42 protein-coding genes and 1 tRNA gene (1 of these 43 running past the window's edge) are annotated in these 51,593 nt (G+C 72.3%); 12 read left to right on the top strand and 31 right to left on the bottom strand.

The window, feature by feature from the left end; genetic code table 11:
• Nucleotides 1-131: 131 nt before the first annotated feature.
• The 3 genes from ACWCP2_RS14010 to ACWCP2_RS14000 form a co-directional block, all read right to left on the bottom strand.
• Nucleotides 132-443: an SCO5918 family protein gene (locus ACWCP2_RS14010; RefSeq protein ID WP_450908808.1), complete on the bottom strand. Its 312-nt coding sequence runs from the start codon at nucleotides 441-443 to the stop codon at nucleotides 132-134.
• Nucleotides 444-494: 51 nt separating this feature from the next.
• Nucleotides 495-2,066, bottom strand: coding sequence for a DEAD/DEAH box helicase (locus tag ACWCP2_RS14005; RefSeq protein WP_450908807.1), 1,572 nt, complete (start codon nucleotides 2,064-2,066; stop codon nucleotides 495-497).
• A gap of 347 nt (nucleotides 2,067-2,413) precedes the next feature.
• Complete coding sequence (locus tag ACWCP2_RS14000) at nucleotides 2,414-2,617, bottom strand: cold-shock protein (protein ID WP_053678014.1); 204 nt, start codon at nucleotides 2,615-2,617, stop codon at nucleotides 2,414-2,416.
• Between the two features lie 337 nt (nucleotides 2,618-2,954).
• Here ACWCP2_RS14000 and ACWCP2_RS13995 point away from each other — a divergent pair.
• Nucleotides 2,955-3,031: transfer RNA gene (locus ACWCP2_RS13995), tRNA-Met, on the top strand.
• Nucleotides 3,032-3,086: 55 nt separating this feature from the next.
• Here ACWCP2_RS13995 and ACWCP2_RS13990 read toward each other — a convergent pair.
• The 10 genes from ACWCP2_RS13990 to ACWCP2_RS13945 form a co-directional block, all read right to left on the bottom strand.
• Entirely contained in the window at nucleotides 3,087-3,851 is a 765-nt protein-coding gene (locus ACWCP2_RS13990) for an SDR family NAD(P)-dependent oxidoreductase (protein ID WP_450908806.1), read from the bottom strand.
• Nucleotides 3,852-3,928: 77 nt separating this feature from the next.
• The gene (locus ACWCP2_RS13985) at nucleotides 3,929-5,326 is read right to left on the bottom strand and encodes an MFS transporter (protein WP_450908805.1); all 1,398 of its coding nucleotides are present in this window, start codon (nucleotides 5,324-5,326) and stop codon (nucleotides 3,929-3,931) included.
• A gap of 118 nt (nucleotides 5,327-5,444) precedes the next feature.
• Nucleotides 5,445-6,029: a TetR/AcrR family transcriptional regulator gene (locus ACWCP2_RS13980; RefSeq protein WP_450908804.1), complete on the bottom strand. Its 585-nt coding sequence runs from the start codon at nucleotides 6,027-6,029 to the stop codon at nucleotides 5,445-5,447.
• A 64-nt stretch (nucleotides 6,030-6,093) separates the two neighbouring features.
• Nucleotides 6,094-6,393, bottom strand: coding sequence for a hypothetical protein (locus ACWCP2_RS13975; protein ID WP_450908803.1), 300 nt, complete (start codon nucleotides 6,391-6,393; stop codon nucleotides 6,094-6,096).
• 243 nt (nucleotides 6,394-6,636) lie between these two features.
• The gene (locus tag ACWCP2_RS13970) at nucleotides 6,637-8,316 is read right to left on the bottom strand and encodes a glycoside hydrolase family 13 protein (protein WP_450908802.1); all 1,680 of its coding nucleotides are present in this window, start codon (nucleotides 8,314-8,316) and stop codon (nucleotides 6,637-6,639) included.
• 114 nt (nucleotides 8,317-8,430) lie between these two features.
• A complete protein-coding gene (locus ACWCP2_RS13965) occupies nucleotides 8,431-11,367 on the bottom strand; it encodes a carbohydrate-binding protein (protein WP_450908801.1) in 2,937 nt (978 codons plus the stop codon).
• A gap of 218 nt (nucleotides 11,368-11,585) precedes the next feature.
• The gene (locus ACWCP2_RS13960; protein WP_450908800.1) at nucleotides 11,586-12,476 is read right to left on the bottom strand and encodes a carbohydrate ABC transporter permease; all 891 of its coding nucleotides are present in this window, start codon (nucleotides 12,474-12,476) and stop codon (nucleotides 11,586-11,588) included.
• A 12-nt stretch (nucleotides 12,477-12,488) separates the two neighbouring features.
• Nucleotides 12,489-13,472, bottom strand: a complete 984-nt coding sequence (locus tag ACWCP2_RS13955; RefSeq protein ID WP_450908799.1) for a carbohydrate ABC transporter permease — start codon at nucleotides 13,470-13,472, stop codon at nucleotides 12,489-12,491.
• Nucleotide 13,473: 1 nt separating this feature from the next.
• Entirely contained in the window at nucleotides 13,474-14,832 is a 1,359-nt protein-coding gene (locus tag ACWCP2_RS13950; protein ID WP_450908798.1) for an ABC transporter substrate-binding protein, read from the bottom strand.
• A 219-nt stretch (nucleotides 14,833-15,051) separates the two neighbouring features.
• On the bottom strand, nucleotides 15,052-16,035 hold the full coding sequence (locus ACWCP2_RS13945; protein ID WP_450908822.1) for a LacI family DNA-binding transcriptional regulator: 984 nt from the start codon (nucleotides 16,033-16,035) through the stop codon (nucleotides 15,052-15,054).
• 222 nt (nucleotides 16,036-16,257) lie between these two features.
• On the opposite strand from ACWCP2_RS13945, the gene ACWCP2_RS13940 reads away from it, so the two are divergent.
• A complete protein-coding gene (locus ACWCP2_RS13940) occupies nucleotides 16,258-17,826 on the top strand; it encodes an oleate hydratase (RefSeq protein ID WP_450908821.1) in 1,569 nt (522 codons plus the stop codon).
• Nucleotides 17,827-17,876: 50 nt separating this feature from the next.
• A complete protein-coding gene (locus ACWCP2_RS13935) occupies nucleotides 17,877-18,362 on the top strand; it encodes a peroxiredoxin (RefSeq protein WP_450908797.1) in 486 nt (161 codons plus the stop codon).
• A 51-nt stretch (nucleotides 18,363-18,413) separates the two neighbouring features.
• On the opposite strand, the gene ACWCP2_RS13930 is transcribed toward ACWCP2_RS13935, so the two are convergent.
• The 6 genes from ACWCP2_RS13930 to ACWCP2_RS13905 form a co-directional block, all read right to left on the bottom strand.
• On the bottom strand, nucleotides 18,414-19,223 hold the full coding sequence (locus tag ACWCP2_RS13930) for an SDR family NAD(P)-dependent oxidoreductase (RefSeq protein WP_450908796.1): 810 nt from the start codon (nucleotides 19,221-19,223) through the stop codon (nucleotides 18,414-18,416).
• Between the two features lie 114 nt (nucleotides 19,224-19,337).
• The gene (locus ACWCP2_RS13925; RefSeq protein WP_450908795.1) at nucleotides 19,338-19,538 is read right to left on the bottom strand and encodes a hypothetical protein; all 201 of its coding nucleotides are present in this window, start codon (nucleotides 19,536-19,538) and stop codon (nucleotides 19,338-19,340) included.
• 157 nt (nucleotides 19,539-19,695) lie between these two features.
• Nucleotides 19,696-20,085 carry a hypothetical protein gene (locus ACWCP2_RS13920; RefSeq protein WP_450908794.1) on the bottom strand — a complete coding sequence of 130 codons (390 nt, stop codon included), beginning with the start codon at nucleotides 20,083-20,085 and terminating at the stop codon, nucleotides 19,696-19,698.
• A gap of 363 nt (nucleotides 20,086-20,448) precedes the next feature.
• Complete coding sequence (locus tag ACWCP2_RS13915; protein ID WP_450908793.1) at nucleotides 20,449-21,366, bottom strand: MurR/RpiR family transcriptional regulator; 918 nt, start codon at nucleotides 21,364-21,366, stop codon at nucleotides 20,449-20,451.
• A 178-nt stretch (nucleotides 21,367-21,544) separates the two neighbouring features.
• Nucleotides 21,545-22,858: a M14 family metallopeptidase gene (locus tag ACWCP2_RS13910; RefSeq protein WP_450908792.1), complete on the bottom strand. Its 1,314-nt coding sequence runs from the start codon at nucleotides 22,856-22,858 to the stop codon at nucleotides 21,545-21,547.
• A 100-nt stretch (nucleotides 22,859-22,958) separates the two neighbouring features.
• Nucleotides 22,959-24,878, bottom strand: a complete 1,920-nt coding sequence (locus ACWCP2_RS13905; protein ID WP_450908791.1) for a HelD family protein — start codon at nucleotides 24,876-24,878, stop codon at nucleotides 22,959-22,961.
• 6 nt (nucleotides 24,879-24,884) lie between these two features.
• Between ACWCP2_RS13905 and ACWCP2_RS13900 the strand changes: the two genes are divergently transcribed.
• Nucleotides 24,885-25,232, top strand: coding sequence for a hypothetical protein (locus ACWCP2_RS13900; RefSeq protein WP_450908790.1), 348 nt, complete (start codon nucleotides 24,885-24,887; stop codon nucleotides 25,230-25,232).
• Between the two features lie 176 nt (nucleotides 25,233-25,408).
• Here the strand turns inward: ACWCP2_RS13900 and ACWCP2_RS13895 are convergent, their stop codons facing one another.
• From ACWCP2_RS13895 to ACWCP2_RS13880, 4 genes are all read right to left on the bottom strand, one after another.
• The gene (locus ACWCP2_RS13895; RefSeq protein WP_450908789.1) at nucleotides 25,409-26,194 is read right to left on the bottom strand and encodes a carbonic anhydrase; all 786 of its coding nucleotides are present in this window, start codon (nucleotides 26,192-26,194) and stop codon (nucleotides 25,409-25,411) included.
• A 160-nt stretch (nucleotides 26,195-26,354) separates the two neighbouring features.
• Nucleotides 26,355-27,407, bottom strand: a complete 1,053-nt coding sequence (locus tag ACWCP2_RS13890) for a DNA polymerase Y family protein (protein WP_450908788.1) — start codon at nucleotides 27,405-27,407, stop codon at nucleotides 26,355-26,357.
• Nucleotides 27,404-30,976, bottom strand: coding sequence for a DNA polymerase III subunit alpha (locus tag ACWCP2_RS13885; protein ID WP_450908787.1), 3,573 nt, complete (start codon nucleotides 30,974-30,976; stop codon nucleotides 27,404-27,406). Before ACWCP2_RS13885 ends, ACWCP2_RS13890 begins: the two co-directional genes overlap by 4 nt.
• Nucleotides 30,977-31,224: 248 nt before the next feature.
• Complete coding sequence (locus ACWCP2_RS13880) at nucleotides 31,225-31,575, bottom strand: winged helix-turn-helix transcriptional regulator (protein WP_450908786.1); 351 nt, start codon at nucleotides 31,573-31,575, stop codon at nucleotides 31,225-31,227.
• A 129-nt stretch (nucleotides 31,576-31,704) separates the two neighbouring features.
• Here ACWCP2_RS13880 and ACWCP2_RS13875 point away from each other — a divergent pair, with 129 nt between their 5' ends.
• A complete protein-coding gene (locus ACWCP2_RS13875; RefSeq protein WP_450908785.1) occupies nucleotides 31,705-32,364 on the top strand; it encodes an NADPH-dependent F420 reductase in 660 nt (219 codons plus the stop codon).
• 51 nt (nucleotides 32,365-32,415) lie between these two features.
• Here ACWCP2_RS13875 and rox read toward each other — a convergent pair whose 3' ends face one another.
• Nucleotides 32,416-33,840, bottom strand: a complete 1,425-nt coding sequence (gene rox, locus ACWCP2_RS13870; RefSeq protein ID WP_450908820.1) for a rifampin monooxygenase — start codon at nucleotides 33,838-33,840, stop codon at nucleotides 32,416-32,418.
• Nucleotides 33,841-34,102: 262 nt separating this feature from the next.
• Here rox and ACWCP2_RS13865 point away from each other — a divergent pair, with 262 nt between their 5' ends.
• The 6 genes from ACWCP2_RS13865 (at nucleotide 34,103) to ACWCP2_RS13840 (ending at nucleotide 41,989) form a co-directional block, all read left to right on the top strand.
• Nucleotides 34,103-34,669 (top strand): DinB family protein, encoded by a 567-nt coding sequence (locus ACWCP2_RS13865; protein WP_450908784.1) that lies wholly within the window; start codon nucleotides 34,103-34,105, stop codon nucleotides 34,667-34,669.
• A gap of 106 nt (nucleotides 34,670-34,775) precedes the next feature.
• Nucleotides 34,776-35,531 (top strand): hypothetical protein, encoded by a 756-nt coding sequence (locus tag ACWCP2_RS13860; protein ID WP_450908783.1) that lies wholly within the window; start codon nucleotides 34,776-34,778, stop codon nucleotides 35,529-35,531.
• Between the two features lie 272 nt (nucleotides 35,532-35,803).
• Nucleotides 35,804-37,153 (top strand): discoidin domain-containing protein, encoded by a 1,350-nt coding sequence (locus ACWCP2_RS13855; protein WP_450908782.1) that lies wholly within the window; start codon nucleotides 35,804-35,806, stop codon nucleotides 37,151-37,153.
• Entirely contained in the window at nucleotides 37,153-38,478 is a 1,326-nt protein-coding gene (locus ACWCP2_RS13850; protein WP_450908781.1) for an MFS transporter, read from the top strand. The genes ACWCP2_RS13855 and ACWCP2_RS13850 overlap by 1 nt, the downstream gene beginning before the upstream one ends.
• Nucleotides 38,475-39,521 carry a TolB family protein gene (locus ACWCP2_RS13845; protein WP_450908780.1) on the top strand — a complete coding sequence of 349 codons (1,047 nt, stop codon included), beginning with the start codon at nucleotides 38,475-38,477 and terminating at the stop codon, nucleotides 39,519-39,521. The genes ACWCP2_RS13850 and ACWCP2_RS13845 overlap by 4 nt, the downstream gene beginning before the upstream one ends.
• A 125-nt stretch (nucleotides 39,522-39,646) precedes the next feature.
• Entirely contained in the window at nucleotides 39,647-41,989 is a 2,343-nt protein-coding gene (locus ACWCP2_RS13840) for a family 20 glycosylhydrolase (protein WP_450908779.1), read from the top strand.
• Between the two features lie 19 nt (nucleotides 41,990-42,008).
• Here the strand turns inward: ACWCP2_RS13840 and ACWCP2_RS13835 are convergent, their stop codons facing one another.
• The 7 genes from ACWCP2_RS13835 to ACWCP2_RS13805 all read right to left on the bottom strand — a co-directional run bounded on the left by ACWCP2_RS13835 (nucleotide 42,009) and on the right by ACWCP2_RS13805 (nucleotide 51,050).
• On the bottom strand, nucleotides 42,009-42,986 hold the full coding sequence (locus ACWCP2_RS13835; RefSeq protein WP_450908819.1) for a hydroxyacid dehydrogenase: 978 nt from the start codon (nucleotides 42,984-42,986) through the stop codon (nucleotides 42,009-42,011).
• An 86-nt stretch (nucleotides 42,987-43,072) separates the two neighbouring features.
• Entirely contained in the window at nucleotides 43,073-44,050 is a 978-nt protein-coding gene (locus tag ACWCP2_RS13830; RefSeq protein ID WP_450908778.1) for a carbohydrate ABC transporter permease, read from the bottom strand.
• Complete coding sequence (locus ACWCP2_RS13825) at nucleotides 44,047-44,907, bottom strand: carbohydrate ABC transporter permease (RefSeq protein ID WP_450908818.1); 861 nt, start codon at nucleotides 44,905-44,907, stop codon at nucleotides 44,047-44,049. Before ACWCP2_RS13825 ends, ACWCP2_RS13830 begins: the two co-directional genes overlap by 4 nt.
• A gap of 246 nt (nucleotides 44,908-45,153) precedes the next feature.
• Nucleotides 45,154-46,464: an ABC transporter substrate-binding protein gene (locus tag ACWCP2_RS13820; RefSeq protein ID WP_450908777.1), complete on the bottom strand. Its 1,311-nt coding sequence runs from the start codon at nucleotides 46,462-46,464 to the stop codon at nucleotides 45,154-45,156.
• Between the two features lie 115 nt (nucleotides 46,465-46,579).
• Entirely contained in the window at nucleotides 46,580-47,689 is a 1,110-nt protein-coding gene (locus ACWCP2_RS13815) for a substrate-binding domain-containing protein (protein ID WP_450908776.1), read from the bottom strand.
• A 192-nt stretch (nucleotides 47,690-47,881) separates the two neighbouring features.
• Nucleotides 47,882-48,631, bottom strand: coding sequence for an RNase H family protein (locus tag ACWCP2_RS13810; RefSeq protein ID WP_450908775.1), 750 nt, complete (start codon nucleotides 48,629-48,631; stop codon nucleotides 47,882-47,884).
• A gap of 7 nt (nucleotides 48,632-48,638) precedes the next feature.
• On the bottom strand, nucleotides 48,639-51,050 hold the full coding sequence (locus ACWCP2_RS13805) for an MMPL family transporter (protein WP_450908774.1): 2,412 nt from the start codon (nucleotides 51,048-51,050) through the stop codon (nucleotides 48,639-48,641).
• Between the two features lie 118 nt (nucleotides 51,051-51,168).
• Here ACWCP2_RS13805 and ACWCP2_RS13800 point away from each other — a divergent pair, with 118 nt between their 5' ends.
• A protein-coding gene (locus ACWCP2_RS13800; protein WP_450908773.1) for a TetR/AcrR family transcriptional regulator crosses the window boundary here: on the top strand, nucleotides 51,169-51,593 show its 5' portion. 295 nt of this gene lie beyond the right edge of the window; the window shows 425 of its 720 coding nt (coding positions 1-425); its start codon is at nucleotides 51,169-51,171; the stop codon falls past the right edge of the window.

Below are 51,593 nucleotides of genomic sequence, written 5' to 3'. Positions count from 1 at the left end.
GAATGGACCCTCACCCTCCCCGGGCCCTGGACGGCGGAACTCCTGCGGCGCCGGCAGGCCGGCATCCCCGACACCGCCCGCTCGCTCGGCCGGGCCCCCTGGGTCCGTACGCATTGCTCCTGCTGCTCCCGCTACGCGTCCGAGGTGGAGCCGAGCATGGCCGAGGCCTTCTGGAGCGGGGTCAGCCCCTCGGTGGGCGCAGGGGCCGTTTCGAGCGGGCGGCAGGTGAAGCCCAGGGCGGTCAGCGCCCTGATCACCTCGCCGGCGGTGAAGTCACGGCGGTCCTGGCGGGTGACGACGGCGCCGACCTGCTTCACGGGGTAGGAACGACGTCCTATGACCACCGAGTCACCGGTGATCGGTTCGGGCTTGACGCCCTTCATCGATTCCAGGACCCCGGCCTTGGTCAGCTCGAAGGGAAAGCGGGCGATGACGAAGCGCATGCTGCCTCACAGGATGAAGAGAACCGGGCCGAGCACGTTCCGAACGGGAGCCTAAGCGGCCGTGGTGGCCGGGGACTGCCGCTGCGGTCCCCGGGCGGTCGCGGCGGTCCTGCTGCGGCGGTCCTGCGCGGGCCTGCTGCGGCGGCCGCGGGAGGCGCCGCCCGCTGCGCCCCGCGGACGGTCGCTGACGGGAGCGGTGATGACGACCGGGACGCCCGACGGTGCCTGGGCGCCGGTGATCCGGCTCAGTTCGGCCTCGCCGGAGCGCACCTGCGCGGTCTGCGGGGTGATGCCCGCGGCCTGCATGAGACGGACCATGTCGCGGCGCTGGTTGGGCAGGACCAGGGTGACGACGCTGCCGGACTCGCCGGCACGGGCGGTGCGGCCGCCGCGGTGCAGGTAGTCCTTGGGGTCGGTCGGCGGGTCCACGTTGACGACGAGGTCCAGGTTGTCGACGTGGATGCCACGGGCCGCGACGTTCGTCGCCACGAGCACGCTGACGTGCCCGGACTTGAACTGCGTGAGGGTCCGGGTCCGCTGGGGCTGCGACTTGCCGCCGTGCAGGGCCGCGGCGCGCACCCCGTTGCTCAGCAGGTGCTCGGTCAGCCGGTCCACACCGTGCTTGGTGTCCAGGAACATGATCACGCGGCCCTCGCGGGCGGCGATCTCGGTCGTGGCGGCCTGCTTGTCGAAGTTCTGCACGTGCAGGACGTGGTGCTCCATCGTGGTCACCGCACCCTGCGAGGGGTCGACGGAGTGCACGACCGGGTCGGTCAGGTAGCGGCGGACCAGCAGGTCGACGTTGCGGTCCAGCGTGGCGGAGAACAGCATCCGCTGGCCCTCGGGGCGGACCTGGTCGAGGAGCGCGGTGACCTGGGGCATGAACCCCATGTCCGCCATCTGGTCGGCCTCGTCCAGGACGGTGATCCCGACCTGGTTCAGCCGGCAGTCACCCCGCTGGATGAGGTCCTTCAGCCGGCCCGGGGTGGCGACGACCACTTCGGCCCCGGCGCGCAGCGCACCGGCCTGGCGGTGGATCGGCATGCCGCCGACCACGGTCGCGATCCTCAGCTTCACGGCGCGGGCGTAGGGCGTGAGGGCCGCGGTGACCTGCTGGGCGAGCTCACGCGTCGGTACGAGGACCAGCGCGAGCGGCTGACCCGGCTCGGCGCTCTGGCCGGCCGTACGGGCCAGCAGCGCGAGGCCGAAGGCCAGGGTCTTGCCGGAACCGGTCCGGCCGCGGCCCAGGACGTCACGGCCCACGAGGCCGTTCGGCAGGGTGGCCGCCTGGATCGGGAACGGCGTGGTCATGCCCTCACGGGTCAGCGTGGCGAGCAGCTGCGCCGGCATCGCCATGTCGGCGAACGCCTCGACGGCGGGCAGCGCGGGGACCACGGTGACCGGCAGGGCGAACTCGCCCTGCGGTGCGGCGGGACGGCGTCCGTAGCCGCCGCCACCCGAGCGCTTGGGGCCACCGGAGCGGCTGGGGGCGGAGGAGCCGTACCGGCTGCCGGAGGAACGGCTGCCGGAGCCCGAGGAGCCGCCGTAGGAGCCGTAGGAGCTGTTGGATCCACCCGTACGGGAGGACGAAGAGCGGTCATTCATGCGGGTCGTGCGGTTCATGCAGAACCTTCCTCGATACGGCGCACATCGAGGAGTTCTCGGCGGCGAAAGTCTGGCCGCACGAGGATTCACAAGAATGAGCCGGAGCATAAAAAATATGACGAAGTCGAATCGAACTTCGATCGACGTCACATTAAGGATTATCACCCTAGGTACCGGCGAAATGTGCGCCGCCTGCGGGTGGGGAGCCGTGGAGTTCATCCAACGGCCGAACGGTGGGGCGCTGGGACGGGGTTTCCCCGTCGCGCCGCGCACGCGGGCCGAAGCGGCCCGCAGATCACAAAACACAACGAGCTGGGGCCCGCACCCCAAGGTGCGGGCCCCAGCTACGCGGTTACGCGTGAACGTCAGGCGGTGACGATGTTCTCGGCGGTCGGGCCCTTCTGGCCCTGCGCGATGTCAAAGCTGACCTTCTGGCCTTCCTGAAGCTCACGGAAGCCCTGCGAGGCGATGTTCGAGTAGTGGGCGAACACGTCAGGACCGCCGCCCTCCTGCTCGATGAAGCCGAAGCCCTTTTCCGCGTTGAACCACTTCACGGTGCCATTAGCCATGTTTTTAACTCCTTCGGGGCACAGCCCGGAGGTCCGCACTGTGCGAACCTCAAGTCGCCGATGATTGCCCAGCCCGGAAAACGCCGGAAATACAAGAACACTCGCCCTGCTCCTACAAGAGGAGTGGGCAGAGGTGCTCGAAATTTTTGGGAACCACAACTGCAACTAAAACCACAGTAGCACGCCGGGGTCGGACCGGCGTGGAAATAAATCCGCCCGCGTGCGCCGGTGCAGAAATTCTCACGTGGCCGGTGTGCATTTTCCGGCCCGCACGACCCGGATTTTCAGCCGTGGTCGGAGGGCGGCCCGGGATCCCGTACAGTGGTGTTCACAACGACGCGGGGTGGAGCAGCTCGGTAGCTCGCTGGGCTCATAACCCAGAGGTCGCAGGTTCAAATCCTGTCCCCGCTACCAAAGGTCCGGCCCCCTAGACGCCCAGGCGTCTAGGGGGCCGGAGTCGTTTCCGGGGTCAGGCGGCGACGCCGCCGTCGATCACCAGGTCGGCGCCGACCACCGAGCCGGCGTCCGGCGAGGCCAGGTAGAGCACGGCCGCCGCGACCTCGGCGGTGGAGGACACCCGGCCCAGCGGCGACTCGCCCTTCATCCTCGCCGCACGCTCGGCGTCCCCCTCCCCCGGCAGCAGCGACATCGTCGTGGCGGTCGCGCCGGGGCTGACCGCGTTGATGCGGACGCCTTCGGCGATGTGGTCCAGGGCCGCGGCCCGGGTCAGGGCGGAGACGGCAGCCTTGGTGGTGAGGTAGCCGGCGGCTCCCGGGATGCGGGTGTGCGGGCCGAGGTTCGAGGAGATGTTCACGATCGCCCCGCCCGCGGGCTGGTCGCGCATGGCGGCGACCTCGGCCTGGAGGCTGAGCAGGACACCGGTGACGTTGATGTCGAGCATGCTGCGCCAGTCCTCCTCGGTGAGGTCCACGACGGGGCCGCCGCCCCGGAAGACGCCCGCGTTGTTCACGGCGACGTCGAGGCTGCCGAAGTGCTCGACGGTGCGCCGGACCAGGGCCCGTACGTCGCCGGCGCGGGTCACGTCCGCGGTCACCGCGAGCGCCTCGCCCCCCTTCTTCTCGATCAGCTCGACCGTCTCGTCGAGCGGGGCGGCGGTGCGGCCGGCCACGACCACTGCGGCCCCTTCGGCGGCGAAGGCGAGGGCGACGGCCCGGCCGATGCCGGACCCGGCTCCGGTGACGAGGACGCTCTTGCCGGTGAAACGTGCGGACATGATGGTGGATCCCCTGCTCTGTCTAGTGCGGTTGCTTGAGGCCGGTGCGGCCGGTCGCGTGATGCGGGTGCTGCTGGTTACTTGATGCGGGTGTTGAGGAAGGCCGCCGCGCCGAAGGCGAGCGCGGTGGCGGCCAGCGAGACCGTGTCGGAGCCCAGGGAGAGCACCGCCGCGAAGACGACCGTCGGGCCCAGCTCCATCGCGGTGTTCATGACCCCGCCGGCGAGTCCCGCCTGGTGCGGCTCCACCCCGTCGGTGGCGAGGACCGCGGCCCCCGCGAAGGCGGCCGCCGTGCCGATGGGCAGGAGCAGCAGGCCGGGGAGCAGGCCGAAGGCGTACGGGATCTGCGCGTCCAGGCCGGTCAAGGTCAGGAGTCCGAGTCCGGCCGCGGCGACCACGAGCCCGGCGGTGGTGACGCGGGGCGCCCCGTACCGGCCGACGAGGGGGCCGGCCACCCGGCCGGCCACGAGCAGGGCCACCGCGAAGGGGAGGAACGCGGCGGAGGTCCGCAGCGGCGACCAGCCGAGTTCCTGCTGGAGGTGGAGCGAGAGGAGGACGAAGGCCACGGTCGTTCCGGCGGCGGTGAGGCCGATGGCGGCCAGCGCCAGGGCCCGGCGGCGGTCGCGGAGGAACGTGAGCGGGAGGAGGGGGTCGCGGACCCGGCGCTCGACGAGCGGGAAGGCCACCAGGAGCACGGCCGCGGTGAGCAGGGTGACCAGGACGCTCGTCGATCCCCAGGAACGGGCGTCGGTGAGGACGAAGCCGTAGCTGACGAGGCTGATTCCGGCGGTGGCCAGCAGGGCGCCCGGCAGGTCCAGGGAGCGGCCCTCCCCCGCCGGGGTGGCGGGCAGCAGGCGGGGTGCGAGGAGCAGGGCGGCGACGGCCACCGCGACCGGAACGGCGAAGGAGAACCGCCAGCCGGCCAGGGCCGAGATCACTCCGGAGAGCAGGTTGCCCGCGGTGGCGCCGAGCACCGACAGGCCGCCCCAGGTCGCCATCGCCTTGCCGAACGCGGCGGGTTGGGGGAAGACCGCCCGCAGTACGGCCATGGCGGCCGGTGCGGTGAGCGCGGCGCCCACCCCCTGGGCGAAGCGGGCGGAGAGCAGGGTCCCGGACCCCTGGGCGAACGGTGCGGCGAGGGAGGCCACGGCGAAGACGAGCAGTCCCGCGGTGAACACCCGGCGCCCGCCGAACCGGTCGGTGAGGCGGCCTCCGAAGAGCAGGAGACCGGCGAAGCTCAGCCCGTAGGCGGCGCTGAGGAGCAGCAGCTCGTCGCGGGCCAGGGCGAGTTCGCGGCCGATCGCCGGCAGCGGCACGACCAGCGAGGTGAGCGCGAAGATCAGGGTCATCTGCACGGTGCCGAGCAGCGCGAAAGCCGGGCCCGGCGCCGGTCGGGCTTCCCTGGATCCGGACGCGGTGAGCGTCTGCGTGGTGTGTTCGGTCTGCGTGGTATGCGCGGTCTGCGTGACGGTCATTACTCCCCCTCGAAACTCAGATAATGAACTGGATCGTACATTCCAAAATGAAGCCTGAAAAGAACCTCCCCGAAGGGAGGCGCCACACGGTCGTGCGTCCGGCCAGGCGTGCGGCCGGTCAGTCGAGCAGGCTCAGGGCCTGCTCCGCCGCGGCCCGGACCCGGCCCGGGTCCTGCGAGGCCTTGCCCACGACGCGCATGCCCTGCATGAGCACCAGCAGCATGCTGGCCAGCGTGCGCGGATCGCGGTCCGCCGGCAGTTCGCCCTGGGCCTGGGCCCGGGTCAGTGCCGAATGCAGCAGGGTCTCGATGTGGTCCCAGCTCGCTTCGACCTTGCGGGCCGCTGCCGGGTCGTGCGCGCCGAGCTCCGCAGCCGTGTTGGTCACGAAGCAGCCGTTCCACCGCAGGTCGCCGGTGCTCGACTCGGCGGCGAAGCGGCGTACCACCGTCCGCACCGCCGGCAGCGCGGGTCCCGGCTGGGACAGCTCGCGCAGCAGGCCGGGGTCGTGGTGCTCGCTGTAGCGGTCCAGCGCCTTCAGGTAGAGCTCGCGCTTGTTCCCGAAGGTGGCGTACATGCTGGCCCGCCCGATGCCGAGCTGCTCGACGAGGTCCGCCATCGACGTCGCCTCGTAACCGCGCCGCCAGAACAGCTCGAGAGCCGACTGCAGCGCGGCGTCCGGATCGAATTCCTTGGTCCTGGCCACATCCCGTACTGTACGGGATACTGGAACGGTCAGTCAAGTAATCCATGTGATCCGTGCGGCTCGTTCAGATGAACCGGCTCTCCCCTCCCCCGTGGGCGCTCAGCTCGACCACCTCGACGCAGCGCCGGAGCTTGGCCTGGGCACGCGGCGAGTCCGCCGCGGGTACGACGATCTCGCACAGCGCCAGCCCGCTCGCGTCGGCGGCCCTGAAGGACAGCCTCCTGACGGACAGGTTGTTGAGGAGCGCGGAGATGCGGGTGAGCGCGTGCCCACCGTCCCGGACGGTGACGATGAGCGTGTGGCAGGCGGTGTCGCCGGTACGCACGGCGTCGTCGACGGCGGGGAGAACATCGCTGCGGGTCATGAGGTGTGGGCTCCTGTCCTGGGGCGGAGGTGCGTGGTCCCGGAAAACAAGAAGACCCCTCGCGGATGCGAGAGGTCTGCGTGCGGGCGGTGGGCTGCTGGAATCGTCTCGGTTCAGCTCCGGGCCGGCACGCCGGCGCTAATCTTCTGCTGGCGCATGCGGAAGAGTCTGGCACGCCGCCGCCGACATGTGACACCGCATCTCACGATACGGATGGCCCGCGCCACGCGGCCCAGGGGAGTGTCACCCGCGCATGCGCAGCCAGACCGTGGTGTCCCGGGGCAGTACGGGCGCGCCGTCGGTGCCGGTGGTGAGCGGGCCGCTGCCGAGCAGGACCCGGGCGCCCCGGGGAAGCGGGACCGGGCCCGCGAAGGCGGTCAGGCAGCGGAAGCCGCCGGGGCGCTCGAAGCACAGGGTGTCGGGTCCCGCGTCGACCCACTCCAGCGTCTCGGGCAGCGGCGCCAGTTCGGCGCCGCGCAGGGCGAGGGCCTCGCGGTAGAGGGTGAGGACGGAGTACGGGTCCTCCTGTTGCGCCGCCGCGCTGAGGGCGGCCCACCGCTCGGGCTGGGGCAGCCAGGGGGCGGCCGGTTCGGCCGCGGAGCCTTCGGCTGCCGGAGCCGAGAAGCCGAGGGAGGGTCCGCCGGGCTCCCACGGCAGGGGGACGCGGCAGCCGTCGCGGCCGCGGTCCGTACCGCCGGAGCGGACGAAGGTGGGGTCCTGGAGGACCTCGTCGGGCAGGTCCTGCACCTCGGGGAGGCCGAGTTCGTCGCCCTGGTAGATGTAGACCCCGCCGGGCAGGGCCAGGGAGACCAGGGCCGCGGCGCGGCCACGCCTGCGGCCGAGTACGGCGTCGCTGGGGTCGAGGAGCCGCTTGTCCCCCATGTCGAAGGAGGTGTCGGCGCGTCCGTAGCGGGTGACGTGGCGGATGGTGTCGTGGTTGGAGAGCACCCAGGTGGGCGGGGCGCCGACCGGTTCGTGCGAGGCGAGCGTGGAGTCGACGACCTTGCGCAGGGAGCCGGAGTCCCAGGGGGCGCACAGGTAGTCGAAGTTGAAGGCGGAGTGCAGTTCGTCGTGGCGCAGGTAGCGGGCGAACTGTTCGGCCTCCGGGAGCCAGACCTCTCCGATGAAGACCCGGTCGCCCGGGTAGGTGTCGAGGATCTTGCGCCAGGCGCGGTAGACGCCGTGGACGGCGTCCACGTCCTGGTAGGGCAGGTCGGTCGGGTCGGGGTTCTCGCCGACGTCGGGGAGGCCGGGCTTCTTGGCGAGGCCGTGCGCCACGTCGATGCGGAAGCCGTCGACCCCGCGGTCGAGCCAGAACCGCAGCACGTCCTCGAACTCGGCGGCGACGTCGGGGTGTTCCCAGTTCAGGTCGGGCTGTTCGGGGGCGAACATGTGCAGGTACCAGGGGCCTTGGGTGCCGTCCGCCTCGGTGATCCGGGTCCAGGCGGGGCCGCCGAAGTAGGAGTGCCAGTCGTTGGGGGGCAGTTCGCCGTGTTCCCCGCGGCCGGGAAGGAACCAGAAGCGCTCGCGCTCGGGGGATCCGGGGCCGGCGGCCAGGGCCTGGACGAACCAGGGGTGCCGGTCGGAGCAGTGGTTGGGGACGAGATCGACGATGACCCGCAGCTCGTGGCCGTGGGCCTCTTCGATGAGCCGCTCGGCCTCGGCGAGCGTGCCGAAGAGGGGGTCGATGTCGCGGTAGTCGGCCACGTCGTAGCCGGCGTCGGCCATGGGAGAGACGTACCAGGGGTTGAACCAGAGGGCGTCCACGCCGAGTTGCCGCAGGTAGGGCAGCCGGGCGCGGACTCCGGCGATGTCGCCCGTGCCGTCGCCGTTGCCGTCGGCGAAGCTGCGTATGTAGATCTGGTAGATCGCCGCGTGCCGCCACCAGGGGGAGGCTGCGGGGTGCGGGGTGCGCTGGGTCACGGGGGCTCCTGGTGGGGTGGGAGGGGTACGGGGCCCGGTCGGGCGGCGGGGTGGCTGGGTGACCGGGCCCCGGGTTCCGGGGAGGTGGTGCGGTGGTGCGGTTCCGCGGCCGGGCTACCAGCCCGAGTTGCCGGCTCCGCGGTTGACGGTGAACCCGCCGGCGAGGCTCAGCCCGCCCGAGGCGGCGTCGGTGACCGTGACCCCGCTGAAGGCGCCCGCGCCGGCCGCGTTGATCTCGATGCCGTAGCCGCCGGCCTTGGCGATCCGGGTGTTCTTCACGGTCAGGTTCCCGACGTTCTTCTGCCAGGAGACGAGCAGGCCGCTGTAGGTGCTGTCCAGGATGTCGTTGTCCTGGAGGAGTACCGGGGTGGTGATCTCCGAGGTGTCCGCGTACACCCACAGGGCGCCGAGCTTGCTCGCCCAGTTGGGCTCGTAGCCGCCGGCCCGGTCGATCGTGTTGCGCTGGACGGTCGCCGGTCCGCTGAAGGGGATGCCGAAGCGGGTGCTGACCGCGATGCCGGCGGCGCCGGTGACGGTGTCGGAGACCAGGTTGTCCTCGATCCGGTTGCCGCTTCCGCCGTAGATCGCGGCGCCGTTGGCGAGCAGCGGGAGCTGGACGGTGTTGAAGCGGAGCACGCAGTCGGTGACGGCCGTGGCCTCGGACCACATCGCGAGGGCGTCGTCGCCGGTGTTGCGGATGCTGCTCTGGGAGACCTCGCTGCCCGAGGTGCCCTTGTGCAGGTTGACCCCGTCCGCGTACGTGTCCCGGATGCGCAGGCCGGTGGCGAGCAGGCCGCGGGTCGGTGCGTCGATCCAGAGGCCGACCTTGCTGTGCTGGATCCAGAGGTTCTGCAGGGTGGAGCCGGCGCCGAAGTCCCCTTCTACGGCGGCGTCGCTGTTGGCGTCGTCGCGGTGGTCGGCCTCCCCGGTGATCGCCAGGTCCTGCACGGTGCTGGTGCCGCCGCGTCCGAAGAGTCCGCCCTTGCCGTTCTTGCCGCGCAGGGTGGTGTGCCATGCGCCGGCGCCGCGCAGGACGGCTCCGGTGAGGTTGACGGATCCCGAGAGGTCGTACGTACCGGCCGGGAGCCACAGACCCTTGCCCTGGGCGGTGGCGGTGGACAGCGCGCTGTTCAGGGCGCCGGTGTCGTCGCTGCCGTCGTTCGCGGTGACGCCGAGGGTGGTGGCGGAGACGAATCCGGTGGCGGGCATGGTGGCGGCCACCGGAGCGGACTCGGTCTCGACCAGGTCGATGGCGTAGGAGGCGGCGGTGTCCCCGGCGTCCTTCTGGAACTTCAGCACGGTGCCGGCCGGGAAATCGCCGGTGAGGGTGCGGGTCTCGTCGAAGAAGCGGTGGGCGTCGCCCTGGGAGGGGTCGTTGCCGTAGGGGTAGGCGCCGTAGACCCAGCTGTACTTCGAGGTGAGGGCGAGGTCCTTGGTGTGGGCGCCGTTGGCGTAGAGGCTGAGGGTGGCGTTGGTGCCGGTGCCGGCCGCGTTGTCCGGGATGGAGTAGCGGACGGTCAGCGCGTTGGCGGCCTTGGCCAGGGTGAACTGGACGTACTCCCCCGTCTGGTCGAGTACGACGGCCCGTCGGCCCGAGGCCTCGGAGGCCAGGGTCTTGTAGGTGCGGTCGGGGCCCGTGACGGAGGCGTTGGTGGTGCCCGCCTCGGCCTCGTAGGCGGTGTACGGGAGGCTCGCGCCGCGGGTGGCGTTCGGCGTGGAGCCGGTGACCTCGATGCCGTCGAGCTGGAGGTCGCCGCTGTCGCCCGTCTCGGTGCGCAGGGTCAGGGTGTTGAGGTGGGCCCGCAGGGGCGCGTCGGTGGTGAAGGCGGCCCAGGCGCCGGAGGTGGCGGGGAGGGTGAGCCGGCGTACGGGGGCTCCGTTGGCCGTGAGGGTGATGGTCGCGGGGGTGGCGCCCGGGGTGCGGTAGCGCACGGACACCTGCCGGGTGGCCGCGGTGGGCGCGGAGACGGAGAAGACGGCGCGGGCGCCGGTGGCGGTGAAGCCCGTGAGGTACCCGGATCCGCTGAAGCCGGCGGCGGCGGACGCGGTCACGGGGCCGCCCGAGGCGAAGGCGGCCTCGGCCTGGTGGCTGAGTGAGGCGGGCGGCGGGTCGGTGGGCGTGGTCGTCGGGGCGGTCGGGGTGATGCCGTCGAGGTTCACGTTGCCGGAGTCGGCCGTGGTGAAGGTCAGCGCGACGGTGTTGGCGCCGGCGGCCAGGGGCAGCGGCTCCTCCCGGACGGCCCAGGTGTCCCAGTTCGCGGTGGCCGGCAGGGTCACCTGACGGACCTTGACCCCGTTCGCGTACAGGCTCAGGGTCTGGGGCGAGCCCGTGCCGTTCGCGTACCGGATCGCGACCGACCCCGTACCGGCCGCGGCGGACTGCACCGCGAAGGAGACCGAGGCGGCCCCCTTGTTGCCGTCCGTGAAGCCACCGGCGTAGCCGGTCCCGGTGTAACCGGAATGCTCCGACTCGGCGCGGGCACCACCCGACAGGGCGGCCGACTCCGCCTCCAGGCCGGCCGAGGGAGTGGTGGGGCCGGCTTCGGCCGGGGCGATCTGGTCGAGGTTCACGTTGCCGGAGTCGGCGGTGGTGAAGGTCAGCGCGACGGTGTTGGCGCCCTTGGCCAGCGGGACCGCTTCCTGGCGGACGGCCCAGGTGTCCCAGTTCGCGGTGGCCGGCAGGGTCACCTGACGGACCTTGACCCCGTTGGCGTAGAGGCTCAGGGTCTGGGGCGAGCCCGTGCCGTTCGCGTACCGGATCGCGACCGACCCCGTACCGGCCGCGGCGGACTGCACCGCGAAGGAGACCGACGCGGCCCCCTTGTTGCCGTCCGTGAAGCCACCGGCGTAGCCGGTCCCGGTGTAACCGGAATGCTCCGACTCGGCGCGGGCACCACCCGACAGGGCGGCCGACTCCGCCTCCAGGGTGACGGCGGCCGCGTACGAGCCGGGGGCGAGGGCGAAGGTGAGGCCGGTGGTTGCCAGGGCGGTGAGGAGGAGTGGGGAGATGAGGCGGGCGGCTCTGGTGCGGGTTCCTCGGGAAGAAGACACGGCGGCGTGTCCTTTCTGAAGGCGCGCCCCGCGCGGGGGCGGGAGGGCGCGGTGGGGGCCGCCGCGGCGGTCCGTCGCTGCGGCGGTGTCGAGGAGGCGTGTGCCGGGGTGGGGCGGGAGGTCCGGGGTGGGGATGGTCCCCGGGGTGGGTGGCGGCGTCGGGGGGCGGCCGGGAGGGGTGACCGGGAAGGGTGACCGGGAGGGGCGACCGGGAGGGGTCAGCCCTTGAGGCTTCCCGCCGTGAGGCCGGAGATGATGTGCCGCTGGAAGAGGAGGAAGAGGACCAGCAGCGGGACGCTCGCCATGACCATGCCGGCGAGGAGCTGGTTGGCCGGCATGAACTCCGCGAGGCGGTTGAGTGCGACGGTGACCGGCTGCTTGGTCTCGTCCGGCAGGACGAGCATCGGCCAGAGGAAGTCCTTCCAGACGCCGACGACGGCGAAGATGGACACCACGGCGAGCACCGGGCGGGACAGCGGGAGGATCACCGAGACGAGGATCCGCAGCGTGCCCGCGCCGTCGATCCGGGCGGCGTCGAGCAGTTCCGCGGGGATCTGGTCGAAGAACCGCTTGAGGATGAAGACGTTGAAGGCGTTCGCCGCGGCCGGCAGCCAGATGGCGAACGGGGTGTTGATCAGGTTCACGTGGACCAGGGGAACGTCCACGACGGTCAGGTACACGGGTACGAGCAGTGCGGAGACCGGCAGCATCAAGGTGGCCAGCATCATCGCGAGCACCGCGTTGCCCAGCACCGGGCGGAGCTTGGACAGCGCGTACGCGGCGCTGACGTCGATGACCAGCTGGAAGAGCAGGGCTCCGAAGGCGAGGAGGACGGTGTTGAGGAAGTAGCCGGCGAGTCCCGTGTTCGTCCAGGCCTCGGTGTAGCTCTCGGGGTGCCAGCTGGACGGGAGCAGGGTCGGATGGGGCTCCGCCAGCTCGGCGGAGGTCTTGAGGGCGCCCGTGGTCATCCAGTAGAGCGGGAAGACGAAGGCCAGGGTGAAGCCGGTCAGGGTCGCGCCGAGGACGAAGCGGTGCAGGAACCGGCCGACGGGCCGGGTCAGTTCGGCGGGCGCGATGAGCGTGCGGGAGCGGGGTTCGGTGGCGGCCACGGGGCCCTCCTTTCAGTCCTTGGTCCGGGTCAGCCGCAGGTAGAGGCCGGCGAAGAGGCCCAGGACGACGAAGAGCAGGGTGCTCATGGCACTGGCCAGGCCGAAGTCGTTGTAGACGAAGGCGTAGCGGTAGAGCAGCAGCAGGATGGTGACGGTGGCGTCGTCGGGGCCGCCGCCGGTGAGGACGAAGGGTTCGACGAACACCTGCATCGTGCCGATGACCTGGAGCAGCAGGGTGATCAGGAGGATGAACCTGACCTGCGGGATCGTGACGTGCCAGAGGCGTTGGCGGATGGAGGCCCCGTCGAGTTCGGCCGCCTCGTAGAGCTCGCCGGGGATGCCGCCGAGGGCCGCCAGGTAGATGAGCGTCGTGGTGCCCATGTTGGCCCAGGTGGAGACGAGGACCAGGGAGATCATCGCGAGGTGTTCCGACTCCAGCCACTGCTGGGCGGGCAGGTGCAGGACGCCGAGCACGTTGTTGAAGAGGCCGGGGCCGGGATCGTAGAACCAGCGCCACAGCAGCATGGTGACGATGGGCGGGAGCATCACCGGGAGGTAGACGGTGAGCCGCAGGTACGACTGGCCGCGGCGCAGTTCGTTCAGGACGACGGCCGTGACGAACGGGGCGGCGAAGCCAAAGACGAGGGCCAGGAGCGTGAAGTAGCCGGTGTTGCGCCAGGCGGTGGCGAAGAGCGGATCGGCGAAGAGGCGGCGGAAGTTGTCCAGGCCGACCCACTCGGCCGGCTGGGCGAAGGTCACCTGCTGGAAACCCAGCAGGACGCCGCGGACGATCGGGTACCAGGCGAAGAGGGCGAAGCAGATCAGCGCGGCGGAGAGGAAGAGATAGGCGACGAGGTTCTCCCGCAGCCGGCGGGCCCGGCCCCTTGCCCGGTTCCCCTCCGTGGCTCCGGTCCGCCGGAGGTCCCCGAGCCGGCGTGCGCGCCGCGGGTTGCCGGCGCGGGGGGCCGGAGCCGCGGGGGTGGGGAGTACGGACATGTCACTTCACCGTGGCGAGGATGGTGTCGGTGCGGGCGGCGGCGTCCTTGAGCAGCTTGTCGATGTCCGCGTCCTGCTTGGTCAGGACGGACTGCATGACCCCGTCCAGGACGGTGTAGATCTGCTGCGCGTTCGGCGGCTCGACCTTGACCTCCACCTGGGGGCTGCGGTCGACGAACGGCTTGTAGTTCTCCTGCGGCACGTTGGCGTGCGCGGTGTGGATGGCCTGGATCTTCTGCTGGGCGGCGCCCGCGAAGAGGTTGGGCTGGGGCAGGCCGATCGGGACGCCGAGGCCGGAGAACTTGGTGACGTTCTCCTCCTCCCGGTCGGGGTTGAGGTACTTCCACTGGACCCACTGCAGGCCGGCCTTGATCTTCTCGGGCGTGGCCCTGGGGTTGAACATGAACCCGTCGCCGCCTCCGAGCGTGGCCGTGCCGGGGAGGGCCGCCAGGCCGAACTCCTCGTACTTGCGCTCGAACTGCTTGACGATGGTGGGGATGTTGTCGGGTCCGGCCATGTACATCCCGAGCTTGCCGGAGCCCATCATCTTCTGGACGTCGCCGATCTCCAGGAGCTGGCGGGTGCCCATGCTCTTGTCGGTCCAGCGCATGTCGTGCAGGGTGCCGAGCGCCTTGCGGCCCGCGTCGCTGTCGAACGCGGCCTTCCAGGTGCCGTTCTCCTCGGTGGCCACGTCTCCGCCCATGGAGTACAGCCAGGACGTCAGGTGCCATCCGCCCTGGTTGTTCTTGCTGTAGTCGGCGTAGCCCACCGTGTCGTCGCCGAGTCCGCTGATCTTCTTGGCGGCGGCCCGGACCTCTTCCCAGGTGGTCGGGGGCTTGTCCGGGTCGAGTCCGGCCTTGCGGAAGAGCTCGCGGTTGTAGACGAGACCCATGGAGTAGTTGCCGGTGGGCAGCCCGTAGGTCTTGCCCGCCTTGTCCTTGAACACCTTCTGGAGCTCGGGGCGTATGTCGGACAGGTAGGGGACGTCGGCGAGGTAGGGGGTGATGTCGGCGCCCTGCTTGCGCTGGATGAGACCGGCCGGGTCGGTGAAGTAGACGTAGTAGACGTCTTCGAGCTGGCCGCCGGCGAGTTTGGCCGCGAAGGTCTTGGGGTCCATCTGGCCTTCGCGGGCATGGATCTTGATCTTCGGGTGCGCCGCCTCGAACTGCTTGACCAGTTCCTCGAAGTCCTTGCGGTCGGCGGCCTGCGTGGTGGCCGGCATGCCGTTGACCGTGATCGTCACCACCCCGCCCGCCTTGTCGCCGGCCGGGTCCGGTGTTCCGCCGCAGGCGGTGAGACCGAGGCTCGCCACGAGGGCGGTGGAGAGGAACAGGGCGCGACGTCTGGTGATGCCATCCATGGGAACAGGCCTTCCGAGCGGGTCGGGCTTCGATGGCGTGACAGTAGAAGCCGTGAACGCAAGAAGTCAATAATGTTACGCAAGAGATTACGCATGGACATTCAGCTAGGTGACGGATCGTGACGGGCCGGCCGTCACGCCGATGACGGCCCCGGACACGGAAAGAGGGCCCGGCGACCGCCGGACCCTCGTTTCTCGCGTCGCGAACCCGCTCCCCCGTCAGCGCCTCGACGAGGGCCGCGTCGTGGACGAGCGGACGATGAGCTCGGTGTCGAAGAGGATCTCCGCCGACAGGCCCACGCCCGTGCGGATCTGCTCGGCCAGGAACTGCACCGCGGCCGAGGCCATGGCGGCGACGGGCTGCCGGGCCGTCGTCAGCGGAGGATCGGTGGCCACCATGAAGAGCGAGTCGTCGAAGCCCACGACGGACAGCTCGGCCGGTACGTCCAGCCCCCGCCGGCGCGCCCCGCGAATGGCGCCGAGGGCGAGGGCGTCGCTGGCGCAGACGACCGCCGTGACCCCGCACGGAAGGAGCTGGGTGATCGCCGTGGCACCGCCCTCCATCGAGAAGAGCGCGTGGGCCACGCGCGGCCGCCACTCCTGGGCCGGGACCCCGCGCCGGGCGTTGAAGGCCGCGTAACCAGCGAGTTTGCGGACCGAGGGGACATGACCCGAGGGGCCCACGATCATCCCGATCCGCTCGTGGCCGAGCGCCGACAGGTGCTCCAGCGCCTGCTCGGCGGCGCCGGCGTCGTCCACCGAGACCTGCGCGACGCCCGGGTTCTCGTCGGCCGGATTCACCAGGACGACGGGGATCCCGCGGCGGCGCAGCTCGCGCCCCTGGGCCTCGCCTATGTCGGTGTAACTGGCGCCGACGAAGACGATCCCGCCGACGTTCTGCCCGAGCAGCATGTCCACGTAGTGCGACTCCGAGACGCCGTCGGCCGTGCGCGTGCACAGCACGGGAACCAGCCCCTGGCCGTTGAGGAGTCCGGCGAGCGCTTCCGCCGCCGCGGAGAAGACGGGGTTCTGGAGGTCGGGGACCACCAGCCCGATCAGCTGGGCCCGTTCCTTGCGGAACTCGGCCGGGCGCTCGAAACCGCACACGTCCACGGCCGTCAGGACCGCCTCGCGGGTGGCGGGCGCCACGTCCCTGTTGCCGTTCAGGACGCGACTCACCGTAGTCGTGCTGACGCCGGCCATCTCGGCCACTTGGGCTAGCCTCTGGGTGCTCACGCGGTCAAGCTACCAGTCGGCTGCGCAAAAAACAGTCCCGCCGACGCAAATCCCTTGCAAGCGATGTCCTTCCTCTGCGCCCTGCCCGCCCAATGGCGCACCCCGGTCGCGACCCGGCGTGGAGGGTGATGGCCTGGGCGGGTGACCGTACGGCCGACCGGGGCCCGTACGGCCAGGGCGAGGAGACACATCGTGGCCAAGGCCTATCTGGTGGGTGCCGGCATCGCTTCCCTGTCGGCGGCTGCGCTGCTGATCAGGGAGGGCGGGTTCGCGGGCTCGGACATCACGATCCTGGAGGCCCAGGGCCGCACGGGCGGCAGCCTGGACGCCGCGGGAGACCCCGAGAACGGCTACACCATGCGCGGCGGCCGGATGTTCGAGCTGCACTTCGAGTGCACGTACGACCTGCTCCGCTCGATCCCCTCGCTGGACAACCGGGGGATCTCGGTCACCGAGGACACCTTCGCCTTCCACGAGGACTTCGCCTGGAACGACAAGGCCCGCCTCGTCGACTCCGCCGGCCTGCGGGTCGACACCCGTTCCATGGGGTTCTCCGAGCGCGACCGCCTGGACCTGGTCGCGTGCGTGGCCTCACCCGAGTCCCGGCTCGACGGCAAGCGCATCTCCGACTGCTTCACCCCCGCGTTCTTCACCACCAACTTCTGGTACATGTGGTGCACGACCTTCGCCTTCGAGCCCTGGCACTCGGCGATCGAGTTCCGGCGCTACCTCAACCGGTTCGTGCACCTCTTCAAGACCTTCGACACCATGTCGGGGATCTACCGCACCCGCTTCAACCAGTACGACTCGATCGTGCGCCCGCTCCAGAGCTGGCTGCGGAGCAACGGCGTCGCGTTCACGATGAACACCACCGTGACCGACGTGGAGCTCGCCGACGGCGAAGGCACCACCGCCACCGCCCTCGTCTGCACCCGGGAGGGCGCGCAGGTGCGGATCCCGGTCGCCGCCGAGGACCTCGTGTTCGTCACCAACGGGTCGATGACCGCGAACTCGACCCTTGGGTCCACCGACACCCCCGCCGTACTGGACACCTCCGCGCCGGACGCCTCGTGGCGCCTGTGGCAGACCCTGGCGGCCAAGCGCCCCCATCTGGGAGACCCTTCGGTCTTCGACTCCTCCGTCTCGGACTCCACCTGGGGCTCCTTCACCGTCACCACCCAGGACCCCACCTTCTTCAAGGCCATGGAGGAGTTCTCCGGCAGCGAGGCCGGCAAGGGCGGTCTGATCACCTTCAAGGACTCCGGCTGGCTGCTGACCATCGTCCTCAACCACCAGCCGCACTTCCACGAGCAGCCCGAGGGCACCTACGTCTGGTGGGGGTACGCCCTCTTCCCGGACAAGGCCGGCGACCACGTGGGCAAGACGATGGCCGAGTGCACGGGCCGCGAGATCCTCACCGAGGTGCTCGGGCACCTGCGCCTCGCGCAGAGCGAGCAGATCCTGGAGTCCTCGGTCGTCGTTCCGGCCCTGATGCCGTACATCACCAGCCAGTTCCTGGTCCGCAAGGCCGGCGACCGGCCGGAGGTGGTCCCGGAGGGCTCGACCAACCTGGCCTTCATCGGCCAGTACGCCGAGGTCCCCGACGACGTGGTGTTCACCGTCGAGTACTCGGTGCGCACCGCGTGGACCGCCGTGGCCCGGCTGCTGCACCTGGACCGGCAGCCGCCGCCGGTCCACAAGGGCGGCCACGACCCCAAGGTGCTCCTCGAAGCCCTGCACACGATGCACCGCCACTGAGCCGCGGTCGGGTACCGTACGCCCCTCGACGACAGAGAGGTGCGGACATCGTGACCCGAATCCCGGACGTGGGCGATGTGGTGGGCGATTTCTCGCTCCCGGGCGGCCAGCTCGGCGAGGACGCCTTCACCCGCGGGCAGTACGCACTCGGCGAGCAGCGCGGGAACCCGGTCGTTCTCGCCTTCTACCCCGGCGACAACACCCCGGTCTGCACGACGCAGTTGTGCTCCTACTCCGACGGGCTGGAGGCGCTCTCGGCGTGCGGCGCCCAGGTCTGGGGCATCAGCCCGCAGGACGTGGACAGCCACGAGTCCTTCGCCCGGGACCGGGGCCTGCGGATTCCGCTGCTCGCCGACACCGACCGCGCGGTCGCGCGTGCCTTCGGCATCGCGGCTCCGGTGATCGGCCTGCGGCGCTCCGTCTTCATCGTCGCGCCGGACGGCACCCTGCACTGGAAGCACGTCGGGACCCTGGGCATGAGGTTCCCCTCCGCCGACACCATCGCGGAACAGCTCGCCGGTGTGACCACCGGCTGACGCGCCGGACGCCCGGCAGCGCCCCGGGGAAGGGTGAGGGGCGCGGGAGGTTCATGAGGCCGCCTCGGCCGCGGGCATGAGGCGGCCGACCGAGTTGACCATCTGACGGCGGCTGAGCAGGCGGCCGCCGACGGCCATCACCCGGTTGAGGGCGCCGGAGATCACGCTGGGGCCCGGGTTCCTGCGGTCGAGCGCCGCCAGCGCCGTGCGGACGACCTCCTCGCACGTCTGGACCCGGGTGCCGCCGCCCACCTCGGTGGTCCCGATCACGTCGAAGAACTCGGTCTTCGTCGCGCCGGGCGAGAGCGCCATCACCCGCAGGCCCGTGCCCTGGGATTCGTGCCAGAGCGCCTCGGTGAAGCTCAGCACGAAGGCCTTGGTCGCTCCGTAGACGGCCATCCGCGGAATCGGCTGGTAGGCAGCCATGCTCGCGACATTGACGAGGACGCCCTTGCCGTGGGCGCGCAGCGGGCCGATGAAGGCGCGGCTGATGTCGACCACCGCGCCCACGTTGACGGCGAGTTCCTGGCGCAGCCGTTCGGGATCCTCCTGGTGGAGCGGGCCGAAGGTGCCGAAGCCTGCGTTGTTGACCAGGCTCGTGACCGTGATGCCGCGCCCCTCCAGCTCTTCGAGGAGCGCGTCGCCGATCCGTTCCGCGCCGAGGTCCATCGGGACGGCCGTGGCCTCGATGCCGTACTGCGCCGAGAGTTCGGCGGCCAGCCGCTCCAGGCGGTCGGCGCGGCGGGCGACCAGGACGAGGCCGGATCCGCGGGCGGCCAGCCGGCGGGCGAACTCCTCGCCGAGACCGGAGCTGGCGCCCGTGATCAGCGTGGTCTGGCCCCGGTAGTCGACCGCGTTCATGTCCCGTCTCCCCTGCGCGTGGTGGCGTACCTCCCGTATCGGGCCACCGTACGCGCCGGGTCCCCGGCCGTCCGGCGCGGGCCGGACGAACGGGGACCGCGGAACTGCCCGTGATCAGTTGTTGGAGCCCACCGTGTTGTTGAGGCCCGCGTTGAACACGTCGTCGGCGGCGAACTGCAGCCAGTCGCCGAAGACGATGGTGTACGACTTCTCGGACGGGGCGTTGACGGTCACGTCGGCGGAGGCGGCGGAGGCGCCGGCGAGGACGATGACACCGGCGGCGACCAGGGAGAGCGCGGAGCGGACGGAACGCATGGATGCACCTTTTCTACGGGTTCGAGTGGGAGCAGTGAGCACCATCGAACCTAAAGAGGCGCCGCGCTTCTGTCCCGACGCAGGGCCGTGACCGGCCGAGAGCCAGCCGATCGGACGAACGGGAGCCGGTGCGGCCGGTCCGGCCGGTCCGGCCCGTCTAGCGGGCGCGGGGGGCGCGGGCCGCGCCCGAGGCGAGGGCCTCGCCGACGAGGCGGATGGCGCGGGCCAGCCGGGAGAGCTGCTGGAGCTCGGCGGCGTACATCCTGATCGAGGTCTCGATGACCCCTTCGGTCACCCCGAGGGAGGGGAGCTGGGCCCGGCCGGTTTCCAGGGCCACCTGTACGACCCGCATCTCGTGCTGGACCTGCAGCTGGGCGTGGCGCGCGAGGAGTACGGGGCTCCGGGTCAGGGTCGCGTAGCCGGCGTAGCGGGCCGGCAGGAGATCGCGCAGCCAGCGGGTGGCCGTGCGTTCCCAGTCGTGGTTCCCGGGCCTCTTGACCTCGCGGGGCCAGTCCTGACTGCGGGGGGTGAGAGCCGTCTGAGACATTCTTGCCGCTTCCACGAGGTGTCGAACGCCGATGGAGAACGTATGGCGCGGCCTCGGCCCAGGGGTTGGCCGAGGCCGCAGAGGCGCTGCGGGATCCGAAAGCCGGACGGGACACCAGGCGTCACGTGAGGAGGAGAAACGTCACGTCGGGTGTCTGTTCAAGGAGGGTGTGGGGACACCTTCCTCGGCATCGCGACGGATGACCGCGCCGCCCATCAGTAAACATATATACCGTTGAGTAGGCAAGGGTATGAAAATATTCATGTGTGAGGGTGGTGTGAATATGGCACCTCATGCCACTTCATGAGCCTTCGCGGATCCCTGGCGGACCCCCGGCGGAGCCCTGGCGGATCCTTCGCGGACCTAGAGGAAGAAGCCGTGCTGGTCCGCGGCCTGCTCGTAGCTTTCGAGCCGGGCCTGCGTCCGCTCGGGGTCCGCGTCCGCCATCGCCTGGAGCAGCGCCGCGGACAGGACGCCCGGCGCCGCGTAGGAATCGAAGACCAGCCGGGATCCCGTGCCGGCCGTCAGCGCCACATCCGCCTCGTCCACCAGCGGCCCCAGCGTCCGGTCCGTGATCAGCGCGATCCGCAGCCCCGCTCCGCGGGCCACCCGCAGCGCCGCCAGGGTCTCCTTGGCGTGGCGGGGCATCGCGAAGGCCAGGACCCAGCTGCCGCCCGCGGCCCGGGCCTGCAGCAGGGCGTCGGAGGCGACGCTGCCGCCCCCGGTGACCAGGCGTACGTCGGGATGGATCCGGCGGGCCGCGTACGCGAAGTACTCCGCCAGCGAGACCGAGATCCGCAGCCCGAGGACCGTCAGCGGCACGGACCGGGCCAGCTCGCGCCCGATGTCGAGCACCTGGTCGGTGTCGGCGAGCAGCCGGCGGACGGTGCGCAGGTTCTCGATCTCCGCGTCGACGGCCGCCTGCAGTTCGTTGCGCCGGGTCCGTTCGGGACTGTCGGGGGCGCCGGCCACCGCGCTGAGGGCGATCGGCTGGAGCACCTCGCGCAGGGCCGGGTACCCGCTGAAACCGAGGGCGGCGGCGAAGCGGGTCACGGAGGGCTGGCTCACGCCGGCGCGTTCCGCGAGTTCGGTGATCGAGAGGAACGCCGCCTCGGTCAGGTGGTCGACGAGGTACTGGGCGATCCGGCGCTGGCCCGGCGAGAGCGGGTGCCCGTCGAACAGCGCCCGGACCCGGTCGGCCGGGGCCCGCTCGTGGTCGACCGGCTGGCCGCCCGGCGTGATCGCTGCCGCCTGTGCGCGCGCCTGCTGCCCCGATGACACCGGCGGTCCTCCCTCTCGTACCACTCCGTGATCCCAACATAGCTCACGGCATCCGGCTGACCAGCGCGCTTCCCCGCCCGGCCGGCCGCGCTCACCTCCGCTCCGAGGGCCGCGGCGGCGTTCGCGGCACCCCTGGACGCGCATCTGCTCCGCGGCGGCGCCGTCTACTGAGTGGGCGTCAGCAGTGCTGTACGGGCTGCCCCGTTGTGAGCCGGTACGGGGCCCGGCCGTCGAGGAGCAGCACCACGAGGGCCCGCAGCGGCTGGCTCAGCGGAACGAACGCGCCGCCGGCGCCGGGTGGGCCGGCGCCGGGTTCCACCCGTACGCCGTGCAGGGCCAGCCGGCTGCCGGTGCTCGCGTACTGGGCCGGGGTGAGCCGGTAGCCGCAGGGCGGGTCGGCGAGGATCTCCCCCGACCCCGCGGGAGCGTTGTCCGCGCCGCCCAGCGGGACCGGGCCCAGCGCGCTCCCGGCTGTCCGGCGTGCGCCCTCCGAGGCCGCCGCCAGGGGGCCCGTACGCGTGGAGGCGTAGACGAACAGGCCACTGAGGGCCGCCAGTTGGGAGCCGACCCGGCGGCGGTGATGGAGGGACGGGTCGGCCCGCTCGGCGTCCCCGGCCGCGCCCGCGCGTGCTTCGACGCGGCTTTCGATCAGCAGCGCGACCGCGTGCTTGACGCCCGCCGTGTTGCGCAAGATCCGCTCCTGGCCGTCGCCGGCGGACTGCCCGGCCGGGGCTCCTGTCACGGGGTCGGTGCGGATGCCGTAGGTCCCGGTGGAATGGCCGGCCGCGTGCGCCGCCGCGCGTACGTAGGCGTCGGACAGGAGGCGGGACTGGGCGTACACCGCCGGGTCGGTGTTGAGGTTGCGCGGCCAGAGGTCGAAGAGGTCCTTGTCGTACGTTCCGGGCGTCGCCCGGTACTCGTGCAGGTCGTACACGAGGTGCGGCCGGTGGTCGCGCAGCACGGCGGCCATCGCCCGCGCCTCGGGCGAGGTCAGGGCCATGTGGTCGCGGTTGATGTCGGTGCCCCGGGCGTTGGCGCGGGTGCCGGCCGCCCGCCCGTCCGGGTTGGCCGTCGGGATCACCAGCAGGGTGACCGCCCCCAGGAGGCGCAGGGCCGCCGCGTCCCGGGTGCGGGCGAGGTCCCTCACGGTGCTCAGGCACGCCTCGCGGCCCGCCGGTTCGTCCCCGTGCTGGCTGCACACCAGCAGGACGGTGACGGGGCCCCGGCCCAGGCTCACCAGTCGCATCGGGCGGCCCCGCACGGTCGTTCCGATGGTCCGGACGGTGGCGCGCCCACCGGGCCGGCCGATCGCGCGGAGCAGCTCCCGCTCCTGGGACTCGCTGGTCCAGTGCGCGCCGTCCGAGGCCTCGAACCCGGTACGCGGCGGCCCGTCGGCCGCGCGCACCGGGCCGGAGGCCAGGGCCGCCACGAGTACGGCCGCCAGGGCAGCGGCGAGCGCGGACGGGCCGCGCGCCGTCGTCTTCTCGGTCACGCCCCGGTTGTAGCGGGACGGGGACCCCTTCCGCAGGGATCCGCGCCCGAACTCACCCGGGTGGCCGGGCGAGTTCCTCCGGTACGGTTCCCCGGCCCGGCTACGGCTGTTCGGCCAGCCCCTCCGGCAGACGGCCGGTGTGGAGCACCCCCAGGGTCTGGGTCGCGCGCGTCAGGGCGACGTAGAGATCGCTGGGCTCGTGGTCCGCCGGCTCCACGACGATCACCGTGTCGAACTCCAGGCCCTTGGCCTGCCGCGGAGCGAGCAGGACCACCGGATGGGTGAGGTCGGGCTCCTCCCCCGCCCGGACGCCCGGCAGCGCGGCCGCCAGGGCCTCGTGCAGCGGGCGCGGGGCGATGACCGCGAGGCGGCCCTCGGCCGGGGCGCCCTCCCGTACCGCGTCGGCGACCGCCGCGGCCAGGTCGCCGGTCCGCGTCACCCAGGGGCGGCGTCCCGTGGAACGCACCGAGCGCGGCGGCTCGAAGCCGGGGTGGCGGGCCCTGAGCACGGCGGCCGCGAGCTCCATGATCTCGGCGGGCGTACGGTAGTTGACGGCGAGGCGTACGAGCTCCCAGCGGTCCTCCACGTAGGGCTCCAGGATCTGCTGCCAGGAACCGCAGCCCGCCTCGTCGCCGGTCTGGGCCGGATCGCCCACGAGCGTCATGGAACGGGTCGGGCAGCGCCTCATGAGCAGGCGCCAGGCCATGGCGGACAGCTCCTGCGCCTCGTCCACGATCACGTGCCCGAAGGCCCACGTGCGGTCGGCGGCGGCCCGTTCGGCGGCGCTGCGGTGGTCGGCCTCCTCCTGCCGCTCGGCCATCCGCTCGGCGTCGATGATGTCGTGGGCCGCGAGGAACTCGTTCTCCATGTCCTCGAACTCGTAGGAGTCCGAACCGGCCGAGAGGTCCAGGACTCCCTGCGCGTACGCGACGCGTTCGAGGCGCTCGCGCTCCTCGGCGGCGCGCTGCGCGGTGTCGTCGACTCCGAGCAGCTCGGCGGCCTCGTCGAGGAGGGGGACGTCGGCCGGGGTCCAGTCCGCCTCGCCCGTCGTCGTACGGCGGATCAGCGCGGCCTCCCGCTCGGGGAGGTGGGTGGGCTCGGCGAGGAAGTCGGCGATCAGCTGCCGCGGGGTGAGCGGGGGCCAGAGCGTGTCGATCGCGGCGTGCACCTCGGCGCTGGTCGCGATCTCCTTGCCGAGCTGGGCGATGTCGTCGGGGCCGAGCAGGTTGGGGCCGCCGTAGGGGTCGGCGCCGAGCCGGTCGGCGAGCTGTTCGGTGAGCGCGTCGATGATCCGGAAGGCGAAGTAGGGGCGCGCCAGGTTGTGCGGCAGTCCGGTGGCGCGGGCCCGGTCCCGGGCCTCGTGGGCCATGGTCCGGTCGAGCAGCAGCGTCCCGTAGTCGTCGTGGTCGATCACCAGGGCCGGTTCGGGGACCACGTCGGCGTCCTCCCCGCTGCCCGCGGGCACGGTCTCCGGCAGGGCTTGCCGGTCGCTCACGACGCGGGCGAGGATCGCGGCCATCTCGGCGCGCCCCTTGACGGCGGCGGCGCCGGGGCGGTCGGCGGCGCTCGCGCGCACGCCGGGGAACAGCTCGCCCGGGGTGGCGAGCAGGACCCCGGTCTCGCCGAGGGCCGGGAGGACCTCGCCGATGTAGCCGAGGAAGGCCGGGTTGGGCCCGACGATCAGCACGCCGCGCTTGGCGAGCAGTTCGCGGTGCGCGTAGAGCAGGTAGGCGGCCCGGTGCAGGGCCACGGCGGTCTTTCCGGTGCCCGGGCCGCCCTCCACCACCAGGATGCCGCGGTGGGTGGAGCGGATGATGCGGTCCTGCTCGGCCTGGATGGTCCGCACGATGTCGTGCATCCGGCCGGTCCGGGCGGCGTCGAGCGCGGAGAGCAGCACCGCGTCCGCGTCGGCCCCCTCGTGGCCGGTGCGGGCGGTGTCGGCGAGGTCGAGGATCTCGTCGTGCAGGGCCGTGACCTCGCGGCCCCGGGTGGTGATGTGGCGGCGGCGGCGCAGCCCCATGGGGGAATGGCCGGTCGCGAGGTAGAACGGGCGTGCCGCATCGGCCCGCCAATCGAGTACGAGAGGGGTGCGCTCCGCGTCGTCCTGCCTGATTCCGATGCGGCCGATGTGGTGGTCGGAGCCGTCGGAGAACTCCAGACGGCCGAAACACAGACCGGTTTCTCCCGAGTTCAGGGCGGAAAGCAGACCGGACTGTTCGGCGACCACGATGTCCCGTTCCAGTCGCGCCTGGAACCCGCTGCCGGCCTCGCCGAGCGCGCCCTGAACGGCACGTTCGGCCTGTTCGCGCAGGGCATCGAGGCGTGCGTAGAGATCCGTGATGAATTGCTGTTCATTCCGGAATTCTTCGGTTGACAATTCCACTCCTGACGCGGTAAGCTGTCCTCATAAACTTCTTCACGTCTCGGTTCCACCTCGATGTGAAACGTCAAATATACGCAGACAAACACCCCGGCCGTCAAACGGTCCGGGGTGTTTTTGCGTCGTGCCGATAGTCGTGCCGATACGCGGTGCCGATATAGGGGCGGTATTCACTCCGTGCGCAGCATGCGGACCCTCTGGTCGACCAGGTCGTAGCGCGCGACCGCCACGGCGAGCCGGCCGGCGGCTATCCGGCCGGCCAGGTCCGGCTCCGCCGCCAGCAGACCCCGGGTCCGGCGCGCGTGGGCGTCGATGGTGGCGGCGACCCGGGCCTCGCCGTGCTGGCCGCGGTCGATGGAGGGCCGGATCTGCTCGGCCAGGTACTGGATGTGCGCGGGCAGCCGGGTGCCCGTCTCGTCGGCGTGCACCGCCGCCCCGACGGCCCCGCAGGACTGGTGGGCGAGGACCAGGACCAGGGGGATGTCGAGCTCCAGCACCCCGTACGCGATGCTGCCGAGCACCGCCTCGTCCAGCACCTCCCCCGCCGCGCGCACGGTCAGCAGATCGCCGAGCCCCTCGTCGAAGACGAGCTCGGGCGGCACCCGGGAGTCGACGCAGCCCAGCACGATCGCGAACGGGTGCTGTTCCCGCGCCACTTGGAGGCGTACGGAACGCGACTCGTGCGGGTGCCGCTGGCGGTACGCCGCCCAGCGCCGGTTACCGGCCTCCAGGCGCCGCAGCGCCTCCCCCGGGGTCTGCGGGCGCGCCCCGCCCAGGACCCCCGCGGAGGTCTCGGCGGCGGTGGTCTCGGAGGCTGAGGTCTCGGAGGCGGAGGCCGGCACAACGGCACCGAGTCCGAGGACGGACCCGGCGGCCGCGGTGCCGGCCAGGGCGGTGCGCAGGAGGACGCGACGGCTGGGCGAACTGACGGAAGACGCTTGTGTGTTCGAGGACATTCGGGGACGTTAACCCCGCATCGGCCCGCCGCGGCCACGCCCGGACGGAAATGGCGGGTTCCTCCCGGAGCCCGGCTCGATCGGGACGACGGACTTGTAGGGACCGCCTGTTGGCCGCAGGGCCGACCCGCACGTTGCTCCAAACGTACGGCGTGCGGGGCTACGGCTTGCGGGTGGCGAGGGTGGCCGGTTTGACCGCGTCGGGGCCGTAGCGGGCCCGGGCGCGGTCCGCGGCCGCCTCGACGGCCAGTGCCCGTTCGTCGGCCGGGTCGAAGCTGAGCTGGTGGCGGGCCTCGGAGGCGGGGCGCAGGGCGTCGGCCCGGAGGTCGAGGAAGCGTACGCGGGCCCGTTGGAGGCCGAGGAGACCGTAGAGCTCGTAGGCGGCGCCGACGAGGGGGCCGGTGTGGTGGGTGGGTTCGGCCAGGGTGCGGGTGCGGGTGGTCGTGGTGCGGTCGGCGTAGCGGACGGTGAGGGTGAGGCCGGATGCCGCCTGCTCCTCGTCGCGCAGCCGGGCGCCGAGCCGGTGGGCGAGACCGAGGAGGGCCCGTCGGTGCTGGTCCGGGTCGAGGCAGTCGGCCTCGAAGGCGTGGTGGGTGGTGAGGGACTTGGGAACGGGGCGGGCCTCGACCGGGCGCAGGTCCTCGCCCTGGGCGTGGGCGTGCAGGGCCCGGCCCGTGGCCGAGCCGAAGATCCTGGTCAGGGTGGGCAGGGGCGCGTCGGCGAGGTCTCCGATCGTGTGCAGTCCGTACGCGGCCAGGGTGGCGGCGGTGGCCGGGCCGACTCCGTAGAGCGCGGCGACGGGCCGGGGGCGCAGCCAGGCGGTGACCTCCTCGTCGGTGAGGACGGTGGTGGCGCCGAGGGGGGTGAGGGCGGCCGTCATCGTGGCGAGCATCCGGTTCGGTGCGATCGCGCAGGTCGTCCGTACGCCGTGGAGTCCGATGGTCCGCATCCGCAGGACGGCCGCCAGGGCCTCGGCGTCGCGCTGCCAGTAGCGCAGGGCTCCGGTGATGTCGAGGTGGGCGGCGTCGGGCGGGACCGGCTGGACCCGGGGGGTGATGTCGGCCGCCATGTCGAGGAGTTGGGCGTAGAGGCCGGTGGCGGAGCCCGGGCCGGCGCCGGGGTCCGTACCGGGGTCCGTGCCCGGGCCCGCGCCGGGGCGGGTTCCGTCGGGGAAGTGGAACTGGGCGTGGAGGATCTGCTGCGTGGTGATCACCCCGCCGAGCCGGGGCTGGTGTAGCCGAGGGACGTGAGGTCGGCGGCGCGGGTGCCCGCGGGCTGGAGGTCCGCGTAGGGGTGGAGGCGGGCTCCGCTGGTGCCGTTGGCGAGGGTGCGCGGCCGGGCGGCGCCCTGGGCGGGCGTGGGGGCCGGGTCGGCGCGGCCGAGCAGGGCGAGCGCGGCTTCGGGGCCCTGGTCGCGGCGGGCGGCCGCGATCTCCTCGAGGTTCCACACCATCTCGCCGACCACGGTGCGGCGCGGTCCGCGGGCCTCGACGGTGCCGCGGACCAGGAGCAGACCGGAGTGGAAGACCGTGTGGGCGCAGGCCGCGTGGCTGTCCTCGAAGAACGCGATGTCGACGAGGCCCCGGCCGTCCTCCAGGGTCACGAAGATGACCCTCTTGCCCGATGGGATCGGCGGGGTCTGCGTCGAGGCGCGGACTCCGGCGACCAGGACCCGCTGCCCGGGGCGCATCGCGCCCAGGTGGGCGGAGTCGACGGCGCCGATCTCGCGGAGCAGCCGGTGGTGGTGCTCCATCAGGTGCTGGGAGACGTCGATGGACAGCACCTCGATCTCGGCGTTGAGGGCTTCACGGCTGGTCATCTCGGGCAGCCCCGAGGGGGCGGCGGTGACGAGTGCGCCGCCGAGGGCGAGCTGCCCGTCGACCGCGCGCCCCCGGGTGTGGCGGTGGAGCTCGGAGACCTGGAGGAGGAGGTCGCGGCGGGTGAGCGGGCCGCTCAGGGCGTCCAGGGCGCCGATCCGGATCAGCCGCTCGGCGGTCGGGAGCGCGGGGCGGGCCCGCTCCCAGAAGTCCTGGAGCGAGGCGTAGGGCCGGCCGGCGGCGATGCGGGCCACTTCCCCGTCGCCGGTTCCCTTCACCGTGGACAGCGAGAGCCGTACCGCCCAGCCGCCGTCCGCCGTCCGCTCGACGCGGTGGTCGGGGGCCGAGTGGTTGACGTCGACGGGGAGGACGGGCACGCCGTGGCGGCGGGCGTCGGAGACGATGACCCGGGCGGGCCACATCCCGGGGTCGTGCTCCAGCAGCCCGGCGTAGAGGGCCGCGGGATGGTGGGCCTTGAGCCAGGCCGACTGGAGGGCGGGCACGGCGAAGGCGACGGCGTGCGCGCGGCAGAACCCGTACGCCCCGAACGCGGCGACGATCTCCCACACCTCGTCGAGCACCTCGCGGCCGTAGCCGCGGGCGCCCGCCCGCTGCCGGAACCACGCCTCCACCCGGGGCAGCCGGTCGGGGCCCGCGAGAGCGCGGCGCGCGATCTCGCCGAGCGCCCGGTCGCAGCCGGTCATCACCGCGAAGATGTCGATGATCTGCTCGTGCCAGATGGTCACCCCGTAGGTGTCGGCGAGTACGGGCTCCAGATCGGGGTGCGGGTAGCGGGGGGCGGCGCCGTGGCGGGCGGCGATGTAGAGGGCGGGCATGCCGCCCTTGACCGGGCCCGGGCGGAACAGGCTGATGTCGGCGATGACGTCCTGGACCCCGCGCGGCTGGAGCCGGCCGATGAGGTCCTGCTGGCCGGGGCTCTCCAGCTGGAACATGCCCACCGTCCGGGCCTGCCTGATGAGCTCGAACGCGTCGGGGTCGTCCAGCCGGACGTGGTCGGGGTTGTCGAGGTCGAGCTGGCGGCCGGTGGTGCGGCGGATCTCGGCGACGGCGTGCGCCATCGCCGACTGCATCCGCACCCCGAGCACGTCGAGCTTCACGAGCCCGAGGTCCTCGACGTCCTCCTTGTCCGCCTGGACCATCGGGTACTTCCCGCCCGGGGTGGGCTGCACCGGCAGCCGGTCCAGGAGGGCGGCGTCGGAGAGGATCACTCCGCAGGGGTGCATGGCGTAGCCGCGCGGCAGGGCGTCCAGACCCTCGGCGAGTTCCCACAGCGGGCCGTACGAGGCGGCCTCGGCGGCGAGTTCCCTGAGCTCGGGAAGCTCGGCGAGGGCGCCTCGGATGTCGCAGGCCCGGATGTGCGGGAAGGATTTCGCGATCGTGTCGACGGTCTGCGGGGGCAGCCCGAGCGCGAGGCCCGTGTCGCGCAGGGCGTGGCGGGCCCGGTAGGTCTCCGGCATCCCGGCGACGGCCACCCGTTCGGTGCCGAACCGCTCGATGATCCGGTCGTAGACCTCCAGCCGCCGGGCCGACTCCACGTCGAGGTCGATGTCGGGGAGCGAGCGGCGGCGGACGCTGAGGAAGCGTTCGAAGAGCAGGTGGTGTTCGAGGGGGTTGGCCGTGGCGATGAAGAGGGCGTGGTTGACCATGCTCCCGGCCCCCGATCCGCGGGCGGCGACCCGGATGCCCATGGCCCGGATGTCCGTGACGACCTGGGCGACCGCCAGGAAGTAGGACTCGAACCCCAGCTTCCCGATCACGCCGAGCTCGTACTCCAGCCGCCGGACCGCCTGCGGGTCGCGGTCCAGGCCGCGCGCGAACATCCCCTCCGCACAGCGCCGGCGCAGCAGGGCGCCGGCCTCGTCCGGGCCGGGGCCGGCGCCCACCGACTCGGGCTCGGGGAAGCTGCGCCGCGCGGGGGCGGGGTGGATGCCGATGCCGAGGTCGGCCACCGGGTCGACGGTGCACAGCTCGGCCGTACGCACGGTCTCCGCGAGCAGCTCGGCCGCCCGGGCCGGGTCCGAGGCGGCGCCCGAGCCAGCGCCCGGGCCGGTGGCCGCGGCGATCCGCTCGGCGGCGTACGCCATCGCGTCCGGCCCCTTCAGCCAGCGCTCGCCGCAGTCCAGCCGGCGGCGGTCGACGGGGCGCAGCAGCCGGGCGGAGTCCAGTACGTCGGCGATGCGGTGCTGGGCGGGGTCGGCGTAGCGGACGGCGTTGGTGAGGACCGCCGGGACGCCGAGCCGGTCGGCGAGCCCCAGCGTGCGGGCGGCCAGCCGCAGCGAGCCCGGCCCGGTGCCGGGCAGCCCGTACCAGAGCACCTCCAGCCGCAGGCCCGGGCCCGCGATCTCCCGCCACGGGGCGAGGAGCCGCTCGGCCAGGTCGGGCCGGCCGGCCGCGAGGGCGCGCACGGGCTCGGACACGGGGCCGAGCATGACCACCAGTCCCTGGTCGGCGTACCGCTCCAGCGCGGACCAGGACACGACGGGCGGGGCGGGGGCGGGGTGGGTGGGGTGGGCGGCTTCGGGGGCGGCGAGGGCGGCTGCGGGGGCGGCGGGGGCGGCGGGGGCGGACCCCGCACCCGCGTGCGCGGCGGAGACCAGGCGGCACAGCCGGGCCCACCCGTCCGCGTCCCGCGCGAGGAGGGTGACCCGCAGAGCCGGCTCGACGACGTGCGCGCCGCCCCGCACGGGCGTCCGCGGCCGCGCCCCGGGGCGTGCGCCGATCCCGGCGGCGGGGGCGACGGCGACGTCGACCCCGAACACCGGGCGGACCCCGGCCCCGGCCGCCGCCTTCGCGAAGCGGACCACCCCCGCGACGGTGTCGCGATCGGTGAGCGCAAGCGTCCCGACACCCCGCTCGGCGGCCCGTTTCACCAGGTCAGAGGGGTGCGAGGCGCCGTATCGGGCCGAGTAGCCACTCGCGGCATGGAGGTGCGTACCGATAGCCATGGGGCACCTCCGATCGACTGACCACCCCTTTCCAGCCACCCTGACCAGATACAACCACCGTATCGAACATAATTCGAACAGCGCGACTCCACGGAACAGCACAGCCGCCGGGCGCGACGCCGCCCCGGAGCCCGACGGGCCGCCGGACCGCCGGACCGCCGGACCGCGTGAACGGTGGACCGGTCTCCTACGACCTGCTCGCCACGGTCATCGGCCGAGCACGGGTGCGGGTGCGGGCCGGGAGCCGCTCATCCGCCCCTTCGCTCCCTGGCGGCCATGACCTCGTCGCCGTGTTCGAAGGCCCACACGCCGAGTGCGTCGATCGGGTCGAGCAACGTTCGCCCCAGAGGCGTGAGTTGGTACTCGACACGAGGCGGCGCTTCGCCATAGGCGTGCCGCGTCACCAGCCCGTTGAACTCCAGCCGCCGCAGCGTCTCGGTCAGGACCTTGGGGCTGATGCCGCCGATGCGCTCGCGCAGTTCGCCGGGGCGCTTGGGACCGTCCCGCAGAACCCAGATCAGCACGGCGTTCCAGGTGTTGGAGAGGAGGTCGAAGGCGAGGCGGGCGCGGCAGTCGGCGAGATGGGCGTCGGGCGTCACTTACCACATGGTGCCTGACGGGTTTCCTAGTGTCGTCCCGAAGCGGTCGGAGCGGATGGCGCACGGCGCATGGGCGCACCGCGGTACGGACAGCGGATACGAACAGCGGATACGACAGGGGGCCTCTCGATGAGGATCGGTGTGCTGGGAACGGGCAACATGGCGGACGCGCTGGCCACGCACTGGGTGCGGGCCGGGCACGAGGTGTTCGTCGGGGGCCGGGACGAACGCAAGGCCCGGCGCCTCGCGGCGCACATCGGGGGCGGGGCGGGGCACGGGAGTCTGCGCGCGGCGGCCGGATTCGGCGGGGTGGTGCTGGTCGCGCTGCCGTACGGAGCGGGGGCGGAGGTCGCCGGGGAGCTCCGGTCGGCACTGAGGGGGAAGGTCCTGCTCGACTGCGCGAATCCGGTCGGACCGGGCTTCCGGCTGCTGACGGAAGGCGGCCCCTCGGCGGCGCACCGGCTGGCCGCGGCGGCGCCGGACGCGCACGTCGTCAAGGCGTTCAACCTCTGCCACGAGGACGTGTGGCGGATGAACCCGCCGGTCTTCGACGGCCAGCGCCTGGCCGTCCCGGTGTGCGGGGACGACGGAGCGGCGCTCGGACTGGTACGCGAGCTGGTACGGGACACCGGCTGTGACCCGGTGTCAGGAGGCGGGCTGGACCGCGCCGGACTGCTGGAGGCGACCGCCGCGTTGTTCATCGGGCTGTGGGTGGCGGAACAGGCGGACGTACGGGCGATCGCGCCACCACTGGCCTACGCGGCAGGTCCACTCGCCGGGAAGGAGTAGAGACCCGGCCCGTCCGCGGGGGGATCACGTTCGGGCTGCCGTCGCGCGTGCTCAGGCGGTGGCGGCGCCGAACCACCTCGGGAGGTGGGCGTCGAGGTCGTGCTGGTCCTCTCCGGCCCAGGCGACGTGGCCGTCCGGGCGCAACAGCACGGCGGGCACGTCCAGTTCCTCGCTCGCGTCGACGACGTGGTCGATCCGGTCGGCCCAGCCGGAGACCGAGAGCCGGCCCGTCCGGTCGAGCAGGAGTCCGCGGCCGGTGTGCATCAGGGCGTAGAGGCGTCCCTGCTTCAGTTCCACGTCCCGCAGTCTGCGGCCGAGCAGTTCGTGGCCCTCGCCGAAGTCGTAGCGGACGTCGACCGCGGTGATCATCCCCGTCACGTACCGGTTCACCTCCTCGAAGTCCATCAGCTTCGCGAACAGCTCCCGCAGTGCGGTGGGACCCGCTTCGCTGCCCATCAGGGTGATCTGCGCACGGGTGTTGTCCAGTACGGCGGCGCCCACCGGGTGGCGTTCGGCGTGGTAGCTGTCGAGGAGATCGTGCGGGGCCCAGCCGTTGACCGCGGCGGCGAGCTTCCAGCCGAGGTTGAAGGCGTCCTGCACGCCGAGGTTGAGACCCTGCCCGCCGGTCGGCGGGTGGATGTGCGCCGCGTCTCCGGCCAGCAGGACCCGGCCGACCCGGTAGCGCTCGGCCTGCCGGGTGGCGTCGCCGAAGCGGGACAGCCAGCGCGGCGAGTGCACGCCGAAGTCCGTTCCGCCGAAGGCCCGTAGCTGCTGCTTGAACTCCTCCAGGGTCGGCGCGCTGCGGTCCTCGGAGACACCGTCGGCGGGGACGATCACGCGGCACGTCCCGTCCTCGCCCGCGTGGACGCCGAAGCGGAGCTGGGTCTTGTTGACCTCGGCGACGACCGCGGCGATCGTCTCCGGATCCGCGGTCACCTCCATCTGCCCCAACAGGGTCTCGACCGTGGCGGGTTCACCGGGGAAGCCGACGCCGAGCAGTTTGCGCACCGCGCTGCGACCGCCGTCGCACCCGACGAGGTAGCGGGCGCGCAGCCGCGTACCGTCCGCCAGCTCGACGCTCACCCCGTCCTCGTCCTGGCTCAGGCCGACCACTTCGCAGCCGCGGCGGATCTCGGTGCCGACTTCGACGGCGTGCTCGCCGAGCAGCCGCTCGGTGACGGGCTGCGGGACGGCGAGGCCGTAGGGGTGCCCCGTGTCCAGCTGCTCCGGCCACGGCTTCATGATGCCGCCGAACAGGCCGCCGACCTGGAACGTGTCGCTCACGGCGAGGAACCGGTCCAGCAGGCCGCGCTGGTCCATCAGCTCGACGCTGCGCGTGTGCAGGCCCTGGCCGCGGGACTCCCCGGTCGGCTCGGTCAGCTTCTCCACCACGACGACGCCGACCCCGTGCAGACGCAACTCGGCGGCCAGCATCAAGCCGGTCGGTCCACCGCCGACGACGATCACGTCGGTCACGCCGGTCACGCCGGTCACGTCCGTCGAATCGGCCGTGTTGTGGGGCAGTTCAGTCATCACGCAGTCACCATTTCCGCAGGTTTCGCCGTAGGCCAGTGATTCTGCGACACCACCAGGGCCTTGCCGCAAGCCCCCCCGTGCGCTATAAGTTGAGAGTGGCAAGGAGTGAGGAAACCTCCTTGCCATTCTGCGTTCCGGGAGAACGTTCCGGGAGAAGACCCGGGAGAAAACGGCTGGCCCGCCGGTTCCTGCGTGGACGAGTATGAAACGCATGAGCGATCAAGGCGAGCGATGGACCCGGTCGACCCTCTACCCCGACATGTGGGCGGATCCGCAGGACGATCCGCGCGACAGGGAGACCAGCCCCGAGGGCGAGCTCGCGACCCTGCAGGAGTTCCTCTCCGACTACCGCCTGACCCTGCGGATGAAGTGCGAGGGACTGGACCCGGAGCAGCTCGCCCGCCGGTCGGTACCCCCGTCGACGATGTCGCTGCTCGGTCTGCTGCGGCACCTCGCCGAGGTGGAGCGGGACTGGCAGAACTGGATCACCGAGGGTGAGCCGCTGCCGCATCTGTACGACGAGCGCGACGGGGACTTCGACGGAGCCGTCGCCGAGCAGGCCGTGGTCGACGGCGCGTACGCCGATCTGGAGCGCGAGCAGGCCGCGACCGACGCCGCACTGGCCGTGCACCCGGACCTGGGCGAGCGGGTGGGGAAGGACAAGATCTCGGTGCGCGAGCTGATGGTGCACCGGATCGAGGAGTACGCACGTCACTGCGGGCACGCGGACCTGTTGCGCGAGTGCGTCGACGGGAGGGTGGGCCAGTAGCCGCGGACGCGGACGGCCCGGCCGGGGGCGCAAGGGGTGCCTACGGGGGCGGGCGCTGCCCGTGTGACCATGGCTTCCTTCGCACACAGCACCTCATGGGGGGACCATGCGCACCCGTACCACCACCGCCCCGGCCGGCCTCGCCGCCCTGCTCGCGGCGGCCCTCCTCCTGTCCGGCTGCTCGGCGTCGTCCGGTGGGAGCACGGCCGGGAAGGGGGGAGGGTCCGGTGCAGGGACCGGTGCTTCCTCGCCGGCGGCCGCGTCCCCTGCCGCGTCCACCGCGGGGGCGGCGGACGGCGGCGGGTTCGAAGGGCCGCGTCCGCAGGACCAGAACCTGCTGGCCTGGACCGGGGATCCGAACGACGCGGGCCACGTCACCGCCCAGTCCGCGGCCGGGGTCGGGGGACGGATCACCCTGGTCCGGATGGTGCTGCGCGAGGAGCTCACCTGGTCCAACATCTGGCTGGGGCTGGCCGGCATCGACCCGAACGCCCGCCTGGCCAACTGCTACCTCGGCGTGTACGACGCCAAGGGCACCCTGGTCGCGTCCACCGCCGACATCTCCCCGCTGCTGATGACCGACGCGATAGCCAAGCCGTTCCCCCTCACCAAGCCGTTCACCGCCGCCCCCGGCACCTACTTCGTCGCCCTGCTCCTCAATGGCGACTGGGCCACGAACGCCCTCACCCTCAAGGCCACCGGCGCCGGGATCTCGGTGAACGCGGGTCTGAACCCGCCGAGCCTGCGCTACAGCACCGTACTGACCGGTCAGAGCTCGCTCCCGGCCACCGTGAACCTCGCCGAGCAGTCCACCAGCACCATCAACACCGGCTGGGCCAGCCAGTGGTACGCGATCTCCTGAAGCGCGCGAGCAGGCAGGAGAGCAAGTACGGCGCCCAGCACTCCACCCCGTACTCCACCCAGCACTCCGTACGTCTGGTAGGAAAGTTTCCTGTTTGCTAGCATCCCGGTTCGGCGGCTCGGCGCGGTGCCCGTACCCAGGGGCATGACGCGCTCAGCGAGAGCTCTGACCCGGCCGCCGTGACCACGCCCGCCCCTGCCCGCATCCGGGCGGGGGCGCGGGGTCTCGTACCGGTGCCAGCTCTCGCCACCCACCAGGCCAGGGAGTCAGCAATGCGCCTGAACACCCCCAGCACGCCTCATGTTCCCCCATCGCCCCGGACGGTCGGCGTGGTGCTCGCCGCCGTACTCCTGCTCGTAGGAGGCCTGTTGCTCGCCTATCCCGAACGGGCCGGCGCCGCCGCCGACCCGCTCATCTCGCGCGGCAAGACCGCGACCGCCTCCTCCAGCGAGGGCTCGAGCCTCGGCCCGCAGAACGCCTTCGACGGCGGTTCCACCACCCGGTGGGCCAGCGTCGAGGGCAAGGATCCGCAGTGGATCCGTGTGGACCTCGGCGCCAACTCCAACGTCACCCGGGTGGCGCTGCGTTGGGAGGCCGCGTACGCCAAGACGTACCGGGTGGAGATCTCCGCCGACGGCAGCACCTGGACGCGGCTCGCCAACGAGACGGCCGGCAACGGCGGCACCGACGACTGGACCGGCCTGTCCGGCAAGGGCCGTTACCTCCGCGTGTACGGGACCGCCCGCGGCACCGCCTACGGGTACTCCCTGTACGAGGTCGAGGTGTACGGCACGCCCGACGGCGGAACTCCCCCTCCGGGCGGCGCCTTCACGGTGGTCGCCGCCGGTGACATCGCCGCCCAGTGCACCGCCTCGGACAGCTCGTGCGCCCATCCCAAGACCGCGGCGCAGGCCCGGAGGATCAATCCGAAGTTCTATCTGACGATGGGTGACAACCAGTACGACGACGCCCGGATCGCCGACTACAGGGCCTACTACGACACCTCCTGGGGCGCCTTCAAGGACAAGACCCGCCCGGTGCCGGGCAACCACGAGACCTACGACCCCGCCGGGCCGCTCGCCGGCTACAAGGCGTACTTCGGCGCGATCGCCTACCCCCAGGGCAAGAGCTACTACAGCTTCGACGAGGGCAACTGGCACTTCATCGCCCTCGACTCCAACTCCTTCGACCAGAAGGCCCAGATCGACTGGATCAAGGCCGACCTCGCCGCCAACGGCAAGTCCTGCATCGCCGCCTACTGGCACCACCCGCTGTACTCCTCCGGCGGCCACGGCAACGACCCCGTCAGCAAGCCCGTCTGGAACATCCTGTACGGAGCCAAGGCCGACCTCGTGCTGAACGGGCACGACCACCACTACGAGCGGTTCGCCCCGCAGGACCCGAACGGCAAGGCCACCGCGGACGGGATCACCGAGATCGTCGGCGGCACGGGCGGCGCCGAGCCCTACGCCATCGAGAACGTCCAGCCCAACAGCCAGAAGCGGATCACCGGTGACTACGGTGTCCTGAAGCTGGACTTCACCGATTCCGGCTACGGCTGGAGCTACGTCGCCACCGACGGGACGACGAAGGACACCAGCCCGAAGTACACCTGCCACTGATGTACCTGGCCACCACGGGCCGCCGGGCCGCGCCGTCCCCGCCCCCCTCCACGGGGGCGGGCCGGCGCGTCCCCGCCGCCGTTCTCGCACTCGGTGCGGTCAGCCTCGTCACCGATGTCTCCTCCGAGATGGTCAGCGCGGTACTGCCGCTCTACCTCGTCCTCGGGCTCGGCCTCTCCCCCCTCCAATTCGGCTTCCTGGACGGCCTGATGGGAGGAGCCGGCGCGGTCGTACGGCTCCTCGGCGGGCACCTCGCCGACCGCGGCCACCGGTACAAGCACGTCGCGGGGATCGGCTACGCCGTCTCGGCCTGCTCCCGGCTCGGCCTGCTGCTCGCGGGCGGCGCCACCGGCGGGATCGCGGCGGCCCTGGCCGCCGACCGGATCGGCAAGGGCATCCGTACGGCGCCCCGCGACGCCCTGATCACCCTCAGCAGCCCTCCCGAGGAGCTCGGCCGGTCCTTCGGCGTGCACCGGGCCATGGACACCACCGGCGCCCTGCTCGGTCCGCTCGCCGCCTTCGCCCTGCTCTGGGCGACCGCCGGCGCGTACGACGCGGTGTTCGTCGCCAGCTTCTGCGCCGGACTGCTCGGCGTGCTGCTCCTGGTCCTGTACGTCCCCGGACACCCACGCCCGGTGGCCGTGTCCGGTCCAACTCGGCCTCGGGGCACGGCATTCCAATCCCTGCGCGATCCCGGCTTCCGGCGGATCCTCTGGGCCGCGGCCCTGCTCGGCGCCGCCACCATCGGCGACGCCTTCGTCTACCTCCTGCTCCAGCGCCGGCTGGGCCTGGACCCCGGCTGGTTCCCCCTGCTGCCGCTCGGAGCGGCCGCGGGCTACCTGCTCCTGGCCGTCCCGGTGGGCCGGATCGCCGACCGGGTCGGGCGCCGGCGGCCGTTCCTGTACGGACACCTCGCCCTGCTCGGCGCCCATCTCGCCCTGCTCGCCCCGGCCGGCGGGCCGGCCCCGCTCCTCCTCGCGGCCGTACTGGCCCTGCTCGGGGTGTTCTACGCGGCCACCGACGGGGTGCTGATGGCCCTCGCCGGGCCCGTGCTGCCCGCCGGGGGCCGGGCCGGCGGGCTCGCCGTGCTCCAGACCGGCCAGGCCCTGGCCCGGATGCTCGCCGCCGCGAGCTTCGGCGCCGCGTGGACGGTGTGGGGGCCGCGGGCCGCGCTGTGGGGGGCCACCGCGCTGCTGCTCGCCGCGCTGGCGGGTTGCCGGGCCCTGCTGCCGCGCGATCCGGGCGCGCCGGGTGCCGAGGGAGCACCGGGAGCCCGGGCCCGGGAGTCCGCGCAACCCCCCACCAGTGCGAGGAGCACCTCATGACCACGCGGCTCACCGAGCCCGCGCCCGCACGCCGGCTCGGCGCCCGGGCCCGTGCCGCCGTCACGGTCGGCGCGGTCGTCCTCCTCGCGGGCTCCACCGCCGGGTACGCCCTGCACGCGGGGCACCGGCCGACGGGCCGACAGGCCGCCGCCGACACCTCCTTCGGCCTCGCCGGTCCCGCCCTGTACTTCCGGGACACCGCCACGGGACGGGTGGCGCACCAGCCCCTCGCCCCGGCGGAGGGCGGCGCCGGGCGCACCGCGGGCGGCCCCGCCTGCGACCGGTTCCACGCCGCCGGGGGCACCGCCCTGTGCCTGCGCGCCGAGCCGGGGGTACTGCCGAAGACGTACGCCGTCGTCCTCGACCGGCACCTGCGCGAGGTGAGCCGGACGACGGTGCCGGGAGTCCCGACCCGGGCCCGGGTGTCCGCGTCCGGGCGGATGCTCGCCTGGACGGTGTTCGCCACCGGGGACTCGTACTCCGCCACCGGCTTCTCCACCCGGACGGCCGTACTCGACCTGCGCACCGGGTACTTGGTGAAGTCCCTGGAGGAGATACCGCTCACCATCGGCGGTGTCCGGTACCACTCCCCCGACGTCAACTACTGGGGCGTGAGCTTCGCCCGGGACGACAGCCGCTTCTACGCGACCGTCTCCACCAAGGGGCGTACGTACCTCGTCGAGGGGAACATGAACGACTGGTCGGCGAAGACGCTGCGGGAGAACGTCGAATGCCCCTCCCTGTCGCCCGACAACACCCGGGTCGCCTTCAAGAAGAGGGTGTCCGGCGACCCGGCCGCACCCTGGCGGCTGTACGTCCTGGACCTGCGGACGATGGCCGAGACCGCGCTCGCCGAGACGCGGAACGTGGACGACCAGGCGGCCTGGACGGACGACGGCACGGTCGCCTACGCCCTGCCGGGGGCGGACGGTCGAGCGAGCGATGTCTGGACCGTCCCCGCGGACGGCACCGGGACACCGCGGATGTCGGTCGCGGGCGGATCGTCGCCGGTGGCGGTGGCGGGACCGGCCGGCGCGCGGTGAACCGGGACCTGATGCTCGATGATGCTCATTCGGCCGTCACTTCGAGCATCTATTGACATAGACCTGACACTGCGTTGCACTGTGGCCACTCCCTCCGGCAGTCACGGCCGGAGGGAGATGCCGCCGTGAACACCTGGGGACTCGCCATGCGTCTGCTCAGATTCCTGACCGCCTCCGCCCTGGCACTGGCCGCTCTGTCCCTGCCCTCCGCCGCCGGCGCCGAGCCCCTGCGGGCGGGGGCGGCCGCGGCCGCCGCGGCGCCGCAGACCGTGCCGGCCCTGCGGCAGTGGACGGCCGGCAGCGGGACGTACGGCTTCACGAACACCAGCCGGATCGTCGTCGATCCCGCCCACACCGCGCAGCTCTCCGACGAAGCCGCCACGTTCGCCGAGGACTTGGGCGCGCTGACCGGGCGTGCGGTGGCCGTCGCCACGGGGAACGCCTCGCCCGGCGACATCACCCTGGGCCTGGGCGACGCCTCGCTGCCCGCCGAGGGGTACCGGATGACCGTCGGCCAGACCCTCGCCATCCAGGCCGGCACCGACACCGGAGCCTTCAACGGCACCCGCACCGTACTGCAGTTGCTGCGCCAGTCGGCTTCCGTGCCGGCCGGAACGGCGGTGGACTGGCCGACCAAGGCCGAGCGCGGGCTGATGATCGACCAGGGGCGGAAGTTCTTCACCGTCGAGTGGGTCAAGCAGCACATCAAGGAGCTGGCCTACCTCAAGCTCAACTCCTTCCACTTCCACCTGTCGGACACCTTCGGCTTCCGCCTGGAGAGCGCGACGCACCCGGAGATCGTCTCCGCCGAGCACTACTCCAAGCAGGACATCGCGGACCTGGTCGCGCTCGGGCAGAAGTACCACGTCACGATCGTGCCCGAACTGGACACGCCCGGGCACATGAACCAGATCCTGGCCGCGCATCCGGAGCTCAGGCTCAAGGACAGCTCGGGCACGGCCAGTTCCGAGTTCATCGACCTGTCCCTGCCCGGTTCGTACACCCTGATCAAGGACCTGGTCGAGGAGTACCTGCCGCTGTTCCCGGCCCCCTACTGGCACATCGGCGCCGACGAGTACGTCACCGACTACGCCAGGTATCCGCAGCTGCTCGGCTACGCCCGCGCCCACTACGGCGCGAACGCGACCGCCAAGGACACCTACTACGGGTTCGTGAACTGGTCCGACGCCCTGGTCCGCGCGGCCGGCAAGACCACCCGGATGTGGAACGACGGCATCAAGGCCGGGGACGGGACCGTCACCCCCGACGCCCGCATCCTCGTCGAGTACTGGTACAGCTACGGGCTCACCCCCCAGCAGCTCATCGATGCCGGGCACACGATCGCCAACGAGTCCTGGACACCGACCTATTACGTGCTCGGCGGGGCGAAGCCGGACACCAAGTGGATGTACGAGACCTGGACCCCGGACCGGTTCGAGGGCGGCGCCACCATCGGCGACCCCGCGAAGAACCGTGGTTCGCTGCTCCACGTGTGGTGCGACAGCCCGAACGCCGAGACCGAGACGCAGATCGCCGCCGGCATCATGTACCCGCTGCGCGCGCTCGCCCAGCAGACGTGGGGTTCGCCCAAGCCGGCCGCCACCTATGCGGGGTTCACGCCGATCGTGGCAGCGATCGGGCACCATCCCGGCTGGCCCGGGACCGCGCAGCCGGGCAACCTCGCCCGCAACCGCCCCACCACCGCGTCCAGCAACGAGACGGCCAACTTCCCGGCCCCGCTGGCGACCGACGGCGACCCGGGCACCCGGTGGTCGAGCGCCTACGCCGACCCGCAGTGGCTGCAGGTGGACCTCGGGTCCGCCCAGGCCGTCAACCGCGTGGTGCTGCGCTGGGAGGCCGCGTACGGGAAGGGCTTCCAGATCCAGGTCTCCGACGATCAGAGCACCTGGCGCACCCTGTACTCCACGACCACGGGCACCGGCGGGGTCCAGGACCTGACCGGCCTGACCGGCTCCGGCCGCTACATCCGGGTCTACGGCACCCAGCGCGGCACCGCCTACGGCTACTCGCTGTACGAGTTCGAGGTGTACGGAGGCCAGTTGAGCGGGACCCGGACCCTCACCGCCGCCGGCAAGGCGCTCGACGACCCGGCGAGCTCCACCGCCTCCGGCACCCAGCTGATCACCTGGACCCCGCACGGCGGCCCCAACCAGCAGTGGCGGCTGACCCTCACCGGCGACGGCGGCTACACCCTGGCCAACGGCTCGTCCGGGCTCTGCGCGGACGTGGCGGGCGGCTCCACCGCCGCGGGCGCGGCCGTGGTGCAGGCCGCCTGCGGCAGCGGCGACAGCCAGCGCTGGGTGCTCACCCCGGTCGGCTCCGGCGAGTACACGGTGGCCAACAAGAGGAGCGGGCTGCTCCTGACCACCGCGTCCGGCGCGGACGGGGCCCTGGCGAGCCAGCAGGCCGCCACCGGTTCGGTCCACCAGCGCTGGCAGATCGGCTGAACCCGGGTGGCGGGGGTGCTCAGGCCGAGTGGGCCAGGCTCGCCGGGTGGACGGCGTAGGCGAAGGGGAGTCCCCGGGCGTACCGCTCCAACTCCTGGGCCGCGCACGCGGCGAGCCGTCCGAGCTCGTTGCCGAGGGACCCGGCGATGTGCGGGGTGAGCAGGACGTTCGGCAGGTCGTAGAGCGGTGACGCGGCCGGCAGGACGTCGGGGTGGGTGACGTCGAGGACGGCGTGCAGCCGGCCGGACACCAGTTCCGCGGTGAGCGCCTCCGTGTCGACCAGGGTTCCGCGGGCCGTGTTGACGAGCGTCGCGCCGTCGCGCATCAGGGCCAGGCGCCGGGCGTCGACCAGGTGGCGGGTCTCGGGGGTCTGCGGCGCGTGCACGGTCACCACGTCGCTGCGGCCCATCAGTTCGTCCAGGCCGACGGGTTCTACCCCCAGGGCCCGGGCCTCGTCCCCGTCCAGGTACGGGTCGTGGACGAGCACGTGGGCGTCGTAGGAGCGGAGCAGTTCGATGACCCGGCGGCCGATGCGCGAGGCGCCGATGATGCCGACGGTCCTGCCGTAGTTGCCGATCCCGGGGTACAGCGTGAGCGGGTCGAGCTGGGTGCGGGCCTCCCGGTAGGCCCGGGCGGTGGTGAGGACGCGCTTGTTGGCGAAGACGATCGCGGCGACCGTGAACTCGGCGACGGGCCGGGCGTTGGCCTCGGCGGCGCTGGTGACGGTCAGTCCGCGCCGCCAGGCCGCGTCCGTCATCAGCCCCTTCACGGTGCCGGCGGTGTGCACCACCGCGCGCAGGGAAGGCAGGAGTTCGAGCGCCCGCTCGGTGAGGGGCGGGCAGCCCCAGCCGGTGAGCAGGACCTCGGCTTCGCGCAGCCGCGCGGGGTCGGCCGCGGCGAAGTCGGTGACGAGGTGTGCGGGGTCCAGCAGCGCGGTGGCGCCGAGCCGGGCGAGGGCCTGCTCGTCGAGCAGGGCCTCCTTCGTCTCCGGGCTCATGACGAGGAGGGTGCGGGGCTTGCGGGGCCCTCCGGGGAGGGCGGGGAGGGCGGGGAGGTCGGGGAGGTCGGGGAGGTCGGGGTTCGTCACTTGAGCGCTCCCGCCGTGAGGCCGGAGCGCCAGAACCGCTGCAGGCCGATGAAGGCGAGGGCGAGCGGGATGACGGCGACCAGGGATCCGGTGATGGCCAGGGAGTAGAACTCCGGGTACTGGAGCACGACTTGGTTCCAGCTGTAGATGCCGAGCACCGCCGGGTACAGGTGCTGGTCGTTGAGCATGACCAGCGGCCCGAAGAAGTTGTTCCAGCTCGCGGTGAAGGAGAAGAGGAAGAGGGTCATGAAGCCGGGCAGGAGCATCGGCAGCGAGATCGACCGGAACACGCGCAGCTCACCGGCTCCGTCGATGCGGGCGGCCTCCAGGACCTCACCGGGCACGTAGCCCTCGGAGAAGACCCGGGCCAGGTACACGCCGAAGGGGTTCACGAGCGCCGGGATGAGGACCGACCAGTAGGTGTTGACGATCCCGGTCTCCGAGGCGAGCAGGTACTGCGGGAGCGTGATGACGACGGCGGGGACGAGGGTGCCGGCCAGGACGAGCCCGAAGAGCGCACCCTTGCCGCGGAACTCGTACTTGTCGAAGCAGTATCCGGCGCCGACGCTGATCAGCGAGGACGCCAGGGATCCGACGACGGAGTAGAGGAGGCTGTTGAGCAGCCAGCGGCCGAAGATGCCGTCGTCGTGGGCGAAGACGGCCCGGAGGTTGTCGATGAGGTGGAACGCGCCGAAGCCGAAGCCGGCCGTCCCGAAGAGGTCGGCGTGGTTCTTGGTGGCGGCGATCAGCAGCCAGGTCAGCGGCATCAGGGTGTAGAGGACCGCCACCAGGAGCACGGCGTTGACCACGGCCTTGGAAGCCGTCGCGCCGCTCCGGCGCGGCCTCCCGCCCTGCTTCCGGTCCGCCCGCCGGGCGGCCGGGGCTCCGGGTGCGGGCGCCGGCCCGTTGCCGGTGGCGGGGGCCGCCTTGGGGGTGTCCTCGGGCGGGGCCGAGGGGGCCGTACGGGTGCTCATGCCGAGTCACCTCGCTTTCCGATCCGGGTGACGACGTAGGAGAGGGTGCCGGCGACGAGGGCCACGATGAGCGAGGCGGCGGACGCGAGACCGTAGTCGTGCCGCTCGAAGGCCGCCTTGTAGATGAACATCATCGGGGACCAGTCCGAGCCCATCGAGCCGGCCCGCTTCGAGAGCAGCATCGGCTCCCCGAAGATCTGGACCACGCCGACACAGGTGAACAGGAGGGTGAGGAAGACGGCCGAGCGGATCATCGGCAGTTTGATGCGCAGCGCGATGCGCAGTTCTCCGGCTCCGTCCATGACGCCGGCTTCGATGACCTCGCGGGGCACGGCCTGCAGCGCGGCGAAGAAGATGATCATGTTGTAGCCGGTCCACTGCCAGGCCGCGACGTTCACCAGCGAGGGCAGGACGCTGCCGGGGGCGAAGAAGTCCCAGTGGCCGCCCGCCGCTTCGATCCAGTCCAGGACCGGGCTCAGGCCGGGGGTGTAGAGGTAGGTCCAGATGATCGCGGCGATCAGTCCGGGAACCGCGTGCGGCATGAAGACGGCGAACTGGACGAGGCGTTTGGCCTTGGCCGCGGCCGAGTCGACGAGCAGGGCCAGCGCGAGGGCCGCGCCGATCATCACGGGTATGTAGACGGCGCAGTACGCGGCCACGTGCAGGAAGGAGGAGCTGAAGCCGTGGTCGCCGAATGCCTTGGCGTAGTTCCCGAACCCGCTGAAGACCCGCTCGGTGCCGCCGAATCCGAGGCCGGAGGACCGCTCGGTGAACAGGCTCATCCAGAGCGCGTAGCAGACCGGCAGGATCAGGACCGCGGTGAAGAGCAGGAAGAACGGGCCGAGGAGGACGAGCAGCGCCCTGCCCTGGCCCGGCCGGTGCACGGGCGCGGCGCGGCGCGGTGAACGGGTGAGTGGTGCTGCCACCGGATCTCCTTGGTGGTGCGCTGAGGAGGAACGGACGGAGGGCGCCTTGGACGAAGTCTCAGGAGGAGCCCTGAAGGGGCGAAGGCGGCGAAGGCGGCGAAGGGATGCGAGCGGGAGCGGGGCCCGGGCGCCGGGAGGGTTCCGGGAGCCGGGAGGGCTTCGGGCCCCGCGCGGCGCCTACTTCGCGAGGTTGAGCCCGCGGCCCTTGATGGCCGCTTCGGCGGCGGCCTGACCGGCCGCGAGTCCGTCGGTCAGGGTGCCCTTGAGCCCGGCGTCCTGGATGGCGGTGTTGGTGGCCGTCTGCACGGGGCCCCAGACCCAGCCCGGGACGATGGTGTCGACCTGCGCACCGGAGATCTCGTACACCTTGTCGCCGCCGAAGAAGCCCTTGTCGTCGAAGGCCGCGGCGGCGATCGGGCGGAGCTCGGGGCTGGCGGGCAGGCTGCTGCTCGGCGTCTTCAGGCTGCTGAGGCGGGCCTTGACTCCCTCGGGGCTGGTGGCCGCCCACGTGGCGAACTCGGCCGCTTCCCTGACGTGCTTGCTGCCCTTGGTGACGGCGTAGCTGGTGCCGCCGAACATTCCGGTGGCCGGGGTGCCCCAGTGCGGCAGCGGGGCCACGCCCCACTTGCCCGCGTCCTTGGCCAGGGCGGTCATGGTGCCGCCCGCGCTCCACGAGGCGCCGATGAAGCTGGCCATGACCCCGTCGGCCTTGGCCTTCGCGAACTCCGGGCCGTTGATCTTCAGGTTCATCACCAGGTCGTCCTTGACCAGGCCCTGCCAGTACGAGGCCACCTTCTGCGAGGGGGCGTCGTTGATGCCGACCTTCCAGCCGTCGCCCTCGGTGCCGTACCACTTGGCACCGGCCTGCCAGGCGAGCGCCGCGAGCAGGGGCGCGTCGTCGTTGCCCCAGCCGCCTATGCGCACGTTCTTGTCGGAGGCCTTGATCTTCTCGGCGGCCGCCTTGTACTCGTCCCAGGTCTTGGGGACTTCGGCTCCCGCCTTCTTGAAGAGGTCCTTGCGGTAGTAGAGGAGGTTCGGCGTGGCGTCGTACGGCACGGCCCAGGTCTTGCCGCCGAGGGTCACCCGGTCCTGCACGCCCTGGGGGAACTTCGCCTTCACGGTCGCGCCGGCCGGGGCGGTGATGTCCTCCAGGAAGCCCTGGCTGACGAACTCCGGGAGGGTCGGGTACTCGATGCCCGCGACGTCGGGAGCGTTGCCGGCCTTGATCGCGTTGCTGATCTTGGCGTACCCGTCCGGTCCGCCGGTGATGGCCGAGAAGGTGACCTTGATGTTCGGGTGGGACGCGTTGAAGGCGTCCACCACCTGCTGGGCACCTCCGGTCCAGCCCCAATAGGTCAGGTTGACGGGCCCCTTGGGGGCGGCATCGGCCTTGGGCGCGGCGCCCTCGCTCCCCCCGCAGGCAGTGGCGAACAGGGCCAGCGAGAAGGCGGCGAGGGCGGCGCGGGAGGTACGGGAAGTGAGCTTCACTGCTCTGCTCCTCAGGTGCGAGCCGTCGATGCGGCGAGGTGATGCACATCATTCGGCCAGAGGAGAAGCGAGTCAATAGAAAACGCAAGGTTAAGAAAGAAAAGCGAAGTAACCGTTAGACCTCGCTGGACGCGCGCACCCGGAGCTCGGGAAGGATGGCGATCCGCCGCCTCGGCCGGCCCGGCTCGCGCAGCCTCCGTACGAGCAACTCCACTCCCGTGACGCCGACTTCGTGCTTCGAGGGCGCCACCGCGCTCAGCGGCAGGTCCGCCAGGGAGGCCACCTCGTCGTCGTACGAGACCAGCGCGACATCACCCGGTACGGACAGCGAGGCGCCGCGCAGCCGCTGCATCAGCACCATGGCCTCGTGGTCGGGGTGGACCAGGGCGGCGTCGACGCGCCCCTCCCGCACCGCTTCCACGAAGGCGGCCATCAGCTCTTCGTACGCGGCCTCGCCCGCGCCGTGCTCCGCGAGGTCGAGGAAGAGCGCGTCCCCCGCGGCGTCGGGGCCCGCCTCGGCCATCGCCGCGTCGTAGCCCTCCTTGATCCAGGGTGCGGTGGGGGTCCCGCCGCGCATCACGAGGGCGATCCTGCGGCGTCCCGTGTCCAGCAGGTGGCGCACCGCCAGCCTGGCTCCGTACCCGTGGTCCGTGCCGACGTGCTCGGCGGCGGAAGCCTGCTGTTCGGGGCGGCGCTCGATCAGGACGACGGGCACGCCGAGCTCCTCGTACCACTGGCCGCCCGGCTTGCCGTCGCCGGCGGAGGGCGCGAGCAGCAGCCCGTCGACGCCGTCCGTGACCATCCGTCCGGCCTGCGCCTTTTCCGTGTCCACGTCGTACGTGGACACGGCGAGGGTCAGCCGCACCCCGAGGGCGTCGGCCGCCTCCCGGGCCCCCTTGATCACCTCGGGGTAGTAGTAGGCGGACGAGGGCACGATCAGCCCGAGGACCAGCGGCCGGCCGGCCCCCGCCCCGGCGGCGGGACCGGGCGCGGCCGTGCGGGCCGGCGCCGGGGCCGCGGTCACGGGGGCGGTCTCCGCCCAGTCCTCGGGCAGCATCGCACCGCCGTGCACCCGGGCCAGCAGGCCTCGTTCCGCCAGGACTTCGACGTCCTTGCGCACCGTGACCACGGACACGCCGAGCTCCGCGGCGAAGTCCGTGACGCGCATCGATCCCGCTTCGCGGACCCGGCGCAGGATCGCCTGCTGTCGTTCCTCTGCGTGCACGGTGGAGCTCCCCTCGACTGCGTCCCTGGTCGAGGTCAGGGTAGCGCGCGGGAGCGGTTACTTGCGTTTCCTTTCGAACGAAAGGAAACGCAGAGCCCACTTGCCGTCCGCTCCACCGTCACCACGTTCGGCGGTGTCCTGGCCGGCTGACGCGCGCCGCCCGGCAGGGCCCCGTACGGGCCGACCGGCGGGCTAACCCGCGGCGGAGTCGGCCTCGCCGCAGTCGGGGTGGCCCCAGCGCGATCCGAGCTTGCTGATCTTCTCCCCCGCCGCGTACTGCTTCCCGCAGGGGCAGGTGCCGGGGAACTTGGCCTTGATGGTCACCCCGGCCCGGCCGCCGGTCGCGCCCTTGGTGGCCGTCGCGCTCCTGGCCGGCCCGGCCCCCGCGGGGCGGCGGGCGGAGGCGCTGCCGCGGGCGGACGTGCTGCGGGCCGGGGTGCTGCGGGCCGGCGCCGGGACGGGCATGGACGCGTGGCCCAGCGCGGTACCGGCCGGCTCCTGGCTCACGGCCGCGTCGCTGGCCGCCTGGTCGGCGATGGCGTTCAGATGGTCGCCGTCCTCGCGGTGCGCGGGGACGTAGCGGAACTCCACGTCCCGGTCCGTCAGCAGGGCGTCGATGCTCTCGACGAGCTCGCGGTTGGCCACCGGCTTGCCCGCGGCGGTCTTCCAGCCGTTGCGCTTCCAGGCCGGGAGCCACTGGGTCACGGCTTTCATGGCGTACTGGGAGTCCATCCGCACCTGCACGGCCGTACCGGGGGCCACGGCCTCCAGCAGCCGCTGCAGAGCGGTGAGTTCACCCACGTTGTTGGTGGCCCGGCCGAGCGGCCCGGCCTCCCAGCGCTCGGGGTGCCCGTGGGCGTCGGCGATGACCCAGGCCCAGGCGGCCGGCCCGGGATTTCCCTTGGCCGCCCCGTCGCAGGCGGCGATGATGCGATCAGACATCCCCCGATCATGCCTCACCGCGGCCACTGCCCTTGCCCACGGCCGCGGCCGCCGGTCCGGTCGCGGCTGCCGGTCCGGTCGCGGCCGCCGGTCCGGTCGCGGCTGCCCGCCCGGCTCCTGCCTCTTCTCCTTCGCTTTCTTCTTCGCTTTCTCCTTCGCCTTCGCCTTCGTCTTCTCCTCCGCCTTCTCCTTCGCCGTCCCGGGACGCGCCCGGCGCCTGCTGCGCCTGCGGCCGCTCCTCGCCGTGGGGTCGCGGCAGGAGCCGGTCCAGGAAGGGCGGCAGCCACCAGTTGGCCCGGCCCATCAGGAACATCGCCGACGGGACCAGCACCAGCCGCACCACGGTCGCGTCCAGGACCACGCTCACGGCCAGGCCCACCGCGAGCATCTTGACCACGACCGTGGGCGACGCCGCGAAGGACAGGAAGACCGCGGTCATGATGAGCGCCGCGCTGGAGATGACCCGGCCCGTGGCCGCCAGGCCCGTACCGACGGCGAGGGTGTTGTCCCCGGTGCGGTGCCAGGATCCGGCGATGGCGGAGAGCAGGAAGATCTCGTAGTCCATCGACAGGCCGAAGACGATCGCGAACATCATCATCGGTACGAACGACTCGATGGGGACGGGCTCCGACACCCCGATCAGCCCGCTCCCCCAGCCCCACTGGAACACCGCGACGAGCACCCCGTAGGACGCGGCGGTGGTGAACAGGTTCAGGGCGACCGCCTTGAGCGGGACCACGACGCTGCGGAACACGAAGGTCAGCAGGACGAGCGCGGCGGCCAGCACGATGCCGATGATGAGCGGCAGCCGGTCCTTGACGGTGTCGCGGAAGTCCAGCTGGCCGGCGGTGGATCCGGTGAGGTAGCCCTCGGCGCCGGTGCCGTCGAGCGCGGACGGCAGGGTGGTCCGGGTCAGCTGCGTGAACAGGCTCCCCGTGCCCGCGCTCTGCGGCCCGGTGGCCGGGGTGACGGTGGAGACGAGCAGGCGGCCGTCGGGGCTCGGCGCGAGCGGGGTGAACCCCGCTATCCCGGCCGTGTCGCGCAGCGCCGCGTCGAGTCCGGCGCCGATCCGGTCGGCCGGGACGGTGGCCCCCCGGAGGTCGGCCACCAGGACGAAGGGGCCGTTGGCCCCGGGGCCGAAGCCGGGACCCCCGCCCTCGGCGATCCAGTCGTAGGCCGTGCGCGTGGTGCTGCCCGCCCGGTCGGCGCCGTCGTCGACGTGGCCGAGGCGCATCGAGAACAGCGGTACGGCGCACAGCGCGAGCAGCAGGGTGCCCGCGGTCAGGAACTTCCACGGATGCCGCGCCACCAGGGCGGCGTAGCGGTGCCAACCGTCGTGGTCACCGGAGGTCTCGGCGACGGGGCGGCGCAGCGCGAACCGGTCGATCCGTCGCCCCACCAGGCCCAGGGCGGCCGGGACGAGGGTCAGGGCGGCCGCTCCGGTGACGACCACGACGAGGGTGGCGGCCAGCCCCATGCGGCCGATGAAGGTCAGTCCGCAGGTGTACAGGCTCAGCATGGCCACCGCGACGGTGACGGCGGCCACGACGACGGCGCGCCCGCTGGTCGCGGCGGTACGGGCGGCCGCGCCGACCGGATCGTGCCCGTCGAGGAGGTCCTGGCGGAAGCGGGTGGTGAGGAAGAGGGCGTAGTCGATCCCCACGCCGAGGCCGATCATGGTGGCCAGCGTGGGGGCGGCGGTCGCGAAGCTGAGGACCCCCGCCACGATGCCGACGATGCCGAGCCCCACGCCGACGCCGACCACCGCGGTGACCAGGGGCAGCAGGGCGGCGGCGACGCTGCCGAAGGCGAGCAGCAGGATCAGCAGGGCCACGAGGACACCGGCCGCCTCGCGGGCCTTGTCGTCGGCGGGCGGCCGGACGACCTGGTTCAGGTCCCCGCCGTACGCGACCTCCACGCCGGAGGCGCGGGCCGCGGCGGTGGCCGCGTCGAGGGTGCCGGTGTACTCGTGCCCGAGGGTCTTGACCTGCCGGTCGAAGGACACGGTGGTGTAGGAGGTACGGCCGTCCGCGCTGGTCACGACCGGGGAGACGGCGGTGACGTGGGGCATCCGCGCGAGGCGGGCCGCGCTTTCGTCGACGGCCTGGCGCTTCCCGGCCAGGGAGCCGGAGTCCACGTGGAAGACCACGCGCCCGTTGGGGTCCCCGACCCCGGGGGCGGACGCGGCCAGCAGATCCGCGCCGGTACGGGACTGCGTGCTGGGGAGGCTGATCTGGTCGCTGTAGACCGGGGCGGCGAGCCGGCTGCCGGCCATCGCCGCGGCCAGCAGCAGGAGCCAGACCACGATCACCCGGACGGGGTGGCGGGCGCAGAAGCCGCCGAGGCGGCCCAGGCGGCCGGCTTGGCCGGGGCCGCGGGTCCGGCTGGTTCGGCCGGTCCGGCCGAGGGGGGAATGCACGACGCCTCCAAGAACGGTCAGGGCTGACTGACTCGAAGCACCCTGGCAGAAAATGTCAGGACTGACAATTGTCACCCCTGACGATTGACAGGGGTGACGGCATTGTTAGGCTTCGACGGTGAACCAAGATCCGCCCGCCCCCCTCTCCGCACCCTCACCCGCACCGGGATCCGCACCGGGATCCGCGGGATCCGCGCCCGGCTCCAAACCGGAGCCGGAGCCGGATTCCGGCCTGCGCGAGCGGAAGAAGGAGCGGACCCGCACACTGCTGCGCGAGGGCGCCGCCGCGCTGTTCGCCGAGCACGGTTTCGCGGGCACCACGGTCGCGGACATCGCCGCCTGCGCGAACGTCTCCGAGCGGACCTTCTTCCGCTACTTCGACAGCAAGGAAGCCCTGCTCCTGCCGGACAGCGTCGACCTGTTCGCGTACGTCGAGGCCGAACTGGCCCGGCGCCCGCCGCACGAGGAGCCGCTCGACGCGGTCTGCAACGCCCTGATCTCCGCGGTGGCCCCCTTCGCGGCGTCCAGCCTCACCGCCCTGAC

The organism is Streptomyces sp. NPDC002104 (genome assembly GCF_053593795.1).
Note: the sequence above shows the minus strand (reverse complement) of the source record. Positions and strands in the feature narration are given on the sequence as shown.

What these genes read in the sequence shown, in the direction of transcription:
- ACWCP2_RS14010 (WP_450908808.1), bottom strand. Translation starts at nt 443, where the DNA reads ATGCGCTTCGTCATCGCCCGCTTTCCCTTCGAGCTGACCAAGGCCGGG.
- ACWCP2_RS14005 (WP_450908807.1), bottom strand. Translation starts at nt 2,066, where the DNA reads ATGAACCGCACGACCCGCATGAATGACCGCTCTTCGTCCTCCCGTACG.
- ACWCP2_RS14000 (WP_053678014.1), bottom strand. Translation starts at nt 2,617, where the DNA reads ATGGCTAATGGCACCGTGAAGTGGTTCAACGCGGAAAAGGGCTTCGGC.
- ACWCP2_RS13990 (WP_450908806.1), bottom strand. Translation starts at nt 3,851, where the DNA reads ATGTCCGCACGTTTCACCGGCAAGAGCGTCCTCGTCACCGGAGCCGGG.
- ACWCP2_RS13985 (WP_450908805.1), bottom strand. Translation starts at nt 5,326, where the DNA reads ATGACCGTCACGCAGACCGCGCATACCACGCAGACCGAACACACCACG.
- ACWCP2_RS13975 (WP_450908803.1), bottom strand. Translation starts at nt 6,393, where the DNA reads ATGACCCGCAGCGATGTTCTCCCCGCCGTCGACGACGCCGTGCGTACC.
- ACWCP2_RS13955 (WP_450908799.1), bottom strand. Translation starts at nt 13,472, where the DNA reads ATGTCCGTACTCCCCACCCCCGCGGCTCCGGCCCCCCGCGCCGGCAAC.
- ACWCP2_RS13950 (WP_450908798.1), bottom strand. Translation starts at nt 14,832, where the DNA reads ATGGATGGCATCACCAGACGTCGCGCCCTGTTCCTCTCCACCGCCCTC.
- ACWCP2_RS13945 (WP_450908822.1), bottom strand. Translation starts at nt 16,035, where the DNA reads ATGGCCGGCGTCAGCACGACTACGGTGAGTCGCGTCCTGAACGGCAAC.
- ACWCP2_RS13930 (WP_450908796.1), bottom strand. Translation starts at nt 19,223, where the DNA reads ATGAACGCGGTCGACTACCGGGGCCAGACCACGCTGATCACGGGCGCC.
- ACWCP2_RS13925 (WP_450908795.1), bottom strand. Translation starts at nt 19,538, where the DNA reads ATGCGTTCCGTCCGCTCCGCGCTCTCCCTGGTCGCCGCCGGTGTCATC.
- ACWCP2_RS13920 (WP_450908794.1), bottom strand. Translation starts at nt 20,085, where the DNA reads ATGTCTCAGACGGCTCTCACCCCCCGCAGTCAGGACTGGCCCCGCGAG.
- ACWCP2_RS13905 (WP_450908791.1), bottom strand. Translation starts at nt 24,878, where the DNA reads ATGGGGCTGCGCCGCCGCCGCCACATCACCACCCGGGGCCGCGAGGTC.
- ACWCP2_RS13900 (WP_450908790.1), top strand. Translation starts at nt 24,885, where the DNA reads ATGGCCGGTCGCGAGGTAGAACGGGCGTGCCGCATCGGCCCGCCAATC.
- ACWCP2_RS13895 (WP_450908789.1), bottom strand. Translation starts at nt 26,194, where the DNA reads ATGTCCTCGAACACACAAGCGTCTTCCGTCAGTTCGCCCAGCCGTCGC.
- ACWCP2_RS13885 (WP_450908787.1), bottom strand. Translation starts at nt 30,976, where the DNA reads ATGGCTATCGGTACGCACCTCCATGCCGCGAGTGGCTACTCGGCCCGA.
- ACWCP2_RS13875 (WP_450908785.1), top strand. Translation starts at nt 31,705, where the DNA reads ATGAGGATCGGTGTGCTGGGAACGGGCAACATGGCGGACGCGCTGGCC.
- ACWCP2_RS13865 (WP_450908784.1), top strand. Translation starts at nt 34,103, where the DNA reads ATGAAACGCATGAGCGATCAAGGCGAGCGATGGACCCGGTCGACCCTC.
- ACWCP2_RS13860 (WP_450908783.1), top strand. Translation starts at nt 34,776, where the DNA reads ATGCGCACCCGTACCACCACCGCCCCGGCCGGCCTCGCCGCCCTGCTC.
- ACWCP2_RS13855 (WP_450908782.1), top strand. Translation starts at nt 35,804, where the DNA reads ATGCGCCTGAACACCCCCAGCACGCCTCATGTTCCCCCATCGCCCCGG.
- ACWCP2_RS13850 (WP_450908781.1), top strand. Translation starts at nt 37,153, where the DNA reads ATGTACCTGGCCACCACGGGCCGCCGGGCCGCGCCGTCCCCGCCCCCC.
- ACWCP2_RS13845 (WP_450908780.1), top strand. Translation starts at nt 38,475, where the DNA reads ATGACCACGCGGCTCACCGAGCCCGCGCCCGCACGCCGGCTCGGCGCC.
- ACWCP2_RS13835 (WP_450908819.1), bottom strand. Translation starts at nt 42,986, where the DNA reads ATGAGCCCGGAGACGAAGGAGGCCCTGCTCGACGAGCAGGCCCTCGCC.
- ACWCP2_RS13830 (WP_450908778.1), bottom strand. Translation starts at nt 44,050, where the DNA reads ATGAGCACCCGTACGGCCCCCTCGGCCCCGCCCGAGGACACCCCCAAG.
- ACWCP2_RS13810 (WP_450908775.1), bottom strand. Translation starts at nt 48,631, where the DNA reads ATGTCTGATCGCATCATCGCCGCCTGCGACGGGGCGGCCAAGGGAAAT.